This is a genomic window from Anaerococcus degeneri (assembly GCF_017874475.1).
GTDB lineage: Bacteria > Bacillota > Clostridia > Tissierellales > Peptoniphilaceae > Anaerococcus > Anaerococcus degeneri.
Window position 1 is genome coordinate 57,672 of the sequence record NZ_JAGGLO010000006.1, and the last position, 57,671, is coordinate 115,342.

A 57,671-nucleotide genomic window follows, 5' to 3' on the forward strand; every position below is an offset into this window, starting at 1 on the left:
TAGGCCAACTATATTAAAGGCAGGCATACCTGATGTGATATCGCTTTCAACTTCCACTAATTTGCCCTCAAGGCCAATTAGGGATGTGGTATTAGTTTTAGAATACATAAGTCCTCACTTTCTTATAATAATTATAACATAAAATAAAATTTCTGGCTTTATAAGCAAAATAAAACTCCCACCTCTGGGGTGGGAGAAAGGAGAAAAACACCTTGAATAATATAAGGGTGTCGTATGTTAATTTTATCTGGTTGGAACAATTAGGCCGTAGTCGCCTTTTTTCCTCTTATATACAACCCTAACTTCCATGTCTTCTGCGTCTTGGAAAACAAAGAAATTGTGGTTTAATAATTCCATTTGTAGGATAGCCTCTTCTGCACTCATAGGTTTAACCGGAATAGTTTTTTCTCTGGCTATCTTGATTTCTTCTTCTTTTTCATCAGCTTTTGCTTCAGAATCGAAAGCCTCAAACTTGATACTATCGCCAGTTTGTCTGTCTCTTTGGAGTCTGGTCTTATGCTTTCTGATTTGTCTAACAAGAGCATCTATAACCCTGTCGATAGCATTCTCATAAGTTTCCTCGTAAGCTTCAGCCCTCAAGATTGTGCCACCATCTAAAAACATAGTAGCTTCAAGCTCGTAGCCTATGCCCTCCTTAGCAAACTTAAGATCCATATTTTCTTCATCATGGAAATACTTATCTAACCTATCAAATTTCTTTTCTGACTCGATTTTGATGTCATTTGTCAAGGTGAAATTTTTAGCTTTGATATTTAGTTTCATAATTCCCTCCTATATTTAGTTAGCAGGCTGCTAACTTTTATATTATCTATATACCCAAAAACCTTTTCCTTAATCTTAATTAATAAAAAATTTCTTTATGAGATATAATAAAATTATCCCCACGAAAGAAAGGGGGTGATGTCCCATGGGGAAAGATTTGATAGATATAATTTTTATAATTATATCAAGTTTCGTATTACCCTTGTTATCAAATATTCTTTTCGAATTATGGAAAGAAAAAAGAAACAAGGAATGAAAAAAGAGGAGTGACCGCTCCTCTTTTTTCGATGCCCCAATGGGAAACATTTGTAGTTTCGTATCACAAAGTTTGCGCTTTGCGGCTTTTTTGATGGGTAAGAGGTGGCTTCTCTTACCTACATTATATGACAATTTACAGATTTATTCAAGGTCAATACCCTTATTCCGTTTATCCCCACACTCCAAAAGGGTATAATTATAGTATTAATGAAAAAGGAGAATATATGACTAAAATCAACGACTTATTTGACTATGAATTTCTATCCGGAATTTTAGTTTCTAAAGATGACAATAAAATTGCCTACAAAATAACCCAGGCAAATCTAAAAGACAATAAATATGACACAGACCTTTACATTTACGAAAAAGATCTCGGCAAATCCTACAGGGTTACAGACAAAAAAACCGCCAGCCTTTACACTTTTGACGGTGATTCTAACTTGATCTATAAGTATGAGTCTGATGATTCTTTTGATTATTTTTATAAAAACGATGGACACGGCCTAGGAGAGATCGCCTTTAAACTTGATAAGGACATTAAATCTATTAAATGGCTAAAAGACGATACTTACCTAATCTCAGCGAGCCCAAAGAAAACTGAAGATGAAAAAAAGGCAGAAAAAGAAAATGAAGCCTATGAAGAAGTCACAACCCTTCCTTTTTGGCTAAATGGCGCTGGCTACCTCAAGGAAGAAACAGTATATTATTACCTTTACGATTTGAAGGCTGACAAGCTTACAGAAATCCTAAAATCAGACAAGGATAATGAAGTAAATGGCCTTGATATAAGCGAAGATTTAGGAAAAATCGCCTACATCAAGGGACACAAAGATTCAAATGGCGTTATGGAATTTCGTGAATCAATCATCCTAAAAGACCTAAAGACAGGAGAGGAAAAGGTCCTTGTAGAAAAGGGTTACTCTACCTACACCCTCAATTTCATCGAAGATAGGCTAATTTTTGTTGGAACAGATATGAAAAAAGGCGGAATTAATGAGGACGCTTTTATTTACCAAGTTGACTTTGATGGCAAGGTAAAAATGGTAAATGACGATTCTTTTGACAAGTCTTTTGGCAATTCTGTCGGCACAGATGCTAGATTTGGAGCTACAAAAACCTTCCAAGTCCATAATAAGAGGCTATATTTTCTAGTAACAGAATTTGAAGAATCCAAGCTTTATTCAATCAATCTCGAGGGTGAATTAAAACTCGAACTTGATGGCTGCATAGAAGACTTCTTCGTGACTGATAAAGACATTTATTACCTAGAAATGGGAAGAGACCACCTTGCTGAACTTAAAATCAAATCCAAAGACCAAAGCCTAATTGCAAATAAGATTGAAAACGTCCTTCCAATCGAGGAATTTAATTTCCATTCAAATGGAGACGACTTAAGGGGCTATGTTCTTTTACCAAAAGATTTCGACCCAGACAAAAAATATCCAACCATACTTTCTGTTCATGGTGGGCCAAAGACAGAACTTTCTGACATTTTCCACCACGAACACCAAATGCTTGCCTCAAATGGCTATATAATTATTTATACAAATCCACACGGATCAAGCGGAAGGGGTGTAAAATATTCTGACATCAGGGGCTCCTATGGACAAATCGACTTTGATGATTTGATGAATTTTGTAGATGAGGCAATAAAAAAATATCCACAAATTGATTCCGACAAGATGGGAGTCTATGGCGGATCCTACGGTGGTTTTATGACAAATTGGACAATCGGACACACCGACAGGTTTAAGGCTGCTGTTAGCCAAAGGTCAATTTCAAACTGGACAAGTTTTTACGGTGTATCTGACATTGGCTACTACTTTGCAACAGACCAAACTGCTGCAGATCCTTGGGAGAGCCTAGATAAAATGTGGGACCAATCCCCAATCAAATACGCCAATAAGGCCAAAACCCCTACCCTCTTCATCCACGCAGACTGTGACTACCGCTGCCCACTAGAACAGGGAATCCAAATGTATAACAAGCTAAAACTAAATGGAGTAGATACAAGAATGGTAATATTCCATGGAGAAAACCACGAACTATCACGATCTGGCAAGCCAAAAGCTAGGATAAAAAGGCTTACTGAGATTAAAAATTGGTTTGATAAACATCTGAAAAATGAAGATAAAGAAGCATAAATTTAAGGATTTTCTAAAAAATTTCATAAATAGGCTAAAAACCCAGGACATAATGACCTATTCATCTGCCCTATCCTTCTACTTTCTCCAGGCCTCCATCCCACTAATGATGGTCCTGGTGTCAGTAGTTTCAAGGGTTCTAAAGGGTAATGAAACAATTATCTATGAGTTTTTAAACCTAGTGCCAAAGACAACTGCAGATTTAATAATCAAGGCCCTAGACATCATGTTTGCCTCGAGCCAATCTGCCGCTGTCACAACAGTCACAATCCTCTTTGCCCTCTGGTCTGCAACAAGTGGAGTAGACAAGCTAATCGCAGCTATAAACCACGCCTACGGCCTAGGCCACCAAAGTAGGGCCATCAAACAAAGACTGATGAGTATCATCTATACCATTATTTTTATAGTTTTTATCATGTTTTTGCTTATCTTTCAGATTTACGGACCGACTATCCTAAAAATCCTTGATAGCAAAATCCTTGATATAACAGGGAAATTTTTGGGGAAAAATTTGGAATACATCGTTGACTTCCTCTCTTCCCCAATCTTTACCATCCTAACCACAGCTATACCGCTTTTTATCATGGCAGCAGCCTTGGGTATATTTTATAAGTATGCCCCAGGTAATTCGGCAAATAGGATTCCTTTTAAACAGGCCCTAACAGGTGGGATTTTCACAACCTTTACCATATATGTTACAAGCTTTGCTTATTCATATTTTATAAACAACTTCTCAAACAAGTCCCTAATCTACGGTGCCCTTGCCGGTATCCTTGCCCTTTTCATCTGGCTTTTGATAGTTTCATCACTTCTTATAATAGGAGCTGAAGTCATAGCCGCCTTCAGGGAAGGCTACAGGGATGAGTATTTTGACAAGGATATAGGCCCTAATAATAATGGTGAAAATCCTATGAATAAATTCGTTTCAAAAATAAAAGGAAAAATAAATGAAAAGTGAATTTAGGAGATTTTTCCTTAATCTCAGACGAGAAATGGAAGAAGATTGCATAAAAGAAAATTCAGAAAAAATCATAGAAAACTTATTAGCAAGTGATTTTTACAAAAATTCCCAAAGTATCTTTGTCTATGTTTCAAAAAATAAGGAAGTTGAAACCAAAGATTTTATAAAAAAAGCAATAGCCGATGGTAAAAAAATCTATGTTCCAAAAATAAAAGATCATAAAATGTTTGCGGCAAAATTAGATGACCTATCAGAACTCCAGGCAGGAGCCTTTGATATTCCAACATCTAAAAGCCTCGAATTTATAAAAGATCCAGACCTTAGCATCTGCCCTGGCCTATCTTTTGACGATGACAAAAATAGACTGGGCTATGGTGGTGGGTTTTATGATAGATTCTTAAGAGAAAATAAAACCACAAAAATCGGCCTTATGATTTCAGATTTTAGGTCTATAAAAATTCCTGCCGATCCTTGGGATATAAAAATGGACTTTATAATCACAGAAGATAAAATATTTTAAGTTTTAAACCTTATTTTATAGCCATTTATACAGAAATTTTCGAATAATTATTAAAAATTATTTGACAGGGAAAATTTTCCTATGTATAATCGAACTATAGAAAATAAACTATGAGAAGAAAAGTAGATTTAATCAACCTACCCAGAGAAGCTATGTTTGGTGAGAGTAGCCTAGTGAGATTAGATTGAAAATGGCCTTTGAGTTTCTTATCCGATATTTAAGATAAGACGGGATCGCCCGTTACAGCGATAGGGTATGTTGGTACCCGATGAGTTATTAATTGTGAAATTAATTTGAAATTAAGGTGGTAACACGTGGCAAAGCTTCGTCCTTTATGGGACGGGGCTTTTTTTATACTTTACTACATAGAATATTTTCTAAGGCGCCTAATGTTAGAATGTTGGAAAATTTAGAAAAATATAAGAGGTATAAAAATTACAGAAAGATTTTTAACAGTTGGATCATTACTTAGAAACGAAGAATTATTAAAATACAAAAGAGAAATTGAAAAAAGAGATGATATAACATATCCATTTTACGATGACTTTGCTGGCTACAAGACTTGCGAAGATAAGGCAGTAGCAGATGTGGTTGAAAAACAAATCGCGGCAGGCCTTACTGAAATCACAGACGGAGAATATTCAAAATCCCTCTGGCACCTCGACTTTGTTTGGGGCCTACATGGGGTGGAAAGATATATCAGAGAGAGCGGATATTTCTTTGAAGATAAAGATTGTTGCAATAAATTTGAGACCAGACGTGATATAGGACTAAGGCTTGTAGACAGGCTTTCAGACAAAAACCACCCATTCATAGACCATTTCAAGAGACTTAAAAAACTTGTAAATGGCAGAGCTGCCGTCAAACAATGTATCCCTTCCCCATCCCACATTTTTGGTGAAATCATAAGCTTTGGTTTCCTTGAAGATTCTTACTACAAAAACGAAGATGATTTTGAAAAAGACCTAATCCGTTCTTATAAGGAATTTTTAGACGATTTCAAAAATGCTGGCGGAGAAATAATCCAATTTGACGATTGCCTATGGGAACAATTTGCAGACGAATCCGAAAATGCACAATTTGATGGGAATGCGAGAGCTGATAAAAATATCACCCTAGCAGAAAAATATATAGCCATCAACAACGAAGTCATCGACTACGGTCACGACCTAGGACTTAAAGTCTACACCCACAACTGCAGGGGCAACTACGCCTCCCGCCACTTTGGGGCAGGTACTTATGACTCAATCGCTGATCTCTTCCTAGAAAAACAGCATTACGACAGGTTCTACCTAGAATGGGACGACGAAAGAGCAGGATCCCTAAATTCATTAAAAGCCTTCGAGAAAAACACAGACGCAGAAATCGTACTCGGATTCTTATCATCAAAAACCCCAGACCTAGATGACGAAAAAAGAGCCCTAGAATTATTAGACCAAGCAAGCAAAATCATAGACAAAGACAGACTCTACCTCTCCCACCAATGCGGCTTCGCCTCATGCGACAACGGCAACGAACTAAGCCAAGAAGACCAATGGGCGAAAATCACCCAAGGCCAAAACATCGCAGCCAAATTCTGGAACAAATAAAAAAACCAAATCTCTCCTAGTATATAGAAAAAGCACTCCTATGGGGGTGCTTTTGTTGTGGGGAATTTAAATCAAGAATCATTCAACAAGCAAATCCCAAGTCCCGACCAGAGCTAGTCCTTGTTTGGTCCAGAGGTTTCTCCACTCACTTTGATCGGTCGAAAAAAGGGAGGGTAGTCCAAAGATTTCTCTACTTCGGTCGAAACGAGGGTGTGGATTTGTGGATTATTTCAAAGGATGTGGGGGTCCCGACTTTATGAGGTCCCTCGGCGGCCTTTGTCTAACTACGTTCGACCATTTCATGGAGAGCCCTCCATAAGCCGGGCAGGCTAGTTTTTTGTCGGGACGGCGCTTGGGGGGGGTAAACTCCATAACACTTGAAAATTTAAAAGCACCCGGGCTAGGGGTGCTTTGTATTGCAAAAGTTTATTTAACTGTTGGTACGATTTTTTCCTTGCCACCCATGTACATTTGTAATGGAGCTGGGATTTTAACTGATCCGTCGGCTTGGAGTAGGTTTTCTAGGAAGGCTATTAGCATTCTTGGTGGGGCTACTACTGTGTTGTTTAGGGTGTGGGCAAAGTAGTTGCCGTCTTCTCCCCTTAGTCTGATGCCAAGTCTTCTTGCTTGGGCGTCGCCTAGGTTTGAGCATGATCCTACTTCAAAGTATTTGCCTTGGCGTGGGCTCCATGCTTCTACGTCGCAAGATTTTACCTTAAGGTCAGCTAGGTCTCCAGAACAACATTCTAGTGTTCTTACTGGGATTTCAAGGCTTCTAAAGAAATCTACTGTATTTTGCCATAGTTCGTTATAGAATTTTTTAGAATCTTCTGGCTTGCAGATGATTACCATTTCTTGTTTTTCGAATTGGTGGATACGGTAAACACCACGTTCCTCGATGCCGTGTGCTCCTACTTCTTTTCTAAAGCATGGAGAATATGAGGTCATCTTTAGTGGCATCTTGGCTTCTTCGTTGATTGTGTTGATGAATTTACCAATCATTGAGTGCTCAGATGTACCGATTAGGTAGAGGTCTTCGCCTTCGATTTTATACATCATATCTTGCATTTCAGCAAAGGACATAACGCCGGTTACAACTTCTGATCTAATCATAAATGGTGGGATGTAATATGTGTAGCCCCTATCAATCATGAAGTCCCTAGCATAAGAAAGGATAGCTGAATGAAGTCTTGCTATGTCGCCCTTTAGGTAATAGAAACCTGCTCCTGAGGTATTTCTTGATGAATCTAGGTCGATTCCGTCAAAGCTTTCCATGATGTCTATGTGGTAAGGAACTTCAAATTCAGGGACAACAGGCTCACCAAATCTCTCTATTTCAACATTTTCTGTATCATTCTTGCCTAGGGGTACTGTTTCGTCTATGATTTGTGGGATGACTTGCATCCTTTGTTTGACTTCTTCGTTTAGTCTTGCTGTTTCTTCTTCGATGTGGACAAGTTCGTCATTGATCTCAACTACATGGGCCTTAGCGGCTTCGGCTTCGTCTTTTTTGCCTTGGCCCATAAGAGCGCCGATTTCCTTAGAAGTCTTGTTTCTCTCGCTTCTTAGCTTGTCGCCGTCTGTTTTGTATTGGCGTAGTTTTTCGTCAAGTTCTAATACTTCGTCTACTAGGACAAGTTTTTCATCTTGGAATTTTTTCTTAATATTTTCCTTAACAAAGTCTGGGTTTTCTCTTAGTAATTTAATATCAATCATGTTTTCTCCTTAAAAATATGCATAAAAAAAGCCTCCCCCAATTGGGACGAAGGTCTCGTGGTGCCACCCAAATTACGCAAGCAGGGCTTGCCTTAATTTCGTATTTGCTCAAAGACGGATTCACTACTGCCGACAGAGAATTTCCACCAACCATTCCCTCTCTAGGTGCCTTTCATAGCTACTACTTCTTTTCATCGCAATATTTCATTAGTACTAATATACAGCATTTCGGAAAAAAATGCAAATATCTTTATCTGAATTTAATATTGATAACATTTTTAACCCATAATCTTGGGATAAAATTATTTTAAATTAACTCAATAAGAGTATAATGGTTATGTTATGGAGAAAAATGTGAAAAGATTAACTAAAAGAAAAGTGAATTTCCGCTACCTAAATATCCTCAGGGGCTTTTGCCTCTTGACTGTGTCTACCTACCACCTTTTTGGCCACGCTTTGCCGGGTGGTTTTTTGGCTGTAATAGGATTTTTAGTTATGTCCGGATTTTTGATGGAGAAAGCGAATTTTAATAGGGACTTGGCCCTTCAAGATATATTGGAAAGCCTGAAAAGAAAGGCAAAGAAGATCCTGCCCCCTATAATATTCATAAGTTCTATAAGCCTTATTGTGGCCTTGATATTTGCCAGGGAAATCTTTGATGACTCGGCAAGGTCTAGCTTGGCGGTGATTTTTGGCTTTGAAAATATAAGGCAAATTGTTGCAGGCGCTTCATATTTTGACAGGAATGGCAATTTTAACATCTTTGTCCACCTCTGGTACATATCCCTCTACATCCAATTTATAGTAATTTTTTACCTTGTGAAATACATCGGAGGGAAGGTTAGAAATATTTCCGCTAGAATATGGGGACTTATAATTTTAAGCCTGATTAGTTTTGGCCTTTGCCTATATTTCGCCATCAACAATAGTCCTATAATTAGGATTTATTACGGTACAGATACAAGGATTTATGCCTTTTTCCTAGGCATGGCCTTCTACCTTCTTTATTTAAAATACAAGGACAGGCTAGAAGTAAGCCAAAAAAGCCTTAGGATTTCCATAGGGCTTTTAGGACTTTGCCTTTTTGTGCCAATGTTTTTTATAAATGGTGAGGAAATTTGGATTTATAGGTCATTTTTCCTAGTCTATACCCTAGCCTTTGCCCTCATGGTCCTTGTCCTTTACAGGTACGAAATCGAATATGGGGCCAAATTTGCTGATAATATTTTCGGCGGGATTCTGGAATACCTTGGCAGGAGGAGTTTCTACCTATACATCCTCCAATACCTAGTCCAAGTGTTCTTCTCTTATTTCTTGATAAATTTATTAGAAAACAAATTTTTGTACTATGGTCTACAATTTGCTTGGATAATATTTTTGGGAGAAGTTTGTCATATCATATTTAATAGAAAAAGGATTAATAAATACCTAATCCTAGTTCCTTTTGCTGGCCTAATAATCCTAAATATTGTCTCCCTTGCAATCGGCAACCAAAAAGAAAAAGATATGGCCGAGCTTAAGGCGAGATTTGAACAAAGCGAAGAAGAAATCAAGAAAAATAACGAATCTGTCCAGAAAAAGAAAGCTTCAGAAGATAAAAAAAATAAAGAAGACGAAAAAGATAAAGAAGTAAGCTCAGCAGAAAAGGAAGAATCTTATCAAAAAGACCTTGAAAAAGCCAAAGAAGATAAGAATTTCAAAGAAAAACCTTATGATGACTTTAATTTCACAGAAAATGAGCTTAACTACGTAAAGGACATCCACATCACAGCTGTGGGTGATTCAGTCCTTATCAATATTGATAAATACCTAAGAAAATACATTCCAAACCTCTACCTAGACGGAGTAGTCGGTAGGGATATGATTGATGGGCCAAATGTCCTCGCAAATATCAAAAACAACGTCGGCCTCGGAGATATTGTCCTCATCTCCCTTGGATCAAATGGGTCTGCCAACCACAACGACATGCAGACAATTATGGACCTTGCTGAAGGCAGGGATGTATATTTTGTCAATACTTCCCACCTCCAATCCTATATGGATAAGGTCAATGCCGATATGAAGGAATTTGTGGACAAAAATCCAAAAGCCCACCTAATAGACTGGCGTGCCTACGTCAAAGACAGACCAGAACTCTTGGCAGTCGACAGGACCCACCCAAATGTGGAAGGCAGCCAAGCCTATGCTGACCTAGTTGTAAGAAAAATCTTGAATGTAAATAAGGTTAGCGATTAAAAATAAATTTTAAAAAGCCCTTGGACTTTGAAAGTAGAAATAATTTTAATTTTACTTTTGAAAGTCACAGGGCTTTTGTTTTTAATAATTTTATATCTTACATAGAATCAAATAAATAGGATGTGGTTAATTTGTAGTTATACAATAAAAAAACCTTTAAAATCAACTATCTTAAAGGCTATGGTGGGAAGTACTGGGCTTGAACCAGCGACCTCCACGATGTCAACGTGGCGCTCTTCCAGCTGAGCTAACTCCCCAAGTCTATCTAATCATATCAGGAAATTTATTGGTTGTCAAATGGTAAGGATATTTCGTTTGGTATAAAAGGGTGTTTACCCTGTCCAAGCTTTCATTTCCGAGAAATGAAATGACAAGGAATCTCGTGAGCTTGAGATTTCTTTGTATATGAGGTCCTGTCTTTATGAGATCTCTCCTCAGTCTTTGGCTTCGTCGACGGTAGTTTTCGGGCTCACTCTTATCCGTTCCGGATAAAGAGTTCGCCTCGAAAAGCCTCGATTAAGGGCTTCCATCAGTTCGCTACGCTCACTGTGGCCAGACCCATTAGAGACGGCGCAGGGTGTGGAACTACAAAGCAATAAATTTATGTGCCGTTTAGACCTAAGTCGAGAGATCTCTTGCTAGCCAAATATAATTAATACTAAAAATAAGTCTAGATGATTTGGGAATTTTTGAAAAATTGCAGAAGGACGCAAAAATAGGGACTGATCAATCAGTCCCTGTTTTTCTTAAATTTTTTCTTCACCCTATAGAGGATAAAAAGAATTATTAAAATTATCAAGATAAATGGCCAGTAGAGGAAAAATCCTACTATGACTTGGGAGAAAAATTCTTTGACTATTCCTAGAGATTCTCCCATAGCTTCCTTGATTCTTTCTCCTAGGTCTGGATTATTTGCCCTTTGGTCGTAGGAATATACTTCATTTAGGGAAATATTGTAGGTGTCATAGGTCACCCTATCCTTTAGGTCGGCCTTGGCTTTTTTTATGGCATCAATCTCGCCCTGGGTCTCAATGATTTTGGCATTGATGACTAGGGTGTCTTCGATATTTGTAGTTTGATCAAGGAGTTCGTTGAATTTATCGAGCTGTTTTTCCTTGATTTCTAGGTCCTTATCCACATCTCTGAAAGCAGTCCTTAAGTTATTTGAGTTTTTATTTATACTCATGGTCTTGCCGATGTCAGCAAGGACTCGGTCGAATTTATTTACCTTATCTCTTGGGATTTTTATTGTAAATTCAGTAGTCTTTAGGTCCTTGTACCTATCAGAATAAGAAAAATATGTGGATTCATTTTCTATCAGACCTTCAAGGCTCTTAGCAGATTTATTGATAGTCTCAAAGTCCTTGTCGTAATTTGTTGTTTCAAGATCTATATAGACAAATCTCTCTATATAAGAATCTGGATCTTCTATTTCGCTTGGGCTTTCTCCTTCGGATACAGACTCGTCTTTGGACAATTCAGCTTCTGATGAGGCTTGATTTTGAACATCGCTTGCAAAGTCACGGGCTTCTTTAGCTTCTTCTTTGACATGATTTCCAGCCCCACAAGAAGCTAGGGCAAAAATGCTTAGTAAAACTAATATAAATTTCTTTTTCATAAGGCCCTCCTCTTTTCTTTTATTATATCACTATGGTAAACGATTGCAAGGAGGGCGAATTTTAATTAACTAGCCCATATATAACTGAATCTATAGCCTTTTGTGGGATGCCTATATCTTCTATGACACATTTTCTCTTGTAGGCTTCTCTTTCGTAGAGGCCTGTTTTCATAAGTTGCATGGTCACAATCAAATCCGCATCTACCACTTCCCCCAAGTCCTGGCCTGTTGATGCATCAAGGCCTGATGGAATATCTATAGAAATTTTGTATTTCATGACGTTATTTATAATAGAAATTACTGTAGCATAGATACCTGTAACTGGCCTATTAAGTCCTGTGCCAAAAATGGCATCGACAATTAGGTTGACATTGGAAAGTCTTTTTTCCATATTTTCCAAGTCTTCGATTGATTCTACATAATAAATTTCTTCGCAAAGCATCTCGCAGGATTCAAGGTTTAGCTTAAATTCTGGGCTGGCCTTTTCGACATCGCCTATAATAAAAATTTCCACATCCTTGTATCTGGCAAGGAGGTTTCTGGCGAGTGCTAGGCCATCAGCACCGTTATTGCCAACACCTACAACCACTCCAAAGTAGCCAAATTTATTGAGATTTATATGTTTAAGCACAGCCATACTTGCCCTTTCAACTAGGCTTAAAGCTGGCACTTTCAAGACTTCTATGGCGTAGCGGTCGATGGCTTGCATTTGAACTCTGTCAACTAAAATCATAATCTGTCCCCTTTAATCTTAAATCTTCACCAAATATTTCATAGGTCTTTGAATTATTACCCAAAATTCTGGAAAATACCCTCGGTCCGTAGATTTCTCCTATCATATCTTCGTTAAGGTTTGAAGATAAAATAATTGGCAGACCCTTGTTCATCCTCTCATTTACAACATCAAAAAGATTGGATTGGTCGGTTGACCTGTGGGTTTCGGCCCCAAGATCGTCTATAATTAGCAAATCACAATCAAAAATCATCTCATATTGGCTCTCGAGGTTTTCACGCCTATCTTCAAAGGCCCAATGATAGTCATTTAGGAATTTAAAAAGCTTGGTTGATGTCATGTAAACAACCGAATAATTCCTGTCTAGAAGCTCCTTGGCTATGGAATTTATTAGAAAAGTCTTGCCCCTTCCGACTTCTCCCTGGATGTATATGTTAGCACTTTGTCTGTCAAAATTATTTATATATTCCTTTATTTCTCTAACAATTTTCACAATATTTTCGTAAGGAATCACGTCATAATTCATATAAGGATTTTTGGAAAATAAATTGAAATTAAAGGTTGAGAAATTTTCCCTATTTATGGCAGCCCTGAGTCCTGACTTTTCGTAATTATCTTCTATGATGAGATTTTTTCTACAAGAACAAGGCTTGGTACCAACAAAACCGGTATCCTTGCAAAGGTCGTGGTGGTACTTTAGGTCCATGTAATCAGTCTCATAGCCATTTGCCAAGAGGAGTTTGTTCTTTTCTTTTTTTAGGGTTTTTATTTTCTCTTCCGCTGGCCTTGTGTCCATATTCTGGGCAGCAAGCTCTAGACTTCTAAAACCAGTTTCCTTTATAAGGGCGTCGATTGCCTTTATTTGAGGGATTTTTTTGTAAATTTCTTCTATGCGCTCGTTTTGCAAGACCTTGTTTACCCTGCGTCTCTCGGCTAGGATTAGGGATGCTTTTTCGTTGGCTTTCATACTATTTCTCCGTCTTGTTTAATCTCTCAAGTCTCTTTAGTCTTGCTTTTTCAGCTATTGACATTCCGTCATTTGGCCTTGCTGGATCGGTTTTTCTCCTGTAGGTCCTAACACCAGTCGCTTTTTTAAGCTTGTCCCTTTCTTCCTTCATCCTCAGCTCATTTAGGCTATTTATGCCCATATCTCGCCAAGATTTAAGGTAGCCCATGACGTATTTTACATCCACATTTCCAGATTCCTTAGCCTGCCTAAAGGCTTCTGTGACAAGCTCTGGTTCCTGGTCATACTCACCAAGGGTTTCGTGGATTCTTGTAATGTCTGCCGGAGTAAGTTTTCTTGCAATAATTCTTTCGACATTTTCAAACATCATCGACTTTCTTTGGGCCTTATCAAAATTAATCTCGTTGGATGGAGTCTCATCGCTTTCGCCAAAATACATCTGTCTTAGGGATACAATTTCTATATAGGTCTGGCCGTTAGAATCCTTTTTTTCCCTAAAAATCCCCATATTTATCCAAAACTTAACCGCTTCTTCAAATCTTTTATCGTCAAAATTTAGCTGGCGTTTAATCTTTCCCTCATCTACAAATTTATTATTGTAAATTTCCTTATAGATTAGTAGATAAACCTTGATAGCATCACCATCAGCCATCTGAAGATAGGTATTTAAAAACATATTCTCAAATGGAGTTGTACCCATATCTAATTTTAATTCCTGCATTTCAAAGTTCATTATAATCATCCTTACTTAATTTCATATTAATAATTTTCGAATAAACTAGGCCGTGATCAAGTTCAAAATTTTCTCCATCGACTTCTACGTCTTGGTTTTCAAAAACCTCCCTGGTGTAGGAAGTAATTTTAAATCCGCATTTTTTGTAGAGATTTAGGGCTCTTTTGTTAAAGGTGTTCACATCAAGGATTAGGTTCCTATAGCCCATCTCCACAAAAAACACCCTCATTATAGCCATTACAGCCTCATAGCCATAGCCTTCCGATACAAAATTAGGGTCAAAAACTATACCCAGCTTGGCCCTTCTTAAGAGGGGATTGATATTTTTAAGTCCTATAAAACCTATAAAACGATCATCGGTCACCCTTCTTACTGCAAAATATTTTTTGTTGGGAATGGAAATAGACCCCTGCCAGAGTTTGATTTCAAAATCTGTGAGGTTTCCGTAGTTATATCCAATAAGCTTTGGGTCGTCAAAAATCGCCCAATCCTTAAGTTCAAAGGCGGCTTTGACGTCAATTTTATCTAAATATATCCTAGACATTTTCATCCCTTAGGGATAGGTCTGTAAAGGTTGTGCATTGTTTATTGAAAAATAAGTCTACAACACCAGTTGCCCCATTCCTGTGCTTGGCAAAGATAACCTTGGCCTGGTTTGGTTCAACTTCTTCATCATAGTAGTCTTCCCTGTATAAAAGCATAACCACGTCTGCGTCCTGCTCGATGGCGCCTGACTCTCTAAGGTCAGAAAGGATTGGCCTGTGGTCGGCCCTCTTATCAGCCTCTCTTGATAATTGGGCAAGGGAAAGAATCGGACAATTTAATTCCTTGGATAAGGATTTTAGTCCTCTAGAAATAGAGGCAATTTCATTTTGCCTATTTTCTTGCCTACCATCTGCCTGCATCAACTGCAAATAGTCGATTACAACTAGGTCTAGGCCCTTTTCTGCCTTTAGCCTTTTTAGCTTAGACTTCATTTCTGAAAGCCTGATACCAGGAGTTTCGTCGACATAGAGGTCTGTTTTGACTATTTTTTTAGTTGCATCTATTAAAAGTGTCCAATCGTCATCTCTGATTGAACCGTTTATAATAGATTCAAGGCTTACCAAACTTACCATTGACAATAGCCTTTGGTTTAATTGATAAATTGACATCTCAAGGGAGAAAAAAGCGACTGACTTGCCATTTTTTGCTGCATTCCAAGCCATTGTGAGACCTAGGGCGGTCTTACCCATGGCAGGTCTTGCTGCAAGAAGGATTAGCTGAGAGTTTTGTAGGCCTGAAAGTTTGTTGTCAACTACATCAAGACCTGTTGCAACTCCTGTAATTTTCCCATCTGCAAGGGTTAGCTCGTTTATTTGCCTTAGGGTGTCATCCATTGTGTCAGCGACCCTTACAAGGCCTCGGTTGTGGCTATCTTGGGATATTTCAAATATTCTATTTTCTGCGATCGCAAGGATGTCAGTGACGTCGTCAGTTTGCTTGTATGACGAATCGATTATATCCTCACTTGCCCCTATCAGACTCCTTAGTAGTGACTTTTCCTTGACTGTTTTACAATAAGTTTCAATATTTGGAGTATAAAATGAGGAGAGGGTAATCTCAGTGATAAACTCCTCCCCTCCAACTTCTTGTAATATATTTTCACTCGAAAGCTGGCTTACAAGCGATACATAGTCTACCTTGATGTCTTTTTCAAACATCCCTACTATGGACTTGTAAATCCTCTGTGTTCTCGAGTCGTAAAAGTCTACAGGTTTTATGATTTGATTTGCACTATCAAAGGTCTCATTTTTTGCTAAAATACAACCTATGATAGCCTGTTCTGATAAGAAGTCATAAGGTAGTGGCCTTAGGCCATCTGTCATTATTCTACCTCAGCAACTACGATAACTTTAAGGTCTGCGTTAACTCCTTCATATAGTCTAGCGTTGATAACAAATTCACCGACCCCGTTGATTTTTTCAACTTCTTCGATTCTCTTTCTGTCAATTTCGATTCCTTTTTCTGCTAGAGCTTCAGCTATGTCTTTGTTTGTTACAGAACCAAATAGTTTTCCATCTTCGCCTACTCTTACCTTTTGTTCTACGCTAAGAGCTTCGATTTTTTCCTTAAGAGCTTCAGCTGCTTTTCTATTTTCAGCTTCTTCTTTCTTAAGTTCTTCTCTCATTTTTTCAAGTTCTTCCATATTTTCTTTTGTTGCTTTTACAGCAAGTCCTTGTGGGTCAAGATAGTTTCTAAAATATCCTGATTTTACATCTACAAGGTCTCCCTTAACTCCAACTCTTACAATATTATCTGTTAGTATTACTTTCATTTTCTTCTTCCTCTCTTATATATTCAATAATAGCTTTTCTTAACATTTTTTCGGCATTTTCCATGCTCATATCTAATTGGGTGGCTGCGGCTGTTAAGTGTCCGCCACCTCCAATGCGCTCTAGTATTAATTGTACCGATATATCGCCTAAGCTTCTACCTGAGATATGAATTTTATTATTAGCCCTAGTTAAGACAAAGCTTGCGAGAACTCCCTTTATATTTAAAAGGTCGTCTGCAGCTTGGCTTGCAATCAGGGTTGATCCATCAATTTCCCTATTAAAATGGGCTACGGCAATGAAATCATTAACCATAAATGAATCTGCTATTACCTCTGATTTATATTTTACAATCTCAAAGTCATCCTTAAACATCCTCTTGATGTAGACTGAGTCAGCTCCCCACCTTTTAAGGACGGAGGCTGCTTCAAAGGTCCTGACTCCAGTTTGGTAGACAAAATTTTTGGTATCAACTGTTATACCCGCCAAGAGCGATTCTGCAACAGGTGTTCTTGCCTTAAAGTTTTCATCCAAATAGGATAAAATCTCTGTCACAAGCTCTGATGCGGACGAAGCGTATGGCTCAATATAGGAGATGGTGGCCTTTTTGATATAGTCCTTGCCCCTCCTATGGTGGTCGATAATAAATATATTATCAGTTTTATCTAATAAGGCTGGCCCTTCGGTAGAATTTTTCCTGTGGTTGTCTGTGACAATTACCAAAGACTGGGGACTAATTCTAGCAAGAGCTTCTTCTTCAGTTAGGATATTATCCTTTAATTCTTTTAATTCTTCACTAACCCTGGCATACATATTTTCAATAGGCTTAGTCACTTCATTTAGGATAATGTAAGCTTGTTTACCCATTGATTTTGCGCCTTCGTAGATACCTAGGGCAGATCCAAAGGAATCCATATCTGGGTTGTTGTGGCCCATGACATATATATCTGGGCTTGTTTGCATCATTCTCTTTAGGGATTGGGAAATTACCCTGGACCTTACCTTAGAAGTTTTTTCTATGGCCTTAGTCTTGCCGCCAAAGTATTCATAATTATCTTCAAGTTTGATGACAGTTTGGTCTCCTCCACGGGAAAGGGCGATGTTAATCGCATCCCTTGAATCAGAATAGATTTCAGAAGGGTTTGCACCTGCTATACCAACGCCTATGGATAGGGTTGGTGGGAGGGCATTTCCCTTATCAATTTCCCTTACCTTATCAAGGATAGAAAACTTATCTTCGTGGATATTTTTATAATCTTGGAATTCACTCAGAATCATAAATCTGTCATTTTCGTATTTTCTTATTAGGCAATTGTATTTTTTGAAATACTCATTTATTACCCTATCAATTTCTCCAAGAACTCTTGGCCTAACATCAGAAGATGATGCGTTTCTAATATCTTCATAATTATCTATAAAGACAGAATAAAATACCAATCTCTTTTCCTTGAAGAGTTTTTTGATTGATTCGTCATAGGTATTATCTATCCCATACAAAAAAGTCTGGCCCTTTGAATGGTCATCAACAAAAATAGTTGAGTAATAAAACTGTATAACCTTATCGGAAATATTTACATTTTTTGATGTCCTTATCTCTTCATTATCAAATTCAATCTCTGATAAATCTGGGATTAGGCTGTCAATTTCTTCTCCGATTAGGGTCCTATTGGGGAAAAGCTCCCTAAAAAATGAGTTGTGCCACTTTATCTTCCTGTCATCTTCGACTATTGCTATAGGAAATGGCATTTCAAAAACTACATTTTTTGTAATAGAGTCAAAGGAATATGAAACATCGTCCACATACTTCTGAAGCTCCTTGGCCTTGGTTGTATTGATGCTTTTCAAAAATAAGAATAATATTATTGATATAGCAATACCTACAGCTCCCAAGGTTGGGTTGTAATAAAATACTACTAAACTAGCAAGTAAGGGAAAAGCCATTATTAACACTATATTAGCCATGCTAATAAATTTTTCGTCATTTTTCATTTTTCCTCCTTGCTCTAAAATCTATAAATATATCTGCAATCCCTATTATGAGTAAAGGGATTATAAAAACTTGTATTAATATCAGCATGAAAAACCACTGAAACCCCCTGGTTAAAGGCAAATTCGAGTTTTTTAGCATATAGTCAAAAAGACTTGCTCCATTTATTACAAAAAACATCAAGGCTAATAGGATTAAATTGCCCAAAAGGTAAAGATCTTTGATGGCAAAAAATTTCCCCAAAAAGTAAATAGCGACTTCAATTATAAACAAAATCACTAAATCTTTTGGATTCATCCTTAACTCATCTAGATTTTTTACGTCTGTAAAACCCTCATCTTTTATTGACAAATAATTTCTAATAATCTTTACCGATAAGATTGCATAAAACATTGATATCCATGCAAGAATTGCAGGATATAGGCTGGTTGTTAGCCTATAGATATCAAAGTCTAGCCTATAAGCATAAAGGTCTTCAAAATTTTCCTTTAAATTTATAGCTAGCTTATCGATAGAAAGTCCCTTTTCTAGCATCTGATACTTATACAATAAAATAAAAATCAGGCTAGTTACGACAAATGTCGCTATAATTTGGATTCTGGCAGTAAATTTAAGGCTAATAAGAACTATTAGGCTTACACTAATAAGTAGCAAGGCAATAAGACTCATGGATAGAGCATCCTTGTCTACAAAAATCAGGCCTAAAAGATATGTGCCAAAAGCTCCTAGCAAAAAGCTTAAAATTCCTTCATTAAAGTAAAAAATAGCAAATACTATTGGAACCATACCAATAAATACCAAGCTCTTTTCTGAAAAAAATAAGCACAGTAAAGTCAAAACTATGACAAAAATAGGCTCCATAATCCTATTTGTATTTTTTGTTAAAGTCATATAATCTCCATATAAAAATCGAATAATTTTTATCTATATTATTCTACTTTAAAAAGGAATTTTAACAATAAAGAGTCCTTTATTCCCTAAAACTGTAGGTTTTGTTATCTAATAGCTTTCTTGAATTAAAAATCCTTATTGTAGCCTTAGATACATAGTAGGCAACAAAATATATAATTATTGATACAAGTAAGACCACTATTGCATTACCCATTATAAAGCTCGAATTTTCAATGAACAATGAAATAATTATATAAGATGTCCAAATGGAATAAAAGCTATGAAAGGCAAGGGTTTTATAAATTGACTTATAGTCACTATAAGATTCGATAAGGATTAGTGTTGTAAGGTCAGTTAAAATTCCAGCAAGCCCCACAGCTAAGGCTCCAAAAAGTGTTAGCCTTAATAATATCAGGGCCAAAAAGCCCATGATTATAGAAATGGTTCCAATTTTCTTTGTCTTAAGGACAGCTGCTGTTAAGACAAAGGTAAAAAGTGGAGTAGTAAAGATGACCCTTGAACCTGGTATTGGAAAAAACCTGCTCATTAAATAGAGAACTTTTCCAAATACATACATCAAGGCAATGGATACGGCCATAAAACTTATATCTTTAATCTTAAATTTTTTCATTTTATTATGCATAGGAATGAAGTGATGGCAATAAGGTATTTACGCCAACATAGGTAAATATTACGCAGATAAATCCTACTATCGCAAAAATTGCTGCTCTTTTTCCTTCCCAGCCTCTAGACCTTCTGAGGTGGAGGTAGATTGAATAGATTATCCAGGTTATAAAAGACCATGTTTCCTTTGGATCCCAAGCCCAGTACCTGCCCCAGGCTGATTCCGCCCAGATAGCACCGGTAATCATTACTAGGGATAGGAAAATATAACCAAAGGCTATAATCCTGTAAGCTATTAGGTCTAGCTGGTCTTTTTCTGCCATTGATTTTGAGAAAAATGAATCGCTGTTAAATTTATCCCTCATTAGATACATGCCAGAAATACCTGCTGCAACGGCAAAAGCACCATAGGATAAGATGGCTAGGGAAACGTGTACTGCTAGCCACTTAGAGTCAAGGGCTGGCATTAGAGGCCTAACTGTCCTATCACGCATAGCAGCGTAGCCTATTATTAAAAATAGGATTGGGGTGACAAAGGTACCCATGGCTAAAAGATTGTATTTTCTTTCAAAAATCAAATAGCAAAGGGCAACTCCCCATGCAAAGGCTGTGGCAAATTCATATTGGTTTGAAAGTGGAATCCTACCTGCATTTACCCACCTAACACCAAGGGCTAGGGTGTGGGCAACAAAGGCTAGGATTAAAACATTTTTGCCCCTGAGGCCCCATTTTTCGGTCTTGTTTACAAATAGTGCTATAAATAGCAGCATAGATATTAAATATCCAAAAAGACTTATATAAAATAATATATTTTCTACTTTTAGTAAATTCATTATAATTTAATCTCTCCAATTATTTTTTCATATTTTTTGGTGTGAAGCTTGTCGTGTTTGGCTTGCTTGATGTATAGATAGTCAGATCCCTCGTCCCTAACGAGGATTACTTCCCTAGGATTTACATAGAAGGCTAATAATAAGCCTGCCATTAATAGAACTGCACCCAATAGTGCAATCGGTGTTGCAGGATCTCTCGCAACTTGGACTAGGGTGAACATCTGTGGGTCCCTAATTACAAAGCTATAGTTTTCCCAAGTAATAGGCTCTCCTGGATGGTTAAGCCCCATATCAACCCTCATCCCATCATAAAATAAGGCATAAAGAGTTACAGGATGGTTTAAAAATGGGGATTTTGTCCTAGGTTTCATCATAGATTTTTCATCAAAATCCGGATAAAAATCTACAAATTGGAGGGCAATTTTTTTACCATCCGCCACAAAGAAGTCACCCTTATACATAATTTTATCTTCGACTAATTTTTTATCCTTAAATAAAAGTGCATCAAAAGCCCAACCTGTTGAGTTTTGATAGACGTTAAAATCTTTAAACCTAAAAGGCTTGTTGACCATTGCTATACCCTTATCGACAATCTTGTCATCCTTATCAAGGATAGATAGGCTTGTGATATATTGGTCAACTGTGTAGTCTTTCCTAAACATCACGTCATATTGGTCGACCTTGATTTTATAATCTGAATTTTCAAGATTCATGACTGTGCCAGGCACGCCGTGGACAAATTCCTCAAAGCCTTGGTATCTCCCATATCCAAAGGCGAGGATAATTATAATTAGGGAAAGGTGGGTAAGCCATGATCCTAGGTAGCCAATCTTGCCATCAAAGGCATAGTAGACTTCCTTACCATCGATTTCCGTATTTTTATAAGATCTAATATTAAGTTTTTTAAATATGGCTAGGTCGTCATCCTTAACCTTGGTCCAAGACTTGTAATTTTTAAGCTTTGGCCCTAGGTCTGGATCCTTGAAAGACTTTTCAAAAATTACCCTAAAGCGGTTTACACTACATAAGAATAAATTTATCAAAAGCAAAACTGTAATTAAGATATACCACCAGGCCGAATATACCTTGTCAAAGTCGCAAGCAAGGATGATTTTTGCCCAAAAATCGCTGTAGGATTCTTGGTAAAAGGCAGCTTGGTTTCCCTGAGGAATCACAGTCCCTATTACTGATAAAAGTGCAATTACAACAAGGAGGATAATCCCGGTTTTCATTGAGTAAAAACTTTTAAATATTTTATTATTTTTCATAATCTCCCTTAAAAGCAAAAGGACTCCGGCGGAGTCCATCTTAGCTTTTTATTCATACTTCTTTAAGATTTCTAGACCTTGTTTTACCAATTCTTCGGCTTCATCTAGGTTTTGGTGGGCTTTCTTTGAATTGTGGAAGCCTTCACCATTTTCTACCCAAACAAAGTCCCATTTGAATTGTGCATATCTGTGGATTTTTTGAAGCTCAGCCTTATCTTCATCTGATAAGTCGCCGGCCTTAACATGTTTAGCTAAAAGGTCTATAAATGTCTTAAGTTCGTCACTTACTTCGTTTGTTCTGTCATAGACACCTTGTTGAACTTCTTCAACCCAAGCAATCATTTCATCTTCACTCTTTCCTGCGTGGCAAGATAGGCAAGAATTTTTGATGCCTTCTTTTGACTTAAGTGGGCTTGTCCAGTGGTGAGATTTGAATTTCTCGCCCTTTTCATTTTCAACTACTGGCATATGGCAGTCTATACAAGAAAGTCCTGCAGAATCGTGAACAGAACCCATCATAGTTTCAAACTCTGGGTGTTGGGCCTTTAGAAGCTTAGCACCAGTTTGAGGGTGTTCCCAATCAGCAAAATCAATTTCATCGTAATATTTTAGCATATCGTCAGTTTCAAAACCATATTTGTATGGAAGAACAACTTCCTTAGTCTCTGGATCTAGGTAATATTCGACGTGGCATTGGGCACAAGCAAGGCTATCTACCTTGGCATTGTTAGAATTTACATTGCCCGCATCGATTTGTTTTCTAAAGTGGCCTCTGCTAACTTGAATCTTACCAGGAGTGTCCAAGTGGCAGTCAGCACATGAGATTGTCTGCATTTTTGGATGGTCTTTTACAAATTGATCAAAATCCATAGAATTTACGTCTATACCATCTTTTTCGAGGGCATTAACAAAGTCCATAGTTTTACAAGCAAGACAAGATGCACCTGGCTTTGGTCTTTTTGTATTAATAGCATCTTCAAGAGCATAAACGTGGCCTCTTGCCCTGTCATATTGTTTGGCAAAGCCGTAACCTTCGTAATAAGTCCTTAAATTTGGATGGGCTTCGAGGTAGTCAACTTGGACTGACCCACCAAATTTTGTTTCGCTCATATCTTCATTTGCTTTATATGTCGCATAAATTTCTGGATATGTATCTTTATATTCTTCTGCAGATTTGATTTCTGAATCATTTGTGCAGGAGCTAAGAGATATGGCCAAAACAAAGGCTGATAAGACGCCTATAATCTTCTTATTCATCTTCTCCTCCTAAAATTTATATACACGGGCAAATAGCCCACACTATTCTTATTTACTATTATAAACTATTGCCATCAAATTATCACGCAAAGCTTTTCCTTAACAGCCTCTCCTACTTATAATTATGACTCATATCTGGTATAATACTTTAAGAAAAGGCGAGGAAGATATGGATACTATGAAAAATTCAGATATGTCAATCATCTCAGATCCTCACGTTTTAGATGAGTCCTTGATTGCTGATACTGAGAGTCTGAGAAAAGAATTAAAAGTCGAAAGAAAATTAGTTGTTGAAAGTGAGTCTCTTTTTAGGAAGGCTCTTGACCTTGTGGATGAGGCTGGATCTAAGTATTTAATTATTTCTGGCGATATTAGCAAGGAAGGTGAACTTGTTAGTCACAAAAAGTCCGCATCACTTCTAAAAAATTGGCAAGAAAAAGATCCTGATAGAAAAATTTTTATTATCCCTGGCAACCACGACATAAATTCTAAGCGTGCCTATGATTATAAAAACGATACAAAAACACCGGCTACTGGCCCTAAAGAATTTTACGAAACTTATGATTTTATATATAAAGACCCATCTATCCTTGAATTTTACAAGGATTCTGATATTTTTAAGACCTATCTTGAAAAGGTCAACGAAAAATATAAGAGGGACTATAAATATTCCTACTATGCCAATGGATATTTTACTTATGTAACAAGGATAAAAAAAGAATATAAGTATACAAACGGCCTTACAATTATTATGATAGATTCTTCAATCTATGCCGCAGACATGGAACAAGGCCACAGGGATGGCGTTAATAATGTAATCGGCTCAGTTTCTACAGAACAATTAAGGTGGATTGCCGATAAAATTGACGAGGCCAAGGCTAGAAATGACATGGTTATAGGTGTCTCTCACCATGCTTTTATACCAAATTTTAGAAACCAAGAGCTGGTATTTTCGCCTTTTATAATCAAGGAATACAAGACTAGGATTAAAGATTCTGACCCTAGGCTTAACAATAAAACACCTATCGAAGTCCTTGCTGACAATGGGGTTAAGTTTATCTTCACTGGCCACCTCCACGAAAATGGAACTGCCAAATTTGTCTCTGAAGAAGGCAATGAAATCTACGACATACAGACAGGCTCAACTATCACCTATCCCCTTCCAATCAGACATTTAAAAATAGAAAATAAGTCAGGAACTATAAGCGGTTTTGAAGTTGAAATCAAAACCCAACTAATAAGTGAATTTACCTACACAGATGAAAATAAAAATACCATCCACATCGAGGATGCTTCCTTGCACACCTTGGAAAATCAGCTTTCTCTCAAGGAAGTGATTTCAAACTACATCAGAATCCAGGCTAATAATCCTAAGCTTGAAAACTTGAATGTAAAAACAGAAATTATCAACCAAATTAACGCCAACACCAAGTTTAATCTTCCTTACAAAAATTACATGGACCAGGTCGTCTTTCCATTGATAAAAGACAAATTTCCAATGACCAAGCCTATGATTGGAAATATTAACCTAATAGAAGAAAATGGGTCCTACCACATCCTGGTCAAGGCCATTGGCAATAGGATTATAATCAGGTCTAAGGATATAGAAGATGCCTTAGATGTGATTTTTAAACAGGTTGGAAGGGATATTATCTATCCACCACTAATCATTTATTTTATAGAAAAAATTTTAAATAAGATATTTAAGATGCCTATTGATAATGAGGGCCATACTTTATATGACTTTGCAAACTTTATCTATCAATACAGGTCAAATGATGTTAAAAGACCAAAATATGTCACTGATATGATTGATAGGCTAAATGACAAATCTTATGACATCATAAATGCAACCTTAGACTATGGAGCTTGCGAAATAAATGAAGCCTTTGATTATGTAACTAGCAATATTAAATTTATTAAGTATGGGTCTAAGAAAAGATTTTTTGATGATTTAATTAAGACTAGTGGAATTACTTCAAACCTTGCTTATAAGTATATAAGACTCAGAGTTGATACCCTAAGGGACCTCTTAAATTTCTTTTCTAGGTTTATTACAAAAAAATCTCATATTACTGGTGTTGACCTTGCCAAAAAAATCGCCCATTCAAAATCGATTAGAAAGTTTAAGATGAATATGTCAGATAAGATGTTTGGCCAAAAATCTTTGAGGAAATTTATCGTAGACATGATTGGGGAAATGAACGAGGATATGGCAAAAATTTACCAAAATGATACTGATAATGATATAGATTTATACTTTAACTATATAGAATTTCACGATAGTGACAATTAAAAACAAGCCTCTTGTTAAATTTTACAAGGGCTTGTTTTTTTCTTACCTATAATCTTCTTCTGAAAATTCTGGATCTTGGGTGAAGTTTAATCCGAGTTTTCTGAGCATAGATTTTTGTGAATCGTTTAAAATTACTGTTGAATGAGCATCAAGACTCTTTAATTTGCCCAATTGTTTGATAGCCATATGGGTTAGAGGATTGGTTGTCGCTGAAATTGAAAGAGCTATGAGCATTTCATTTACTGACAAACTTGTCTCATTGCCGCCTAAGTCCTTGGTCTTAAGGTCTGATACTGGCTCAATTATGTGAGGTGAAATTAGTAAAATTTCTTCATCTAGCTTGCCAAATTTTTTGAGGACATTTAGGATGCAAGCTGCAGGTGCACTTAAAAGATCTGACTTTTTGCCTGTAATAATTTCCCCGTCTTGGGTTTCTATGGCGAAGGCTTCTGTGCCCGAACTTTTGGCCCTCTCCCTTGCCGCTAGGGCAACAAGCCTGTCATCTGGAGATATTTCTAGCTGGCTCATGAGCATTTGGATTTTTTCTAGTGTGTGGAAAGATTCCTTGGCCATCCTGTAATCAACAAGGGTGTTGTAATACCTTCTAATAATCTCAGCCTTAGACGCGTCTGCTGCTGCCTTATCATCTACAATACAAAAACCTGACATATTTACACCCATGTCTGTAGGTGACATATAAGGAGATTTGCCCATAATTTTTTCAAACATCTTCTTTAAGATTGGAAAGGCCTCTACATCCCTGTTATAAGAAACTGCGGACTTGCCGTAGGCTTCAAGATGGTATGGGTCAATCATATTTACATCGTCAAGGTCAGCTGTGGCTGCTTCGTATGCCATATTTACAGGATGTTTTAGTGGTAAATTCCAAATTGGAAAAGTTTCAAATTTGGCATAACCAGCATTAACTCCATTTTCGTGGTCAAGATACATTTGAGATAAGCAAGTTGCCATCTTGCCTGAACCTGGACCAGGACCTGTAACAACTACAAGGGGTCTGGTGGTTTTTACATGGTCATTTTTTCCAAATCCTTGATCTGAAATAATTTTTTCAAGCTTGTTTGGATAGCCCTCAATGTCGTAGGTCTTGTAATTTTTAATACCTAGGTTATCTAGGTATTGGCAATACTTAAGGACTTTTTCCTGATAGTCAAACTGGGTAATTACTATAGCAGATACCAAAAATCCAAAGTCTTCAAGGGCAGATTTTAACCTGATGGCTTCAGTATCATAGGAAATTCCGTTATCTCCCCTAATCTTTGTTTTTTCAATATCCTTAGCATTTATTGTAATAATTATTTCGGTTTTTTCTTTTATATTTAAGAGCATCCTCAACTTAGAATCTGGTAAAAATCCTGGCAATACCCTTGATGCGTGGGCATCATCAAAGAGTTTACCACCAAATTCTAGATACAACTTATCAAAGTGACTGATTCTTTCAACAATCTTTGCCGATTGTTCATTAATATATTTATTGTTATCAAAAGCTAGTTTCACAATTCCCTCCTATTATACCTATTAATTATACCGAGAATTTCTCAAAAAAAAATAAGACGTAAAAAAAATACGCCTTATTTTGTGATAATTGTTTTAGCTGTCTTAAAAAGTATTGAAATATCAGTCTTTATCGACAGGTTTTCTATATATTTTAACTTTAGATCTATTTTTATTGGGAGGATTTTCTCTAAGTAAATCTTCTCGCTGTCCTCAATAGAATTATAATACTCAGATTCATTCCTAAATTCTATGGATGCATAGTCGGTAATCCCAGGCCTTACAGCAAAAATTACGTCGTAGTAATTTGGGTATAAATTTACCATCTTTGGTGTTTCTGGCCTTGGTCCAACAAGTGACATATCTCCCTTTAGGACATTTATAAATTGAGGGAGTTCATCGATTTTCCATTTTCTCAAAAATTCCCCAGTTTTTGTAATCCTTGGGTCGTTTTTAACTGTTAGGTTATCAAGGTTTTTGTCAGCTCCCACCCTCATTGTCCTAAATTTAATAATATAAAAAGGTCTTTTACCCTTGGCAAGCCTTTCTTGCTTATAAAAAACAGGTCCATCGGAATCAAATTTGATAAAAATCGCCACAATTAACATTGGTATTGCAATTATTATCAAGACTATGGCCGATACAAGAATATCAAAAAATCTCTTGAAAAACAAAGACACTTTTTTCTTATTTAATTTTTCATAAATTAAATCTTCGTTTACCTTATTCACATTAATCCTCGGTTTTAATAATCATTAGTCTATTAAACTTCAAATTTATAAATAGTCTAGTAAAATCTTATTCTACTTCAGGCCAGCCTTCTGTTGAGTAAGAATTATAATCTTCATCTATCCACAAAACTTCAGCCCCAACTTTTTTTGCAAATTCACGACCTTCTTCAAGATCTATGATGAAAAGATAGGTTGAAATTGTATCTGCTTCTGCTATATCATCTAAAATTACAGAAACTGATCTCCACCTGGTTGATGGGTACATAGTTTCTGGGTCAATTATGTGGTGGTATCTCTTGCCATCTACCATGAAAAATCTTTGGTAGTCCCCACTTGTTACTACAGATGTATTTTTAAGGCTAACTACAGATGAGTATGGATTTTCCTTATCTTCTAGGTTTGGATTTTGGATGGCTATCTTATAGTAAGAATTTTCACTTGCTGGATTATCGCCAATTAGAACATCATCCCCGCCTACAGATAGGATTCCATGCTTTAGGCCTGCTTCCCTAAGCTTATTTGCAATTATTTTTGTTGCATAACCCTTGCCTATAGCTCCAATATCAATCCTAACATCAGGGTCTTTGATAAAGACTGTGCTTGCCTTTTCATCTACTACTATAGAATCAATATCCTTATGGGCACTAGCCTTAACAAGCATGCTTTCCTCTGGAATTGCAGCCTTTTCTGGATTATCTAAGGACATTTCCCTATAATCGTGCCAAAGCCCTAGAAGAGATCCCATAGCAATGTTAATCTTCCCATTTGTAAGGTCATACATTTTTTTAGAATATTCTACAAGTTCTATAATCTTTGGGTCAACCTTAACTGGCTCTTTGCCTGCATTTTCATTGATAGTCCTAAAGTTATTGACCCCATCAAAAGCATCGTAAGAGTTGTAAAGTTCGTGGTAGGTCTTAAGTTCGTCTCTCAAAACTTTTACATATTTATCAAACTCTTCTTGATCCTTTGTGTAGGCTAAGAAAGTTGTGACTGTATCAAAGTATTCGTAAACATTTTCTGTGTGTTTTTCTAATTGAGATTTTCCTTCTGAGTCCGCCTCAACTTTTTCCTCATCACTTGACCTTCCATCTGCATTTTCATTTGAAGCGTCATCGTTAACTGCTTCTAGTTTCGGTTTTTCTACATTTTCTTTTTCATTAATATTGGCACAAGCTGTAAGACTTGCAGCAAGTGCCAAAACCATAATTATTTTTTTCATATTTTATTTATATTAATTGTTTCCATATCTTTGTTGACAGAAAGACCTTCGTCTTCTGCCCAACTTAGTAACAAACCAGCTGCGACCTTATCCCTAAAGTCGTTCCACCTGCCTTCTAGGCCAAATTCATAAACTGTATCCATAAACTCAGCGCTTGGTGCTATAAACTCAGCATTTTCTACAAAGGCATCCCTTTCTCTCCTATCTAAGGTAGAGATAAAGGCATCCCTAATGTCAGAGTTATCTACTTCGCTTGCACCTGGCATAAGGATATATTTTTCTACATCCTGGTCTATATCTATATAGGAGCTTTCTATATCTTCATTAGTTTGAATTTCCTTATTAATCCTGATAAAATCAAGGGATTCAGTATTTAACCACATATTTTTTAAGTATGTGTCCTCATCTATCAAGGTCCATTTCTCAACTAACCATGATAGGTTGATTGGTTTTCTGTCTTTCATATTTCTCTTATCTTAAAGATTACAGCTTCGTATTGCCAAAGCTCTAATCCTAGATTATTTCCTTTCTTAACTTCTATTCTTCTCTTATCTTTTCTATACTCGCCGTATTTTTCATCTAAGGAATTAAATACTTCCTCAAAAACTAAATCTTCGTCATAATATATTTCATAGTATGGTTGGTAGACATTTGCCATGTTTAATATAACCAAATACCTATCCCCATCTGCTATCCTTTCATAGGCAAAAACAGAGTTGGTATTGTCGTCTACTACTCTCCACACAAAGCCATTCTGATCATAATCATACTTGTAAAAGGCCTTTTCGTCCTTATATAATTTGTTCAAATCTTTTACAAAACGATTATATCCATCGTGGATTGGATAATCAAGGTAGTCCCACCTAATTCCTACATTTTCGTTCCACTCTTCGAAGGTCGCAATTTCATTGCCCATAAAGTTTAACATCTTGCCTGGATGGGTCATTTGGTAGGTCATTAGGACCTTTAGTTGTTTGAATTTATCTTCATAAGACCCATTCATCTTATCAACCATAGATTTTTTGAGATGGACAACCTCATCGTGACTTAGTGGAAGCAGGAACTTCTCATTGTAAAAATAATACATGGAGAAATTGATATTGGTTTGGTAGTCCCTCCTGTTCATAGAATCGACTTTAAAATACCTCAAAGTGTCATTCATCCAACCCATATCCCACTTATAGTCAAAACCAAGCCCACCTTCAGAAACCGGATGGGTTACCTTTGGATAATCAGAAGAATCTTCTGCAATCCTCATCACGTCTGGATGTAGGTTTTCTAGAGTTTCATTCAAGTTTTTTATAAAGAAGATGTTATCGTGGTGGACGCCCCTGTTTGAGTTGCCATTGTAAAATACCATATAAGATACAGCGTCAATCCTGATTCCATCTAAATGAAATTCTTCGATTAAATATGCCATGGAAGACTTCATAAAGCTTCTCACATGGCCCTTTGAATAGTCAAAATTATTTGATCCCCATTCAGAATATTTTAGGTCCATATATTGGGACTCGTACATGGCTGTCCCGTCAAAATGGTCAAGACCATAAAAATCTGAAGCGTAGTGGACTGCCACAACATCAAGTATAATTCCGATTCCATTTTGGTGGAGAATGTCTACAAACTTTTTAAAGTCCCTTGCAGTACCGTACCTGTGGCTAATTGCAAAAAAACCTGTCGATTGGTAGCCCCAAGATGGGTAGAAAGGATATTCTGTAACAGGCATAATTTCAACGTGGGTGTATCCCATTTCCTTGACGTGATTAACAAGGCGATCAACTATATCTAGGAAGTTTACCTTGCCAGCAAATCTCATAAAAGATCCTATGTGAAGTTCATATATATTTAGGGGCTTGTCAAAATTTTTGTCCCTGGTTTTTATAAACTCATCGTCATTAAATACATAGTCATCTTCCGCTGTGATTCTAGCTGCAAAGTCGCCTTCGCCGTCCATGGCATGGGTAAAAGGATCTGTTTTTTCCATCCAATTCCCATCCTTGACCACTATATATTTATAATAGTCATTGACCTTTGCCCTATAAAATCCATAAAAATATCCATACTCATCGTTTTTTACAAGTTTTTCGTTTTGCCAGCCAGTAAAGTCTCCCTTGATATAAACTTCATCTGCATTTGGCGCATAGACTCTAAATATATATCCATCTTCATGTGGTATTGCACCCCAAATCTTATGGCCAATGGTGGAGTTTCCGTCTATATAATCTTTTATTTCTGTGTAGTTTGTTGGTAAAATATTAACTTTCATCAGTATTTCCTATCATATTTTCTATATGCTTAGACAAAATCTCTATACCCTTGATATTTTTTGCTCCCCTTGGGATAATGATGTCGGCGTATTTTTTGCTTGGTTCTACGTACTTTTCGTGCATGGGTTTTACTTGCTCGATATACTGGGTTAGGCAAGATTCCACTGACCTTCCTCTTTCTACCGTATCCCTTAGGATTCTTCTTTTTAGTCTAATATCACTATCAGCATCTACAAAGACCTTTGTGTCTGTAAGGTCTCTTATTCTTTTATCATATAGGACCAAAATTCCTTCTATGAGGATGATTTTCTTGGCCTTAACTTTGATTGTCTCTTCGCTCCTGGTGTGGATTGTATAGTCGTAGACAGGCATATTAATTTCTTCTCCTGCCACCAATCTTTCAAGGTCGTCACAAAACAAATCAGTGTCAAAGGCCTTTGGATGATCGTAATTTAAAAGCTTTCTCTCTTCAAAATCTAAATCGTCATGGGCCTTATAATAATTATCGTGGCCTACAACTATCAAATCGTCTTTGAAAGTTTCTGCAATTATCTTTACTATCGTAGATTTGCCAGAGGCAGAACCTCCAGCTACTGCTACGATTTTTGGTCTTATCATAATTTAATCTCGTTTTTTATTTTCCCATCTAGGTAGGAGTAAAGGTTGTCAAATACAATGTCTGCCCTAATTTGCATAGCTTCTTCTGTATAAAAAGCAACGTGGTTGGTTAGGAGGACATTTTTGGCATTCCTTAGTGGATAATCAGCTGGAAGTGGTGGTTCCATATCGAAAACGTCGATACCTGCCCTTAGCTTATCTTCATTTAATAATTTGGCTAGGTAGTCATTATCAACTACTGCTCCCCTAGCACAATTAATTAGAACTGCCCCTTCTTTCATTAGGTCAAGTTCTTCTTTTCCTAAGAAGTGCTTGGTTTCTTTGTTGTTTGGTATATGAAGGGATACTATATCAGCTTCCTTAAGAAGGGTCTTAAGGTCAACATATTCAACCCCTAAAGTCTTGATGTCGTCTTTTTCTGTCCTAGAAAAAGCAATAATCTTACATCCAAAAACTTGGAGAAGTTCGATGAGTTTTTTTCCGATATGGCCTGTCCCTATAACACCAAAAGTTTTGCCTTTGATAAGGGAACCTAAAAGCGGATTTGATTTACCTTCAAAAATATTTTCATTATTTTTATCAAATTTTCTCAAAACTCCAATTGTAAGGCCTATAACAAGTTCAGCTACAGAATCATCTGAATAACCTGATGCGTTTAGGACTTTGATGCCCTTTTCCTTAGAGGCTTCAAGGTCAACGTGGTCAACCCCTGTAAAGGCAACGTCAATCAATTCTAAATTTGTATTTTCTATTACCTTTCTTGATACAGGTTTATTAGTAATAATAGCAATGTCAGCGTCTTTTAGCCTTGCTATTTTTTCTTCCTCATCCTTGGCACTTTCCTTGTAATAAGTAAATTCATGGCCAAGTTTTTCAAGTTTTTCCTTTTGTTCTTCTATATAAGATTCTTTAACTTCTAATGGATCAATAAGACTAATTTTCATCTATGTACTCCTTTATATAAAAAACTTCTTTTAAACATTATACTCTAAATGTAGGTTTTTAAATAATTAAAAATTCTTTTACAAAGATAGGAATTGAAATAATTATTTAAAAAGGATAAATTAAATAAGAGAATAGAAAGGAATTAAAATGGCAGTAGCTTTAACTTTTAAAAATGGATTGTGTGACGAGGCAATAAATTATTATTGCGATGTTTTTGACCTTGCCTACCCAGAAAATATTATCAGATATAGGGATTTTGCAAAATTCAACCACCCACCAAAGATTAGGGATAGGATTTATAATTCCCACCTAGATATATATGGCAATAGGATCTACCTCTACGATGTCACAAATGATGACACCTATGTCAAAGGCAACAATGTAAAAATCGTGATAGAAACTGATTCAGATAAGCTTTATAGGGCCTATATAAATTTCAAAAAAGATTCAAATGTAACCAGCGAGCCACAAAAATTAGACAATAAATTATTTACAAGCTTTGTGGACAAATACAATATAAGCTGGCAATTTATAGCGGAAATTATAGAATAAAAAAAGCTAGGATTTACTTAAGTGCACTTAAGTTTATCTTAGCTTTTTTTCTTTGCTCTTAAGGCCCTAAAAAAACTTTGGAGTTCTCTTAGGGATTCTTCTTCCATGAGCCCATAAGAAATGTCGGGCACATTTAGGTGGGGGCTATCCTTGTCTATAAAGGATGTGGAAAATCCGCCCCTCTTTGGGTCTTTGCAGGCGATTACGAGTCTTTTTATCCTTGAGTGCATAATTGCTCCAGCACACATAAGGCAAGGCTCAAGAGTGACATACATAGTGCATTCCTCAAGCCTAAAATCCCCGATATTTTTGCCCGCTTCTTTTAGGGCGTAGATTTCGGCGTGATTTAGGGCAGACTTGCCCTTGTAGGTAAAATTGTGTCCCCTGCCAACTATTCTTTCTCCGCAAACAACAACGGCCCCTATCGGGACCTCGTCAATTGATTTTGCAAGTTTGGCTTCATTTATAGCTTCTGTCATAAAAAATTCATCAGCTTTTGTAAATAAATCTTGCATAATATTTCCTTTTGGTGTACCGAAGAGGATTCGAACCTCCGACACCTGCCTTAGGAGGGCAGTGCTCTATCCAGCTGAGCTACCGATACATATAAGGCAAAAAATTTGCCTTTATCTTGCTATTACTGTCTTTAATAAAAAGTCACAAGAATCTTCAACAGTCCTTACGACCCTTGTAAAAAGACTAGCCTTATCAAGAGCCTTCTTTGAAAACAAGCCGACGGTGTGGCTTTCATCCTTATAGGATATTTCCACTTCGCCAAAATCTTGGTTTTCTTTTATAGGCGCTTTTACATCTCCTTTTATATTATACTTTATTGTAGGATTTTCGCCTTCTTTTACGATCATTTTTATATCTTCTTTTGGATAAAGGTCTATATATCCCTGTTTTACAGTCACATCTTTTATAGATTTAATAGGTACATTTGAATCTAGGACTGTTTCTGTAGAAAAATATTTTGATACGTAATAAATAAGGTCACTCATAACCTTATCCCTGGTGTCTTTTTGGTCTGCACCCATAACAACACCTATGGATCTAAAATTATCCTTATCATCAAGTTCTTTCATGTCGATTGTTGATACTAGGCAGTATCCTGCATCATTGGTTGTGCCAGTCTTTAAACCGTCAACTCCCTTGATTTCATCCATAAGTGGAATAGTTGATTTCTTATCAATATCACGGGCAGGGTCTTTTATTTCCCTAATTGCCGAATAGTCTAAGATTTCAGGATGGTTTTTAAGTATATATTGGGTCAACTTAAATAAGTCTCTAGCAGAAGAAGTATTTTGATAACCATCTTCTGTTTCAATCCCACTAGAATTATAATACACTTGGCTTTCTAGGTCAAGTTTTTTTGCTTTTTCATTCATTTCCCTTGCAAAGGCTGGCTCTGAGACTGATACAGTGTTGGCCAAAAGATAAGCACAGTCATTGCCTGATACAGCTATAAGTCCTTTGAGAAGCTCATCAACTGTATAGGTCTCGCCCTCTTTTACACCTAGGGCAGAATATTCCCAACTAGTTAAATTTTCTGCTTCCTTATCAGCCTTAACCTTTGTATCTAAGGAAATATCACCCCTATCAATAGCTTCCACGGTCACAAGAAAAGTCATGAGTTTACTCAAAGATGCCATTGGCCTTGGCTCGTCAGCATTTTTTTCGTAATAAACTTCACCATTTTCTTCATTTCCTATAAGATAGGATTTGACATTTTCATCAAGACCTACTATTTTATTTTGGCTGGTTGCAAAGCTTATAGGCATAAAAAACATAAATATTGCCAAAGCTAAACTTGCTATCTTGTATTTGTATTTCATATTTGCTCCTAGTTTAGAAAGGATTCAAGCTTTTTATAATTATTTCTCAAAAGCTTTAAGGTCTTTACATCAGTTTGTCTATCGTATTCAAAACCCAAATCTTCTGCCTCAGCCATTCCTACTTTTCTAAAAAGTATGCATGCCTTAAAAAGGCTATTATAAATGTTAAGTGGGTTTATATCGTGGAAAGAATCTTCAAAATCGTCCTTGTATTCGTTTACAAGGGTATGGACAAATTCGCTGCCGTCCTTACCGATATCCCTCGCCCCCTTAAACTTATTTACAACATAGATTCTAAGCATCTTAGCAAGCTCTTTCCTTACATCTTCCATCTTAATAGCTGCAGCAAGCCCATTGTTTTGGTTTAAATAAAGGGAAACTTCTATAGCAGATGCAAAGAAATCTTTAACTGTTTGGCTAAATTCGTATTCTTTGGCAGGGCTATAAGCATAATCCTTATTTGGTAGAAGTACATCAGCACCAGGTTTATTATATAAAAACTCAATATCAGTTGGTAAGGTTTTTATAAAGTCTTTAGCCACATCGCTACTTATTATTGACTCTGAAATTTTAATATTGTCCATCTTGTAAAGGTCAATGGTTGTGAATGAAAACTTGTTTTTGTCAAGCTCACTTTTTTCCTTAACCCTATTTACAAAGATTAGGTCATCAAAAAGCCCCGCAAACTCTTCTTCGAGCTTGGCGATAATAACCTCATTGACAACTGTATAAATCCTATAAAATTCGTCGTTATTTTGCCTTTTTACATAGAAAATAGACTCTATGGCAGGGTTTGTCTTTGCATAATCTTTTATTTTTTGCGAAATATCATTCCTCATTTTTACTCCAACTTTCTATAAAGTTTTTTAGCATCTTTGCGGTCAAGCCCCAGATTACAGGCTTGGTATCATAGAAAAACATTTCATTGTATCCGGTTTGAAACTTATAATCCTTGCCATTTGGGATTTTATCAAAAGGAAAATCTTTTGGAAAATCCATCCTATATGGTGCCCTGTAGGATATGGGCGGATTATTTATAAAAAAGTCAAGATCGACCGTAAAAATCGACTCTACTTCCTTATTATACTTTATTTCTGACAAATTTTTATTAATCCTACCATAAAAACTTTTTACATGCCTGTAATTAGATGTAAGAATCATAGAAGAATATCCTAGATATGTAATTTCATCTCGGCAGAGATTTAATTCTTCCATAGTCTCTCTTATAGCAGCTTGTTTAAAATCTTCTCCACATTCTACTCCACCACCAGGAAAAGAAACCTCACCAGGTTGGCTAACTATGTCACTTCTCACTTCAAATAAAATATGGTCCTTGCCATCCACTTCTATTAGGGGAATAAAAATAGCGAAGGATTTTAACCTAGCTAAAAATTCGTCATCTACTTGTAAATATTTCATAGAAACTCCTATTAAAATCATATATAAATATGGTTTTAAAGTCAAGTAATTAGAGTATAATAAAATAGTATTTTAGAAATATAGAAAGGAATTATTATGTTTAAAGAATTTAAGGAATTTATTGCCCGTGGCAATGTATTAGATATGGCCATCGGTATTATAATGGGTTCAGCTTTTACAGCTATTGTAACTAGTGTAGTTGATGATCTTTTAATGCCAATTATAGCAGGCCTTACAGCAGGAGTTAACTATGAAGACCTTGTTATAAATTTAGGAGGAGCATCTTTAAAAATTGGTAACCTTATAAATGCAATTATTTCATTTATAATTATTGCCTTTGTTTTATTTTTGATTGTAAAATCTCTTAACGGTCTTCATAAAAAGAAGGAAGAACCAGTTGTTGAAACAGAAAAAACTTGCCCATACTGCAAGAGCAAAATTGATATAGAAGCAACTAGATGTCCAAAGTGTACATCTAAGCTTGAAAACTACTCAAACGAATTAGAATAAGAAAATAGGGACTTCCTCAAATTTGAGGAGTCCCTTATTTTTATCTCTTCTTTACTTTTACATAATCACATTCAGAGCATCTAATTTCGTCTGTTTTCCTATTTTTCTTATGGACTAAAAGGCTTCCACACTCTGGGCATTTCTCACCTGTTGGTGGATCCCAAAGAGCGTAGTCGCATTTTGGATAGGTTGAACATCCGTAAAATCTCTTGCCCCTTTTAGATACTCTTTCAATAATTTCCCCATCTCCACACTTAGGGCACTCAACTCCAGTTGTCTTTATTATAGATTTTGTAAAGTCACAATCAGGGAAACCAGTACATCCTATAAATTTGCCGTTCCTGCCGTGCTTAATAGCAAGAGGCTTGCCACATTTTGGACATTTTTCATCAAGGACCTTATCCTTGACCTTGTAGTCAGTTGTATCTTTTTTGACCGCAGCCATATCCTTAGAAAAATCTTTATAGAAATTCCTTAATACATCCTTCCAAAAGACTTCATCTTCTGCAATCCTATCGAGTTGGTTTTCCATATCTGCAGTAAATTCAACGTTTATTACATCGTCAAAATTTTCCTGCAAAAATTCATTTACAGTCTTTCCTAATTCTGTTGGATAGATTGATCTACCATCAAGCTCAACGTAGTTTCTGGACATGATTTGGTTGATAGTTGCAGAATAGGTTGAAGGCCTGCCTATACCAAATTCCTCCAAGGTTTTTACAAGAGATGCTTCTGTGTACCTAGCTGGTGGATTTGTAAAGTGTTGGTCCTTGGTGATTTTTTCTGCACCTATAACTTGGCCTTCCTTAAGGTCTGGTAAATTATTTTCACTATCTAGACTTCCATATAATTTGTTAAAACCGTCAAAAAGTGTAATTTTTCCATTCGCCCTAAAAATCAAGCCATTATTATCAAAATTAATTTGAGTTGATAGATATTCATAATCAGCCATTTGGCTTGCGACTACCCTTGACCAGATTAGCTTATAGAGTTTGTATTGTTGGTCTGTTAGGTAGGTTTTTAGAGAAATTGGGTCTCTAAATATGGATGTAGGTCTGATTGCCTCGTGGGCATCTTGGCTGCCTTTTTTCTTGCCGGAATATGTATTTCCACGACCTGCGTACTCGGCTCCGTATTTTTCCTTGATATATTTTAATGATTCGCCAACAATTTCCTTAGAAATCCTAGTCGCATCTGTTCTCATGTAGGAAATCAGACCGACTGTTCCCTCTTTTCCAATATCAATTCCTTCGTAAAGTTGTTGGGCAAGCTGCATGGTAAATTTGGTTGAAAAACCAAGCCTATTTGATGCATCTTGTTGGAGGGTTGAGGTTGTATATGGGGCATAAGGACGTCTTTTTCTCTTAGTTTTTGCTATTGATACGAGTTTAAAATTATCCTTATCAATCTTGTCCAAAACTTTTTGGGCACCCGACTCATTTGAAACCTTCATTTTTTTGGATTTTGATCCATAAAATTCAGATTCAAAATCTATGCCATCGTACTTGTATTTGGCAGTAATGGTCCAATATTCTTCTGGAATAAAATCGTCAATTTCTTTTTGCCTATCAACAATTAGTTTTAGGGCAACAGATTGGACACGGCCTGCAGAAAGGCCAGATTTGACCCTCTTCCACAAAATCGGACTTATTTCATAACCCACAATCCTGTCCATGACCCTCCTAGCCTGTTGGGCATCAACAAGGTTTTTGTCAATCTTTCTAGGATTTTTCATGGCATTTAGGACATTGTTTTTGGTTATTTCGTGAAATTCCACCCTGTTGTTTTCGTTTGGATCAAGGTCTAATAGGTATTCAAGATGCCAAGAAATGGCTTCACCTTCCCTATCCGGGTCTGTCGCAAGATAAACCTTGTCAGCATTTTTCGCTTCTTTTTTGAGCTCATTAATAGTTTTCGCCCTACCCCTAACCTTGATATATTCAGGTTCAAAGTCATTTTCTATATCTACACCAAACTTGCTTTTTGGTAGGTCTCTAAGGTGGCCAACAGTTGCCTTTACCTTATAATTTCTTCCAAGCATTTTTGAAATTGACCTAGCCTTGGTAGGCGACTCTACTATTACTAGATTTTTAGCCAAAGTCTCACTCCTTTATTGTAAACTCGTTATTTCCTATGTTTTCAATTATATTCTTAAGTTCTAAACTTGTTAATAAAAAATTTATCACATCTATGCTTAAATCTAAGTTAAGTGCCAAGTCATCAGGACTGGCATTTGGTTTTGTCTCAATATATCTTACTACACTAACTTCATCTTTATCAAGTGCAGAATAATCAATAGGCTCTTTAGCTAATCTCTTATCCAAAAGATAATCGAGTTCCTCGAGTATATCTTCAGCGCACAAAATAAGCTTAGAACCGTCTTGGATTAGCTTATTGGTCCCTTTGGAATAGATTGAGTTAATATTTCCAGGCACAGCAAAAACTTCCTTGCCTTGGTCTAGAGCACACCTAGTTGTAATCATGGTTCCTGATTTTTCCTTGGCCTCTATAACCACAGTTGCCATGGAAATCCCAGAAATAATCCTATTTCTCCTTGGAAAATTATAACCAATAGGTGGAGTTTCTAGAGGAAATTCTGATAAAATCAAACCGTCTTCTTCGATTTTTTCGTACAAAAACTTGTTGGCCTTGGGATAAACTTGATCAATCCCACAACCGATTACCCCAATGGTCCTGCCACCAACTTCCAAAGTCGCCTTGTGGCACATGGCATCAATCCCGTAGGCAAGGCCAGAAACAGTTGTTAGGCCTGCCTGAGCAATAGAACCTACCAAATTTTTGCAGGCCCACTTGCCGTAGTCTGTGCACTTTCTTGCCCCTACAAAAGCGATGGACTGGCTATCACGAAGGGCATCTAGCCTTCCCTTATAATACAAAACCGCAGGTCTATCGTCTATGTATTTTAAATTTTCTGGATAAGATTCATCAAGGATTGTCACAAAATCTACACCAAGCTTAGCAACTTTTTCCCTATAAGCTTTGAAATCCTCAAGGTTTTTTGGATTAAAAATCCTATCGTGATTTGCATCGTTAAGGAAGGAGTAATCAGCCCTTGTCCTTTCAAAAAAATTATCCAAATTCGTATTTTCAAAAATATCTAGGATGGTTCTATTATTAATATTTATGTAATTTAGGTATAATAAAATTTCTCTCTTATCCATATCAAAAAGCATTTTCTATGTAATTTATCTTTCTTGTATCTAGGTAAACTTCGGCAATATCAAAGGTCATCAAAAAATCTGTCATATTTTTTTCCATAAGATAGGCTTGGCTCGCCCTTCTTATCCTCTCCTGCTTATAAAAATCTACAGCCTCAGCCGCATAGGCAAAGGCATCTGACTTTCGAGTCTTGACCTCAACAAAGGCAATCAAGTCATCCTTTATGGCAATTAAATCAATCTCCCCAAAGGGTTTTGAATAATTTCTATCAAGGATCCTGTATCCATTTTTTTCCAAATATTCAGCTGTGATTTCCTCACCAAAATCGCCGACTTCTCTTTTTCTTGTCATATAAATGATAGCTGCCTTTCGTGAAATTTTCTCAAAAAACTTTGCCTATGGATGGGAGTTTCTCCGTATTTTTCAAGACCAGCGTAATGAGCCTTGGTTCCATATCCAAAATTTGTTTCAAAACCATAACCCGGATAAATTTTAGAAAAATTTATCATAATATCATCTCGCCTGACTTTTGCCAAAATAGATGCACAAGAAATTGCGTATTCGTTTAAATCGCCCTTTACAATATTTAATTGTGGAAGGTTGGTGTCAATCCTTTCCGCATCAATAAGGACAATGTCTGGTCGTATTTCTAAATTATCTAGAGCATCTTTCATAGCTCCTAGGGTTGCCTGCCTTATATTAATTTGGTCAATTTTTCTGGAATTGGCATAGCCATAAGAAACAGCGATAGAATCAGCTAGGATTTTTCCCTTTAAATCTAGCATTTTCTTGCGGCTTAATTTCTTGGAATCAGTCACTCCTTCAATATGCGAATCCTTTTTCATAATGACTGCACAGGTTACAACAGGGCCTGCCAGAGGACCTCTTCCTACCTCGTCAATTCCAGCTATATGGTCGTATTTTTCGTATATTTCTTTTTTTATTTCCTCGTTATATTCAGAATATTTCATAGCTTCTCAAGTGTAATTCTTCCAAGTTTGCCTGTCCTAAAGTCGTTTAGGATAATAGTCGCTGTCCTTGTGTAATCAAAATCTCCGCCAGCAATAATTGCCCCACGCTTTTTTGCAATGGCTTCATAGATTTCAATAGCTTCAACCTCTGGGTCTACACCATATCTTTCTTTGAGGTTTTCCGGATATTCTTCTGCCAATTCTCTTATGAAATAAAGGGTCAAATCTTCTATATTTAGGATTTCATCCTTGATGGCATTTGTATAAGATAAGTGAAGGCCAGTCCTATCATCAAATTTTGGCCAAAGCACACCCGGAGTGTCCAATAGCTGCAAATTAGAATTTGTCTTAATCCACTGTTTAGTTTGGGTCACGCCCGGACGGTTGCCAACTCTCGCTCCCTTCCTTTGGGCTACATTATTTATAAAGGTAGACTTGCCAGAATTTGGCACGCCAACAATCATCATCCTTATTATAGGATTGTCAATGTCTTTTTCCTCGTGTTTTTTAAACTTATCAGCAAGGATATCCCTTGCTATATCATAAATTTTACCAACATTGATTCTCTCTTTAGAATTCATTGGCAAAGCCACAATCCCATCGTTTTTAAACTTATTAATCCACTTTTGATTTTCCTTTGGATCTGCAAGGTCAGATTTATTCATGATAATCATCCTTGGCTTGTCAGCTAAAATATCATCAAGCATAGGATTTCTCGAAGATTCTGGAATCCTCGAATCTATAATCTCTAAAACTATATCAACCAGCTTTAGGTTTTTTTCAATTTCTTCCTTGGTCTTTTTCATATGACCAGGATACCAATTTATATTAAGTGCCATTTAATCTCCTCATTTCTTATTATATATTATACATAATTTAGCTTAAAAATAAAAACTAAATCCTTTTTAAAAAATAGTTATATTTTTAATTTGTGACCAAAACCATTTGACAATGATAATCATTATTGATATTATTATGTTATAAATCTATTTAAGGAGTTTTTATGAAAAGTAAATTTTTTCTAATAGCCAGTTTAGCTATGTGTATAGTTTTTAGCGCTTGTTCTTCTAATTCAAACGCACCATCAAATGATACAAAAACTGAAACTACAGTTAAGGAAAGTGAAGTAAAAAACAATGCAGATAATTCTGCTAATAGTAAAGAAAATGCTTCTAAAGAGCATGCACCTAATCAAATAGTTTTAGATCACGCTTTCGGTCAAACTATATTAGATAAAAAACCTGAAAGAGTTGCAACTATTGCTTGGGGAAATCATGATGTAGCATTAGCTTTAGGAATAGTTCCTGTTGGATTTTCAAAAGCAAATTACGGCGTAAGTGCTGAAAAAGGAGTTTTACCTTGGACAGAAGAAAAAATAAAAGAACTAAATGGTGAGACTAACCTATTTGACGATTTAGATGGGCTTAACTTTGAAGCAATATCAAATTCTAAACCAGATGTTATCTTAGCTGCTTATTCCGGTATAACTCAAGAAGATTATGACACTCTATCAAAAATAGCTCCAGTAGCAGCATACCAATCTAAACCTTGGCAAACTTTGTGGAAAGATATGGTTAAAATTGATTCAAAAGCCTTAGGTATGGAAAAAGAAGGTGATGAGTTAATCAAAAATACTGAAGCTCGTATAGCCAAAGAGTTAGAAAAACATCCAGAAATCAAAGGAAAAAAAATATTATTTACTAGTATTAATGCTGCAGATACATCAAAATTCTGGATTTTTACTAGCAAAGATCCAAGAGCAAATTATTTAACAGATTTAGGTCTGGTTTTCCCTGAATCATTAAAAGAATTTGAGAGTGAGGATAGTTTTGCAAAAGAAATTTCCGCAGAAGAAGCAGATAAGATAAATGATGCTGATGTAATCATAACTTATGGTGATGATAAAACTATTGAAACTTTACAAAAAGATCCTCTTTTAGGCAAAATAAATGCAATTAAAAATGGGGCCGTTGCTGTAATTCCAGAAAATACACCATTAGCAGCCTCATGCACTCCAACACCACTTTCAATAAACTACACTATTGAAGAATTCTTAAATATTTTAGGAAATGCATGCAAAAATGCGAAATAAAAAACAAATAAACCTAGGCATAATTTTACTAATCTGCCTAGGTCTTCTTATTACAATATTTTTGTCATTAAAGCTTGGAACAAAAGAAATTAATATCAAAGATTTTCTAGCAGCTTTTAGAATCGGTAATCTAGAAGATGATTTTATTAAATCAATTATTTATAAAAGAATACCTAGAACTATTTTTGCAACTTTAGCAGGCTCTAGTCTTGCCATAAGCGGTGTATTGATGCAATCAGTTACTAGAAACCCAATAGCTGATCCAGGTATCCTCGGTATAAACACAGGAGCAAGTCTTAGTGTAGTAATTGGGCTGTCTTTTTTTGGAATTTCATCAAGCATAAGCCATATAAGTTTTGCAATAATTGGTGGCCTAATCAGTGCAATTTTTGTATATGCGATAGCTATGACCGGAAAAGCAGGCCTTACTCCTGTAAAACTAGCCTTATCAGGAACTTGTGTTAGTATGGCTTTAAGCAGTTTTGTTAGTTTTTTAATTTTACCGAATAATAACGTCTTAGACAAATTTAGGTTTTGGCAAATAGGTAGCCTAGGAGCGGCTACATTACCCTCTATATATACACTACTACCTTTTATAATTGTAGGTCATTTAATAGCTGTCTTTATTTCATCAGATTTAAACGCTTTAGCTATGGGTGATGAAATGGCAGTTGGTCTTGGGGTTAATGTTACTAGGACAAGATCACTCGCAATAGTTGCAAGTGTGCTTTTATGTTCAAGTATTACTGCGATTGGTGGACCTATTGGTTTTGTAGGTCTTATAGTTCCTCATTTTTGCGGCTTATTTTTAGGCAAAAATATACGCACAATGACCATTACTTCATCTTTTATAGGTGCAGAGCTCTTACTTATGTGTGATATAATCGGCCGTATTTTAGGTAAACCAGGCGAAATTGAAGTAGGGATAATTACTGCAATAATCGGTGGTCCAGTACTTATTTATGTAACTATGAAAAATAGAGGGGTTAATAACTAATGCAAAATTTAATTATAGGTATTCAAAAAAGAAAAAAAAGAATAACACTATTTTCCTTACTATTTTTATTAATAATAATCAGTCTATCATTTTTCGTTTTACTTATTGGAGATGAAAATTATTCTTTTTCAACTTTGATTAAAGTCTTAAATGGTGAAACTGTTCCTGGAGCTAGTTTTTCAATTATGGAAATTAGATTACCAAAATTATTAGCAGGAATTATAGCTGGATGGTCTTTTGGATTAGCAGGATTTATCTTTCAAACTATGTTAAGAAATCCTCTTGCAAGTCCCGATATCATCGGTGTTACAAGTTCATCATCTATTGCAGCGGTCTATTGCATATTGGTATTAAAAACAAATAGTTTTACTACTGGAATTATTTCAATAGCTTGTGGCTTAACAACATCTTTAATATTGTTTTTACTAGCTAAAAAAGATGGTTTTTCAGCATCTAGACTGATAATATTAGGCATTGGTTTTCAAGCTGTCACAAGAGCAGGCACCTCATTTTTATTGTTGAAAGCCGCAAGATACGAGTTGCAAGAAGTTATGAGATGGCTCAATGGATCTTTATCTTTTACAAAGCTAGATGACATACCTCTTGTGCTAATAGTAAGTATTATTGCTACTATAATAGTTTTGTTTTTTAATAAAAGACTAGAAATTATTGAACTTGGTGAAGAAATAGCAATAGGACTTGGAGCAAATCCCGATTTATCGAGACTTATTTTGATTTTATGTGCTGTATCTTTAACTGCTTTTTCTACTGCAATTACAGGGCCAATAGCTTGTATATCTTTTTTAGCTGGGCCCATAGCCTTAAATATTGGCAATAAAAGAAGCCCAATATTAGCTGGATTGGTTGGAATTTTACTAGTTTTATCATCTGAAATATTCTCACAAAATATTTTGCCAGCTAGATATCCGGTAGGTGTTGTAACTGGATTGTTAGGTTCACCATACTTAATATACTTACTAATAAAAATGAACAGGAGGAATATATAATGATTGGTCTATGGTCAAATAATCTTACATGCGGTTATGATGAAAAAATAATCTTGGAAAATATAAATATAAAAATACCTGAAGAAAAAATATCAGTTATTATTGGGTCAAATGGTTGTGGAAAGTCAACACTCATTAAAACTTTATCTCGACTTATAAAGCCATTAGACGGAGAAGTATTGCTCGGTAATAAATCAATCAATTCTTATAAAGAAAAAGATTTAGCAAAACATATAGCTATCTTACCTCAATCTCCAATAATCCCTGAATCGATAACAGTAGCTGATCTTGTAAGCCGTGGTCGTTTCCCCTACAGAAAGCCTTTTAAAAGTCTTAGTAAAGATGACCTTGAAATAATAAATAGATCAATGGTTATGGCCAATGTTGAAGATCTAGCAAATAATCTAGTTGAAGAACTTTCTGGCGGGCAAAGGCAAAGAGTATGGATAGCGCTAGCCCTAGCCCAAGATACAAATATCCTACTTCTGGATGAGCCAACTACCTACTTGGATATCTCATATCAAATAGAATTATTAGACCTCTTGGCTGATCTTAACCAAAAGTATAAGACAACCATTTGCATGATTTTGCATGATATAAACCTGACAGCAAGATACGCTGATTACCTATTTGCAATTAAAAAAGGTAAACTTGTTGCAGAGGGAAAGCCTGAAGACATACTAGATAATAAACTAGTTAAAGATATCTTTAATCTTGAAGCAAAAATAATAAGTGACCCTATTTCAAATACGCCTCTAATAGTTCCTATTGGAAAGCACCATGTTAGAGCTTAATAATTGAATATTTGAATTCATTTAACAATAAAAAATATCTCAAAGAATAGAACTGACCACCAAAAGTTGGACTAAAAATCAACACAAGGAGGTCAGTTTTTTAGAAGATTTCATAAAGTATTACAATGAAGAAAGAATAAAATAATAAATAGGATACTTATCACCAGTAAAATATAAAAAATAATGCAGCATAAAAATTCCCACCCCTAGGGGTGGGAAAGAAAAAACACCATACCTAGTTTAGTTCTAACTCTGGTATCAGGTCCAACTTTGTGAGTTCAGCTTATTTAGGAAATTCCCTAGACTGTGGTAGGATTTATATTTTATTTTCTGAAAATTCTTCGGTCTTTTTATCTTTAATCTCGATAATTTTTCCGTAATACTTGCTATAATCAATGTCCCTCCTATGGGAAATTGAAACTAGGGTCTTATCTAGATTTGCAAAAATTTCTTCGATATCGACTGCCATTTTAAGGTCAAGGGCAGAAGTAGCCTCATCTATTAGGATAATTGGGCTATCCTTATAAAGGGCCCTGGCTATTTCAATTCTCTGCATTTCCCCACCAGATAGGTTGGATCCGGCGTCTTTGATTATGGTATTGTAACCTTCCTTAAGGTTGTCTATCAAAGGAGAAAGGCCAGACCTTTTTATAGAATCATTTAGTTTTTCAAAATCAATTTCAGATTCATCTTCAAAAAGAACTATATTTGCCAAAATAGAATCCCTAAAAATCATTGGTTTTTGGGCGACAATGGAAATTTTTTCATAAATTTCCTCACGACTCTGATTGTCGATATTTTTACCTGTAATAAAAATATTTCCATCATTTGGCCTAAGTTCCTTGGTTATTAATTTAAAAATAGTAGACTTACCAGTTCCGCTTGCACCGCTTATAATCACATGGTCCTTATTGTGGATTACAAAAGAAGCTTTTTCTAAAATTTCCTTACTTCCATAAGAAAATTTAACCTTATCAAAGTAAATATCAGAATTTTCTCCTGCAATTTCCTTATGGATTCTAGCTTTATCAGGAAATTCTTCTTCGTCAAAAGCAAAGTCCTTAAGAATCCTTTCTCTGATTTTCCTAGTTGAAATAATATTACCATAGGAATCTGCAATTTCCTGCATTGGCCAAATTATAATATTCATAAGGCTTAGTAGGACCGGAAAATAAAAGGCTTCAATCTTGCCCCAATAGACAAATAGGGCTGATAAGAGCATCAAGAAGGTCTGCAATATCATTGACGAAATATTTATCACTGATATTCTTGAGCTATTTAAAAACAAAGATTTTTCGTGAATTTTTTCGTTATCTTTTGTCCTCTGTCCAAATTTTCTAAGGAAATGACCCGTTTTGTTAAAGCTCAAAAGAGTTTTATAGCCATAAAAGCCATCATTTAGTATTTCATTATAAGAATTTAGGGACTTCATATATTTTTCATTCTCATTTGATGAAAGAGATGAAATAAATTTTGAAATTAGCATAACAATTATACCAAAGACAAAAATGATCATAGTAATCTCAATATTTATGGTAAAACCGTAGGCCAAACACACCAAAAGAAGGACAAGGTTAGATATAATCCAGTCCACAGAAAAAAGATAATTTTCCTCTATAAATTTAAGATCATTGTTAAATAGGGATATGTAAGAGGCCTTGTCCTTGCTTTCAAAATAAACAGGGTCTCGAGTCAAGATATTTTCCATAAGTTCTTTTTTGACCCTTACATTCCACAAATATGAAATCCTAGCCTTAAGCCTTGACCTAGAAATTCTTAGAGCGAAAAAAATCACTGCCCAAAGGATAAAAAATATTATTGTTGACCTAATCAAGGTCCCATCGTTATAAGAAACAATCCTCGAAAATCTCTCAATAAGCCTTGTTAGAAAATATTGTTCCAAATTGCTGACCAAAGAAAGAATGATAAAGCCAAGGAAAACCCAGTTGAGCCTTATAAATTTAAAATCTTTTTTGTTATATTTCTCTTTCATAAAATCTGCCTTCTTGTGTTAATAATTTATTATTTTTAGCTTATACCATATTAAAAAGTTTGTCAAAGGCGGATGTGCCTTTGGAATTTATTCGCTTTTTTGATTCAATATAAAAAACTAGAACTAAAAGTAGTCCTGGCTTGTTTATCCTAATATATTATTAATATTTCTATTTACCAACATATTTAATTCAGGGTTAAGATTGTTTTTTAATAAAACCTTAGTTGCCAATAAGGCTTCCTCATAGTTTTTATTCGCCCTATAAGATGCTAGGAAATTTATGAAATGTAAGTAAAGCAAGCCATCAATAGAAGAGCTATTTCTAGAATAGCTTATACCTTCATTTGATATTTTTAGGGCATCTTGATAATCTTTATTTATTACATAAAAATTAGAAAAATTATTGTAGGCTAATAATTTTACCATCTTATTCTTATCCTGATTCTTGCACATTTCAAAAATCTCTACACTAGCAATATTTTTATAAGAATGAAAATCACTAGCAATATTTAATAAAATACGTAATTCTAGCGAAGAAAGATCTAGTTTAGAAAAATTCTCCCTCTTAATTTTATTTCCACTTAGGTATTCAAAATTATCTCTCAAAGCTTCATCACTTATTTCAGAATTTAGGTATTTTATAAATAATTCCAAGAGTTCTAACTCATATCTTTTTGTTTCAAGGTCTTTTCCTTCTTTTATTAGATCAATTTTTTCTAAAAGATTTGTCCTAATTTCTCTTGGCAAAAATATGGCATTTATATCTAGAGCTTTTTTTATATCTTCTAATATACAAAAATTTCCGTAGGCATATTTCTTATACAAACTAAGGATATCTGCATCATAGACCTTGGATAATTCTACCAAACTATCCACAGACGCAGATTCAATCTCCCCTCTTTCAAGCCTGCCAATTGTTCTTTGGCTAAGATTTATAAGACTCGCAACATCAGCCTGTCTAAGTCCTTTTCTTTCCCTTATTTCTATTAACTTTTTTCCAAAGTTTTTTCTTGCATTTGTCATTTTTGCCTCTTAGTCTTAATCCTTATTAGTTATAATATCATAAATTAAAATGTATTTAAAGGCAAAATCTAATTCTGTTATTGAATTTTATAGACTGTAGATATTTTCAAAATTAAAAGGACCATTGCTCATTATGCAATAATCCTTTTATCTGATTAGTAAAGTTTTTATTACGGTTGCTCTTTCTCATCACACCCTTCATAAAATTTTACATAAGGTTTTTAATCAATTTATACTGCGGTACTTTGTGCCTTGATAAATTGTGAAAATCGAAAAAAACATCGCTTACGATGTTTTTTTCTACCATTAATAATTTGTTTTTTCTTTAACTTTAGCAGCCTTACCTTGACGTTCTCTTAGGTAGGTTAGCTTAGCTCTTCTTACCTTACCACGTCTGGTTACTACTAATTTTTCTATTCTTGGGTTGTGGTATAGGAAGGTTCTTTCTACTCCTACACCGTAAGAGATTCTTCTTACTGTAAAGGTCTTGCCTACGCCGCCTTCGCTGATGTAGATAACAGTTCCTTCAAAGTCTTGAAGTCTTGTCTTGTCGCCTTCTTTAATTCTGTAGCTTATTCTAACTGTATCACCTACATTAAAGTCAAAGTTTTCTTCACGTAGGTTTTCACTTTCTATTTTTTTGATTAAATCCATCTTTGCTCTCCTCTCGTAAGTACTTTTCGTATAAGTCTGGTCTTACTCTTTTTGTTTTTTCTATTGCATTTTTCTTATTCCAAGCTGCGATTTTTTTATGATCCCCACTTACAAGTTCGCTTGGTACGTGGTAGCCATTAAAAACTCTAGGCTTGGTGTATTCATCTTGTTGCAACAATATATTATAGTGAGAATCTGTTACTAGTGACTCTTCCTTGCCTACGACTCCGTCTATGAACCTTGCCATAGAGTCTATTAATACCATGGCTGGGATTTCTCCGCCTGTTAGGACATAATCGCCTATGGATACTTCATAGTCTACATAGTGGTTAGTTATTCTAGCGTCGATGCCTTCATAATGACCGCATATTATTATCAAATGTTCAATACTCGCAAAGTCGATTGCTAACTTCTGATCTAAAACTTTTCCTGTAGCTGACATAAAGGCTACTTTAGACTTGGCTGTTTTGACTGATAATAGTGCGTCATATATTACTTGAGGTCTAATTAGCATACCGGCTGCCCCGCCGTATACTGTATCATCGACGTGATTATGCTTGTTGTTTGCAAAATCTCTCATGTCCACTATTTCGAGTTCTAGGATTTTATTTTCAATTGCCTTACCTATAACCCCGTAGGTCCTTAAAAAATCAAAGGATTCTGGAAATAGGGTCAGGAGTGTTACTTTATTCATAGTCACTAAAATTTTCTACTTCAATTATTTTTTCTTCAGTATCAATTTTTTTGATTGTATTTTTGATAGCTGGAAGCAAAACTTCGCCGCCATCTGTTTTTATAACATAAACGTCATTTGGATAGACGCCTGTGATTACATCTACTATTTCACCTACTTTTTGCCCATTTGAGGTGACTTTAAGACCAATTAGGTCCTTGATGTAGACTTCATCTTCAGCAAGTTTTCCCAAATCTTTTTCATCTATGGTTAAATCTTTACCCACAAATTTAAGGATATCGTTGATATTATCATATTCTTCAAAGCCTAGAACAAGCATTGCTTTTTGCTTGTATGATCTTTTTATGGTGACTATTTCGTCTCCTATAAAAAGTTTTGATCCAATTTTGAATCTTTCTTCATTGTCGCTCAGGCTTCTTACCTTGACTTCTCCCCTAATTCCTTGGGCCTTTACAATCTCTCCTACTGAGATCCTCATATTTTTATGTTTACCTTAACATTTTCCTTTATAGCTGCACTTCTTGCGATAGTTCTAATGGAGTTTATAATATTGCCCCTAACTCCGATTACCCTACCCTTATCTTCTTCGGCAACCTTGATTAAGATATTAACCTCGCTGCCCTTACGATCTTCTACAATTTCTACAGCTTCTTTGTCTGTTACTAATTCTTTGACGATTAATTCTACTAAATCTTTCATAATTATGCTAATACATCATTGTCTTTGAATAGCTTTTCTACAATAGATGTTGGTTGAGCACCGTTTTTAATCCATTGTTTAGCTTTTTCGTTGTCAACTTTAAATACTTTTGGTTCAGAAACTGGGTTGTAATAACCGATTTCTTCGATAAATCTACCATCTCTAGCTCTTCTAGAGTCTGCCACTACCACTCTGTAGAATGGTTTTTTCTTTTGTCCTAATCTTTTTAATCTAATTTTTACTGCCATTTTTTCCTCCTTATTTTTTAAAAGAAAGGCATCTTTGGAAAGCCTCTGCCTTTTTTTGCTTTTTTCTGTAGTCCGTTCATTTTTTTCATCATTTTCTTAAGCTCTTTAAATTGCTTTAATAGCTTATTTAGTTCACGGACATCCACTCCAGAACCATTTGCAATCCTGGTTTTTCTGCTCTTGCCAATAATCTCAGGCTTGTCTCTTTCTTCCTTAGTCATGGAATTTATGAGGGCTTCGATTTTATCAAAACCAGCATCATCCACATTGACACCCTTGAGCATCTTTGAATTAACTCCAGGTATCATCGCTAGTAAGTCTTCAAGAGGACCCATATTTTTTATCTGTTGGATTTGTTCCATAAAATCATCCAAACTATAGGTCTGCTCTCTCATTTTTGCTTCAAGTTCTCTAGCATTTTCTAAAGAAAATTGTGCTTCAGCCTTCTCTATTAGCGAAAGTACATCACCCATTCCAAGGATCCTACTTGCCATCCTGTCTGGATAGAAAGGCTCTAAATCGTCAAGTTTTTCACCTACACCTATAAATTTGATAGGCTTGCCTACGACTTGTCTGATTGATAAAGCAGCACCGCCCCTTGCGTCACCGTCAAGTTTGGTGAGGATGACTCCTGTTATATCTAGGTAATCATCAAAAGACTTTGCCACATTTACTGCTTCTTGACCTGTCATAGCATCCACAACCAAGAGGATTTCATCAGGTTTTACTTCTTCTTTGATAGCCTTAAGTTCTTCCATAAGGTCTGTATCTATCTGAAGTCTACCTGCTGTATCGAGGATTACTGTATCGAAATTGTTGATTCTTGCGTAATCCTTGGCCTCTTTGGCAATTTTTACAGGATTTTCTTTGCCCTTTTCAAATACAAAGGTATTTGCCTGTTTACCTACGACCTTTAATTGTTCAATGGCTGCAGGTCTATAGATATCAAGGGCTGCTAGCATAGGATTTCTATTTTCCTTTTTTAGCATTTTTACAAGTTTTCCAGAATGAGTAGTCTTACCAGAACCTTGAAGACCAACCATCATCACCATGTGAGGTGTACCGCCTCTTAGGGCAAGCCTTGAGTTTTCCTTACCCATAAGGTCTGTTAGCTCTTCGTTTACGATTTTAACTACCATCTGTCCTGGAGAAAGTGAATTCATCACGTCAGCCCCAAGTGATCTTTCCTTAATAGTCTTTACAAAGTCTTTTACAACCTTGTAGTTAACATCTGCTTCAAGAAGGGATAATCTTATCTCCCTCATAGCAGTGTCTATGTCTTTTTCGTTTAATTTTCCTTTTCCTGTTAGTTTTCCAAGCGCTGCTTGAAGTCTATCTGAAAGGCTTTCAAAAACCATATACGCTCCTAAATATTTTCAATAATTTCTGTTAACTTTTGAATTGCTTCTTTATTATTTGAACTTTCAATCAGCTCTCTTATTTCAAAAAGAGAAGCCTTAAGTTCAGTCTTGCTTTTTAGTAAAGAAAGCTCATTTTCAAACTCAAATAATTTATCCACACTCCTATTAATCATATCTGAAATTGCCTGCTTTGACCTACCGTCATTGTCAGCAATCTCTTGAAGGGATAAATCTTCGTTGTAGTAGCAATTTATAACATCTCTTTGCTTTTCATTTAGAAGTGGGCCATACATATCGTACAGCTGGGCTACTTTTACTATTTTCTCCATAATATCACCTGTCAATATTTTTACTTGACTTCACTATTATACACGCTTTAAAAGACCATGTCAAGATAATTTCTTGACTCCAAAAGTTTTTATATAAAGTCAATTAAGATTGATATTTCAACAGTTTTTTGCCTACATAAAAAGAGCAGATAAATTAACTGCTCTTTTTGATTATTTTTATGGAAGATTGAAAAATGGATTTGATTTTTCTTCCTGTTTTTCTTTGGTTTCATTTGGTCTTGCAGACTTATATTCATCTACATTTGACGAATCAACAGTAAATTCAAAATCCACTTCTTTTTCTTCTCCATCTCTTTCTATGGTTAACTTTACAGTATCACCAATATTGTAGGCTAAGAGAAGTTTTTTTAGGGCTGCCATATCTTTTACAGGCTTGCCGTCGATTTCTTTAATTACATCGCCTTCCTTGATTGTGCTATCGTCTGTAAATACACTTACAACATAGATACCGCTCTTTGCCTTAATATCATCCTTTAGGTATTGTAATTTTCTTAAATAATCAAGGGACTGACCTGTAATTCCTAAGTAAACCGAGTCAAACTTTCCATTTTCCCTAATCTTGTCTATAACTGGTTTTACAGTATTGATTGGAATTGCAAAACCAATACCATCACTATTTCCGGCCTTGGCAGTGTTGATTCCAATTAATTGGCCCCTTGAATTTAGAAGAGCACCACCTGAATTTCCTGAGTTAATGGCTGCATCTGTCTGCATAAGGCCATCCATTTGTACACCTGTATTAAAGGATACTGACCTATTTAGACCAGAAATGATTCCAGATGTTACTGTAGATTGAAGATTGAAACCAAGAGGATTACCAATTGCCACAACCCTATCACCAACACCTATTTCATCAGAATCTCCAATGTCAATTGCCTTTAAGTTTTTATTATCACTAGCTACTTTAATAATAGCAAGATCCAAAGATGCATCGTTCCAAACAAGTTCTGCTGGAGCAGTCTCGCCATTATTAAATAAGACGTTAATCTCCTTGGCTTCCCCATCGCTAACTACGTGGGAATTTGTTACAATATAACCATCTTCGCTTACTATTGATCCTGAACCAATACCTTCTACATAGCCTGATTGAGGGCCGAAAAACGACTGCCTAGTCACCTTTGAAACTGTATTTATACCAACCACAGAATCAATTGATTTTTTAACCACAACAGACTCCATAGACTCATTTTCCTTAATATCTATTGGTTTGGTATTATCTTGCCTTGTTTCAACTTGGGTTTTATTTTCACTAATTTCTTTTTTATTTGACTGAGGCGCAACTAGTAGAAAATAAACAACAAATCCACCAATAATAGCGCCAATTAAAGCTGAAGCAAAAGATGAAAATCTTCCGCCTGATTTTTTATAAGATCTATTACTCATATTTTCCTCCTATAAGATAATATATACCCAATATGTGGCTAAACAATGGATAAATTATTAAATTTATATAAAATTTCTAATTTTTATTAATCATAATATTGATTTTTTGAGAATCTTCATATTCTCATTACTATATTAATTCAATATATTTTCAATTAAAAAAAGGAGAAAATTCTCCCCTTAATTTTTATTTTACCTTATCAATGTAGGCTCCGTAGCCTTCTTCTTCCATCTTGCTAAGCGGAACAAATCTCAAGGCTGCACCATTTATACAATACCTTGCACCACCCTTATCCTTTGGACCGTCATTAAATACGTGACCTAGGTGAGAATCTCCTTTTTTGCTCCTAACTTCCACCCTTTCCATGCCATGGGTCTTGTCGGACTTGTAATTAATGCCTGCATCAATTGGCTTTGTAAAAGAAGGCCAACCACAACCTGCATCATACTTATCTCTAGAAGAGAAAAGTGGCTCGCCAGTAACTACATCAACATATATTCCTGGTTCATCAAAATCATCATATTTTGAAGAAAAAGCTCTCTCAGTTGCATTTTCCTGGGTCACCTTATATTGTTCATCTGTTAGTTTTTCCTTTAATTCCTTTTCATTTTTATCAATTTTCTTTGATTCTAGAGGCTTTTCTGCCAAAGAAATATTGATATGACAATATCCTCCAGGATTTTTATCCAAATAGTCTTGGTGGTAGTCTTCCGCCAAAACAAAATTCTTTAAGGGCTCTACTTCTACAGCAATTTTCTCTTTATATTTTTCTTGTACCTGTCTAATAATCTCATCAATAACAAGTTTATCATTTTCATTTGTATAGTAAATTCCAGTCCTATATTGTCTACCCCTGTCGTTTCCTTGCTTGTTTACAGAAGTAGGATCAATTATCCTAAAATAATACTCCAAAATATCCTGCAAGGAAATTTGATCTTGATCATAGGTGATTTTTACAGTCTCACTATGATCAGTCTTTCCGATTTTTTCATAAGTAGTATCATCTGTTTTCCCATTGGCATAGCCAACACTTGTGTCAATAACACCTGGGATTTTCTTAAAATATCCTTCAACACCCCAAAAACAACCGCCAGCCAGGTATATTTCTCCCCTATTCTTAAGGCTTGCTAGGTCTTTAGTTTTAATTTCTGTATTTTCTTCTTTTGTAAAATCAATATCTTTATTTCCAAAAACCCTTATTCCAATAATAATAAATATTAAAAACAAAATGGAAATCAATAGTTTTTTCGACTTCATTTTCTAACCTCTTTATATTTATATTTTTAAAAGATTTTACCTGTAAGAATTAAAAAATTCCATAAAACTTTCACTTATACCCAAAAATATAATTTAATGGAAATTCCAATAAAAAACTTGGCCAAATCTTGCATCCAAAATAAAAATTTCCCACCCCTAGGGGTAGGAAAGGAAAAAGAAATACCAGAGCTAGTTTAGTTCTAGCTCTGGTATTAGGTCCAACTTTGTTGGTCAGCTTATTATGTCCTCATCTTTTTACTTATAGATATTTTATATCTTTTATTTTTTCTTTCTAGTTAGGTATAGACCTACACTTGAAGAAATGATAGCCACGCTATAGAAAGCAAGGTTAGAAATTACCCCAGTTTTTGGTGCCCCTTTTAGGGTTCTAACTATTAGATTTTCCTTATTTTGAGGCTTATCTTTATCCTTTTCTTTGCTTTCCTTGTCTTTATCTACTACTTCAGTAGTCTTATCTTTATCTTTAGTTGATGGCTTATCTTTATCTTTAGTTGATGGCTTATCTTTATCTTTAGTTGATGGCTTATCTTTATCTTTAGTTGATGGCTTATCTTTTTCAGACTTATCTTTGCCCTTATCAGATGATTTGTCTTCCTTGTCATTAGGCTTATGATCCTTATCATTAGGCTTATGATCCTTATCCTTTGGATGCTCTGATGTTTCGTATTCATCAACCATAACTAGGATCTTGTTGCTGCCGATTGTTTTTAGGCTTGCCTTATCTGCTATGATTTCGCCTTCTTTTGTAATTTCAAAGTCGATTGATGTTGCTATCTTGTAGCCTTTTGGTGCGACTGTTTCTACAAATTCATACTTGCCTGGTTTTAAGCTGAATGTGTTTGGTGCATCTGAACTTGTCCATTCTTCTACGACTTTTCCAGTTGCTTTTTCTTTGATTTGTAGTTTTGCTCCAGCAAGTTCTTTGCCTAAAATATCTTGTTTGCTAAAGAAGATTTTGCTTTCTTTGTAGTCGTCTACCATTACTAATATTTTTGATGAGCCAACTGTCTTTAGGCTCTTATCGTTTGCTTTTATTTCACCGTCAGCTGTGATTTCAAAGTCGATTGATGTTGCTATCTTGTAGCCTTTTGGTGCGGCTGTTTCTACAAATTCATATGATCCTGGTTTTAAGCTGAATGTGTTTGGTGCATCTGAACTTGTCCATTCTTCTACGACTTTTCCAGTTGCTTTTTCTTTGATTTGTAGTTTTGCTCCAGCAAGTTCTTTGCCTAAAATATCTTGTTTGCTAAAGAAGATTTTGCTTTCTTTGTAGTCGTCTACCATTACTAATATTTTTGATGAGCCAACTGTCTTTAGGCTCTTATCGTTTGCTTTTATTTCACCGTCAGCTGTGATTTCAAAGTCGATTGATGTTGCTATCTTGTATCCCTTTGGTGCGGCTGTTTCTACAAATTCATATGATCCTGGTTTTAAGCTGAATGTATTTGGTGCATCTGAACTTGTCCATTCTTCTACTACTTCATTAGTTTCTTTGTTTTTAATTTGTAGTTTGGCTCCTGGTAATTCTTTGCCTAAAATATCTTGCTTGCTAAAGAAGATGTGTGATTTTTTGTAGTCATCAACCATTGTTATGATATTTTCAGAAC

Annotated in this window: 56 protein-coding genes, 2 tRNA genes and 1 other annotated feature (2 of these 59 cut by a window edge); of the genes, 12 read left to right on the top strand and 46 right to left on the bottom strand. The window is 35.7% G+C overall.

The annotated features are described in order from the left end of the window. Nucleotides 1-108: the beginning of a YifB family Mg chelatase-like AAA ATPase gene (locus J2Z38_RS07065; protein ID WP_209774269.1), read on the bottom strand. The gene continues 1,422 nt to the left of window position 1, outside the view; the window shows 108 of its 1,530 coding nt (coding positions 1-108); the start codon lies at nt 106-108; the stop codon falls past the left edge of the window. A gap of 135 nt (nt 109-243) precedes the next feature. After that, nucleotides 244-783, bottom strand: coding sequence for a ribosome hibernation-promoting factor, HPF/YfiA family (gene hpf / locus J2Z38_RS07070; RefSeq protein ID WP_209774275.1), 540 nt, complete (start codon nt 781-783; stop codon nt 244-246). A gap of 482 nt (nt 784-1,265) precedes the next feature. Between hpf and J2Z38_RS07075 the strand changes: the two genes are divergently transcribed. The 4 genes from J2Z38_RS07075 to J2Z38_RS10715 all read left to right on the top strand — a co-directional run bounded on the left by J2Z38_RS07075 (nt 1,266) and on the right by J2Z38_RS10715 (nt 6,255). Continuing rightward, the gene (locus J2Z38_RS07075; protein ID WP_209774277.1) at nt 1,266-3,185 is read left to right on the top strand and encodes an alpha/beta hydrolase family protein; all 1,920 of its coding nucleotides are present in this window, start codon (nt 1,266-1,268) and stop codon (nt 3,183-3,185) included. Then, nucleotides 3,166-4,143 carry a YihY/virulence factor BrkB family protein gene (locus tag J2Z38_RS07080; RefSeq protein ID WP_209774278.1) on the top strand — a complete coding sequence of 326 codons (978 nt, stop codon included), beginning with the start codon at nt 3,166-3,168 and terminating at the stop codon, nt 4,141-4,143. Before J2Z38_RS07075 ends, J2Z38_RS07080 begins: the two co-directional genes overlap by 20 nt. Next, the gene (locus tag J2Z38_RS07085; protein WP_209774280.1) at nt 4,133-4,666 is read left to right on the top strand and encodes a 5-formyltetrahydrofolate cyclo-ligase; all 534 of its coding nucleotides are present in this window, start codon (nt 4,133-4,135) and stop codon (nt 4,664-4,666) included. Before J2Z38_RS07080 ends, J2Z38_RS07085 begins: the two co-directional genes overlap by 11 nt. 101 nt (nt 4,667-4,767) lie before the next feature. Beyond that, nucleotides 4,768-5,002, top strand: a binding site (T-box leader). Between the two features lie 251 nt (nt 5,003-5,253). Then, nucleotides 5,254-6,255, top strand: a complete 1,002-nt coding sequence (locus tag J2Z38_RS10715) for a uroporphyrinogen decarboxylase/cobalamine-independent methonine synthase family protein (RefSeq protein ID WP_225304612.1) — start codon at nt 5,254-5,256, stop codon at nt 6,253-6,255. Nucleotides 6,256-6,681: 426 nt separating this feature from the next. Here J2Z38_RS10715 and serS read toward each other — a convergent pair whose 3' ends face one another. Beyond that, nucleotides 6,682-7,971, bottom strand: a complete 1,290-nt coding sequence (gene serS / locus J2Z38_RS07095; RefSeq protein WP_209774282.1) for a serine--tRNA ligase — start codon at nt 7,969-7,971, stop codon at nt 6,682-6,684. Nucleotides 7,972-8,325: 354 nt separating this feature from the next. Between serS and J2Z38_RS07100 the strand changes: the two genes are divergently transcribed. After that, on the top strand, nt 8,326-10,206 hold the full coding sequence (locus J2Z38_RS07100; RefSeq protein ID WP_225304613.1) for an acyltransferase family protein: 1,881 nt from the start codon (nt 8,326-8,328) through the stop codon (nt 10,204-10,206). Between the two features lie 181 nt (nt 10,207-10,387). Here the strand turns inward: J2Z38_RS07100 and J2Z38_RS07105 are convergent. From J2Z38_RS07105 to J2Z38_RS07170, 14 genes are all read right to left on the bottom strand, one after another. Continuing rightward, nucleotides 10,388-10,463: transfer RNA gene (locus J2Z38_RS07105), tRNA-Val, on the bottom strand. 473 nt (nt 10,464-10,936) lie between these two features. Continuing rightward, nucleotides 10,937-11,824, bottom strand: a complete 888-nt coding sequence (locus tag J2Z38_RS07110) for a DUF4349 domain-containing protein (RefSeq protein ID WP_209774285.1) — start codon at nt 11,822-11,824, stop codon at nt 10,937-10,939. 61 nt (nt 11,825-11,885) lie between these two features. Further along, on the bottom strand, nt 11,886-12,557 hold the full coding sequence (locus J2Z38_RS07115; protein ID WP_209774287.1) for an NAD(P)H-hydrate epimerase: 672 nt from the start codon (nt 12,555-12,557) through the stop codon (nt 11,886-11,888). Beyond that, nucleotides 12,544-13,524, bottom strand: coding sequence for an ATP-binding protein (locus J2Z38_RS07120; RefSeq protein WP_209774289.1), 981 nt, complete (start codon nt 13,522-13,524; stop codon nt 12,544-12,546). Before J2Z38_RS07120 ends, J2Z38_RS07115 begins: the two co-directional genes overlap by 14 nt. Before the next feature lies 1 nt (nt 13,525). Further along, nucleotides 13,526-14,266 carry a DnaD domain-containing protein gene (locus tag J2Z38_RS07125; RefSeq protein WP_209774290.1) on the bottom strand — a complete coding sequence of 247 codons (741 nt, stop codon included), beginning with the start codon at nt 14,264-14,266 and terminating at the stop codon, nt 13,526-13,528. Beyond that, the gene (locus J2Z38_RS07130) at nt 14,247-14,801 is read right to left on the bottom strand and encodes a GNAT family N-acetyltransferase (RefSeq protein ID WP_209774292.1); all 555 of its coding nucleotides are present in this window, start codon (nt 14,799-14,801) and stop codon (nt 14,247-14,249) included. Before J2Z38_RS07130 ends, J2Z38_RS07125 begins: the two co-directional genes overlap by 20 nt. Then, complete coding sequence (gene dnaB, locus J2Z38_RS07135) at nt 14,794-16,125, bottom strand: replicative DNA helicase (protein WP_209774294.1); 1,332 nt, start codon at nt 16,123-16,125, stop codon at nt 14,794-14,796. Before dnaB ends, J2Z38_RS07130 begins: the two co-directional genes overlap by 8 nt. Then, nucleotides 16,125-16,574, bottom strand: a complete 450-nt coding sequence (rplI, locus tag J2Z38_RS07140) for a 50S ribosomal protein L9 (RefSeq protein ID WP_209774295.1) — start codon at nt 16,572-16,574, stop codon at nt 16,125-16,127. Before rplI ends, dnaB begins: the two co-directional genes overlap by 1 nt. Then, the gene (locus J2Z38_RS07145) at nt 16,552-18,561 is read right to left on the bottom strand and encodes a DHH family phosphoesterase (RefSeq protein ID WP_209774296.1); all 2,010 of its coding nucleotides are present in this window, start codon (nt 18,559-18,561) and stop codon (nt 16,552-16,554) included. The genes rplI and J2Z38_RS07145 overlap by 23 nt, the downstream gene beginning before the upstream one ends. Beyond that, nucleotides 18,551-19,450, bottom strand: a complete 900-nt coding sequence (locus tag J2Z38_RS07150) for a YybS family protein (protein ID WP_209774298.1) — start codon at nt 19,448-19,450, stop codon at nt 18,551-18,553. Before J2Z38_RS07150 ends, J2Z38_RS07145 begins: the two co-directional genes overlap by 11 nt. A 79-nt stretch (nt 19,451-19,529) precedes the next feature. After that, entirely contained in the window at nt 19,530-20,081 is a 552-nt protein-coding gene (locus J2Z38_RS07155) for a hypothetical protein (protein WP_209774300.1), read from the bottom strand. Between the two features lie 4 nt (nt 20,082-20,085). Continuing rightward, nucleotides 20,086-20,907, bottom strand: a complete 822-nt coding sequence (ccsB, locus tag J2Z38_RS07160; RefSeq protein WP_209774301.1) for a c-type cytochrome biogenesis protein CcsB — start codon at nt 20,905-20,907, stop codon at nt 20,086-20,088. Continuing rightward, complete coding sequence (gene resB, locus J2Z38_RS07165; RefSeq protein ID WP_209774306.1) at nt 20,907-22,175, bottom strand: cytochrome c biogenesis protein ResB; 1,269 nt, start codon at nt 22,173-22,175, stop codon at nt 20,907-20,909. Before resB ends, ccsB begins: the two co-directional genes overlap by 1 nt. Nucleotides 22,176-22,223: 48 nt before the next feature. Beyond that, entirely contained in the window at nt 22,224-23,432 is a 1,209-nt protein-coding gene (locus J2Z38_RS07170) for an ammonia-forming cytochrome c nitrite reductase subunit c552 (RefSeq protein WP_209774308.1), read from the bottom strand. Nucleotides 23,433-23,601: 169 nt separating this feature from the next. On the opposite strand from J2Z38_RS07170, the gene J2Z38_RS07175 reads away from it, so the two are divergent. Further along, on the top strand, nt 23,602-25,728 hold the full coding sequence (locus J2Z38_RS07175) for a metallophosphoesterase family protein (RefSeq protein WP_209774309.1): 2,127 nt from the start codon (nt 23,602-23,604) through the stop codon (nt 25,726-25,728). Between the two features lie 42 nt (nt 25,729-25,770). Here J2Z38_RS07175 and J2Z38_RS07180 read toward each other — a convergent pair whose 3' ends face one another. From J2Z38_RS07180 to J2Z38_RS07210, 7 genes are all read right to left on the bottom strand, one after another. Next, nucleotides 25,771-27,243 carry a DUF1846 domain-containing protein gene (locus tag J2Z38_RS07180; protein WP_209774311.1) on the bottom strand — a complete coding sequence of 491 codons (1,473 nt, stop codon included), beginning with the start codon at nt 27,241-27,243 and terminating at the stop codon, nt 25,771-25,773. 74 nt (nt 27,244-27,317) lie between these two features. Continuing rightward, on the bottom strand, nt 27,318-27,971 hold the full coding sequence (locus tag J2Z38_RS07185) for a sugar transferase (RefSeq protein WP_209774313.1): 654 nt from the start codon (nt 27,969-27,971) through the stop codon (nt 27,318-27,320). Nucleotides 27,972-28,038: 67 nt separating this feature from the next. Then, nucleotides 28,039-29,193 carry an FAD:protein FMN transferase gene (locus J2Z38_RS07190; protein ID WP_209774315.1) on the bottom strand — a complete coding sequence of 385 codons (1,155 nt, stop codon included), beginning with the start codon at nt 29,191-29,193 and terminating at the stop codon, nt 28,039-28,041. Continuing rightward, entirely contained in the window at nt 29,190-29,657 is a 468-nt protein-coding gene (locus J2Z38_RS07195) for a UPF0158 family protein (protein WP_209774317.1), read from the bottom strand. The genes J2Z38_RS07190 and J2Z38_RS07195 overlap by 4 nt, the downstream gene beginning before the upstream one ends. After that, nucleotides 29,654-31,459 carry a 1,4-alpha-glucan branching protein GlgB gene (gene glgB / locus J2Z38_RS07200; protein ID WP_209774319.1) on the bottom strand — a complete coding sequence of 602 codons (1,806 nt, stop codon included), beginning with the start codon at nt 31,457-31,459 and terminating at the stop codon, nt 29,654-29,656. The genes J2Z38_RS07195 and glgB overlap by 4 nt, the downstream gene beginning before the upstream one ends. Continuing rightward, nucleotides 31,449-32,078: a uridine kinase gene (gene udk, locus J2Z38_RS07205; protein WP_209774321.1), complete on the bottom strand. Its 630-nt coding sequence runs from the start codon at nt 32,076-32,078 to the stop codon at nt 31,449-31,451. The genes glgB and udk overlap by 11 nt, the downstream gene beginning before the upstream one ends. Continuing rightward, complete coding sequence (locus J2Z38_RS07210; protein WP_209774322.1) at nt 32,075-33,022, bottom strand: NAD(P)-dependent oxidoreductase; 948 nt, start codon at nt 33,020-33,022, stop codon at nt 32,075-32,077. Before J2Z38_RS07210 ends, udk begins: the two co-directional genes overlap by 4 nt. Nucleotides 33,023-33,170: 148 nt before the next feature. Here J2Z38_RS07210 and J2Z38_RS07215 point away from each other — a divergent pair, with 148 nt between their 5' ends. Continuing rightward, entirely contained in the window at nt 33,171-33,575 is a 405-nt protein-coding gene (locus tag J2Z38_RS07215; RefSeq protein WP_209774324.1) for a VOC family protein, read from the top strand. Nucleotides 33,576-33,613: 38 nt separating this feature from the next. Here the strand turns inward: J2Z38_RS07215 and J2Z38_RS07220 are convergent, their stop codons facing one another. The 5 genes from J2Z38_RS07220 to J2Z38_RS07240 all read right to left on the bottom strand — a co-directional run bounded on the left by J2Z38_RS07220 (nt 33,614) and on the right by J2Z38_RS07240 (nt 36,829). Next, complete coding sequence (locus J2Z38_RS07220) at nt 33,614-34,090, bottom strand: nucleoside deaminase (protein WP_209774326.1); 477 nt, start codon at nt 34,088-34,090, stop codon at nt 33,614-33,616. A gap of 12 nt (nt 34,091-34,102) precedes the next feature. After that, nucleotides 34,103-34,179 (bottom strand) — tRNA-Arg (locus tag J2Z38_RS07225). Between the two features lie 22 nt (nt 34,180-34,201). Then, entirely contained in the window at nt 34,202-35,410 is a 1,209-nt protein-coding gene (locus tag J2Z38_RS07230) for a D-alanyl-D-alanine carboxypeptidase family protein (RefSeq protein WP_209774327.1), read from the bottom strand. Between the two features lie 8 nt (nt 35,411-35,418). Further along, on the bottom strand, nt 35,419-36,249 hold the full coding sequence (locus J2Z38_RS07235; RefSeq protein ID WP_209774328.1) for an aminoglycoside 6-adenylyltransferase: 831 nt from the start codon (nt 36,247-36,249) through the stop codon (nt 35,419-35,421). Beyond that, complete coding sequence (locus J2Z38_RS07240) at nt 36,239-36,829, bottom strand: NUDIX hydrolase (protein WP_209774329.1); 591 nt, start codon at nt 36,827-36,829, stop codon at nt 36,239-36,241. The genes J2Z38_RS07235 and J2Z38_RS07240 overlap by 11 nt, the downstream gene beginning before the upstream one ends. 96 nt (nt 36,830-36,925) lie before the next feature. On the opposite strand from J2Z38_RS07240, the gene mscL reads away from it, so the two are divergent. Beyond that, complete coding sequence (gene mscL / locus J2Z38_RS07245; protein ID WP_209774330.1) at nt 36,926-37,339, top strand: large conductance mechanosensitive channel protein MscL; 414 nt, start codon at nt 36,926-36,928, stop codon at nt 37,337-37,339. 40 nt (nt 37,340-37,379) lie between these two features. Here mscL and topA read toward each other — a convergent pair whose 3' ends face one another. Genes topA through ylqF form a run of 5 tightly spaced genes read right to left on the bottom strand, consistent with a single transcriptional unit; the run spans nt 37,380 to nt 42,329 of the window. Further along, a complete protein-coding gene (topA, locus tag J2Z38_RS07250) occupies nt 37,380-39,437 on the bottom strand; it encodes a type I DNA topoisomerase (RefSeq protein WP_209774332.1) in 2,058 nt (685 codons plus the stop codon). Nucleotides 39,438-39,441: 4 nt separating this feature from the next. After that, a complete protein-coding gene (dprA, locus tag J2Z38_RS07255; protein WP_225304614.1) occupies nt 39,442-40,521 on the bottom strand; it encodes a DNA-processing protein DprA in 1,080 nt (359 codons plus the stop codon). Nucleotide 40,522: 1 nt separating this feature from the next. Beyond that, nucleotides 40,523-40,870 carry a YraN family protein gene (locus J2Z38_RS07260; RefSeq protein ID WP_209774340.1) on the bottom strand — a complete coding sequence of 116 codons (348 nt, stop codon included), beginning with the start codon at nt 40,868-40,870 and terminating at the stop codon, nt 40,523-40,525. Further along, complete coding sequence (locus J2Z38_RS07265; RefSeq protein ID WP_209774341.1) at nt 40,867-41,490, bottom strand: ribonuclease HII; 624 nt, start codon at nt 41,488-41,490, stop codon at nt 40,867-40,869. The genes J2Z38_RS07260 and J2Z38_RS07265 overlap by 4 nt, the downstream gene beginning before the upstream one ends. Further along, entirely contained in the window at nt 41,487-42,329 is an 843-nt protein-coding gene (gene ylqF / locus J2Z38_RS07270) for a ribosome biogenesis GTPase YlqF (protein WP_209774343.1), read from the bottom strand. The genes J2Z38_RS07265 and ylqF overlap by 4 nt, the downstream gene beginning before the upstream one ends. 164 nt (nt 42,330-42,493) lie before the next feature. Between ylqF and J2Z38_RS07275 the strand changes: the two genes are divergently transcribed. From J2Z38_RS07275 to J2Z38_RS07290, 4 genes are read left to right on the top strand one after another with little or no spacing between them, the layout of a single operon-like run. Further along, on the top strand, nt 42,494-43,582 hold the full coding sequence (locus tag J2Z38_RS07275; protein WP_209774344.1) for an iron-siderophore ABC transporter substrate-binding protein: 1,089 nt from the start codon (nt 42,494-42,496) through the stop codon (nt 43,580-43,582). Continuing rightward, nucleotides 43,572-44,579 (top strand): FecCD family ABC transporter permease, encoded by a 1,008-nt coding sequence (locus tag J2Z38_RS07280; RefSeq protein WP_209774346.1) that lies wholly within the window; start codon nt 43,572-43,574, stop codon nt 44,577-44,579. Before J2Z38_RS07275 ends, J2Z38_RS07280 begins: the two co-directional genes overlap by 11 nt. Next, a complete protein-coding gene (locus J2Z38_RS07285) occupies nt 44,579-45,586 on the top strand; it encodes a FecCD family ABC transporter permease (RefSeq protein ID WP_209774347.1) in 1,008 nt (335 codons plus the stop codon). Before J2Z38_RS07280 ends, J2Z38_RS07285 begins: the two co-directional genes overlap by 1 nt. Next, complete coding sequence (locus J2Z38_RS07290; protein WP_209774349.1) at nt 45,586-46,380, top strand: ABC transporter ATP-binding protein; 795 nt, start codon at nt 45,586-45,588, stop codon at nt 46,378-46,380. Before J2Z38_RS07285 ends, J2Z38_RS07290 begins: the two co-directional genes overlap by 1 nt. A gap of 316 nt (nt 46,381-46,696) precedes the next feature. Here J2Z38_RS07290 and J2Z38_RS07295 read toward each other — a convergent pair whose 3' ends face one another. From J2Z38_RS07295 to J2Z38_RS07350, 12 genes are all read right to left on the bottom strand, one after another. Beyond that, the gene (locus J2Z38_RS07295; protein WP_209774350.1) at nt 46,697-48,373 is read right to left on the bottom strand and encodes an ABC transporter ATP-binding protein; all 1,677 of its coding nucleotides are present in this window, start codon (nt 48,371-48,373) and stop codon (nt 46,697-46,699) included. A gap of 144 nt (nt 48,374-48,517) precedes the next feature. Beyond that, nucleotides 48,518-49,396, bottom strand: coding sequence for a helix-turn-helix domain-containing protein (locus tag J2Z38_RS07300; RefSeq protein WP_209774352.1), 879 nt, complete (start codon nt 49,394-49,396; stop codon nt 48,518-48,520). A 306-nt stretch (nt 49,397-49,702) separates the two neighbouring features. After that, entirely contained in the window at nt 49,703-50,050 is a 348-nt protein-coding gene (gene rplS / locus J2Z38_RS07305) for a 50S ribosomal protein L19 (RefSeq protein ID WP_209774354.1), read from the bottom strand. Beyond that, nucleotides 50,022-50,744: a tRNA (guanosine(37)-N1)-methyltransferase TrmD gene (gene trmD / locus J2Z38_RS07310; protein ID WP_209774360.1), complete on the bottom strand. Its 723-nt coding sequence runs from the start codon at nt 50,742-50,744 to the stop codon at nt 50,022-50,024. The genes rplS and trmD overlap by 29 nt, the downstream gene beginning before the upstream one ends. Continuing rightward, the gene (rimM, locus tag J2Z38_RS07315) at nt 50,737-51,222 is read right to left on the bottom strand and encodes a ribosome maturation factor RimM (protein ID WP_209774362.1); all 486 of its coding nucleotides are present in this window, start codon (nt 51,220-51,222) and stop codon (nt 50,737-50,739) included. The genes trmD and rimM overlap by 8 nt, the downstream gene beginning before the upstream one ends. Then, entirely contained in the window at nt 51,219-51,443 is a 225-nt protein-coding gene (locus J2Z38_RS07320; RefSeq protein WP_209774363.1) for a KH domain-containing protein, read from the bottom strand. Before J2Z38_RS07320 ends, rimM begins: the two co-directional genes overlap by 4 nt. Before the next feature lie 2 nt (nt 51,444-51,445). Further along, complete coding sequence (rpsP, locus tag J2Z38_RS07325; RefSeq protein ID WP_209774369.1) at nt 51,446-51,691, bottom strand: 30S ribosomal protein S16; 246 nt, start codon at nt 51,689-51,691, stop codon at nt 51,446-51,448. A gap of 17 nt (nt 51,692-51,708) precedes the next feature. Next, nucleotides 51,709-53,049: a signal recognition particle protein gene (ffh, locus tag J2Z38_RS07330; protein ID WP_209774371.1), complete on the bottom strand. Its 1,341-nt coding sequence runs from the start codon at nt 53,047-53,049 to the stop codon at nt 51,709-51,711. Nucleotides 53,050-53,057: 8 nt separating this feature from the next. After that, on the bottom strand, nt 53,058-53,381 hold the full coding sequence (gene ylxM, locus J2Z38_RS07335; protein ID WP_209774372.1) for a YlxM family DNA-binding protein: 324 nt from the start codon (nt 53,379-53,381) through the stop codon (nt 53,058-53,060). Nucleotides 53,382-53,558: 177 nt separating this feature from the next. After that, nucleotides 53,559-54,785, bottom strand: coding sequence for a S1C family serine protease (locus J2Z38_RS07340; RefSeq protein ID WP_209774374.1), 1,227 nt, complete (start codon nt 54,783-54,785; stop codon nt 53,559-53,561). A gap of 187 nt (nt 54,786-54,972) precedes the next feature. After that, complete coding sequence (gene msrB / locus J2Z38_RS07345; protein WP_209774380.1) at nt 54,973-56,043, bottom strand: peptide-methionine (R)-S-oxide reductase MsrB; 1,071 nt, start codon at nt 56,041-56,043, stop codon at nt 54,973-54,975. A gap of 279 nt (nt 56,044-56,322) precedes the next feature. Further along, on the bottom strand, nt 56,323-57,671 hold the 3' portion of the coding sequence (locus J2Z38_RS07350) for a SpaA isopeptide-forming pilin-related protein (protein WP_209774386.1). 1,273 nt of this gene lie beyond the right edge of the window; the window shows 1,349 of its 2,622 coding nt (coding positions 1,274-2,622); its start codon lies beyond the right edge, outside the window; its stop codon occupies nt 56,323-56,325.

Excerpts from the sequence above, each read along its gene's own strand:
- J2Z38_RS07155 (WP_209774300.1), bottom strand. The coding sequence starts at position 20,081 with ATGAAAAAATTTAAGATTAAAGATATAAGTTTTATGGCCGTATCCATT.
- dprA (WP_225304614.1), bottom strand. The coding sequence starts at position 40,521 with ATGGATAAGAGAGAAATTTTATTATACCTAAATTACATAAATATTAAT.
- J2Z38_RS07275 (WP_209774344.1), top strand. The coding sequence starts at position 42,494 with ATGAAAAGTAAATTTTTTCTAATAGCCAGTTTAGCTATGTGTATAGTT.
- J2Z38_RS07280 (WP_209774346.1), top strand. The coding sequence starts at position 43,572 with ATGCGAAATAAAAAACAAATAAACCTAGGCATAATTTTACTAATCTGC.
- ylqF (WP_209774343.1), bottom strand. The coding sequence starts at position 42,329 with ATGGCACTTAATATAAATTGGTATCCTGGTCATATGAAAAAGACCAAG.
- mscL (WP_209774330.1), top strand. The coding sequence starts at position 36,926 with ATGTTTAAAGAATTTAAGGAATTTATTGCCCGTGGCAATGTATTAGAT.
- ccsB (WP_209774301.1), bottom strand. The coding sequence starts at position 20,907 with ATGAATTTACTAAAAGTAGAAAATATATTATTTTATATAAGTCTTTTT.
- J2Z38_RS07080 (WP_209774278.1), top strand. The coding sequence starts at position 3,166 with ATGAAGATAAAGAAGCATAAATTTAAGGATTTTCTAAAAAATTTCATA.
- J2Z38_RS07215 (WP_209774324.1), top strand. The coding sequence starts at position 33,171 with ATGGCAGTAGCTTTAACTTTTAAAAATGGATTGTGTGACGAGGCAATA.
- resB (WP_209774306.1), bottom strand. The coding sequence starts at position 22,175 with ATGAAAAATAATAAAATATTTAAAAGTTTTTACTCAATGAAAACCGGG.
- udk (WP_209774321.1), bottom strand. The coding sequence starts at position 32,078 with ATGATAAGACCAAAAATCGTAGCAGTAGCTGGAGGTTCTGCCTCTGGC.
- J2Z38_RS07120 (WP_209774289.1), bottom strand. The coding sequence starts at position 13,524 with ATGAAAGCCAACGAAAAAGCATCCCTAATCCTAGCCGAGAGACGCAGG.
- J2Z38_RS07130 (WP_209774292.1), bottom strand. The coding sequence starts at position 14,801 with ATGTCTAGGATATATTTAGATAAAATTGACGTCAAAGCCGCCTTTGAA.
- J2Z38_RS07290 (WP_209774349.1), top strand. The coding sequence starts at position 45,586 with ATGATTGGTCTATGGTCAAATAATCTTACATGCGGTTATGATGAAAAA.
- msrB (WP_209774380.1), bottom strand. The coding sequence starts at position 56,043 with ATGAAGTCGAAAAAACTATTGATTTCCATTTTGTTTTTAATATTTATT.
- J2Z38_RS07175 (WP_209774309.1), top strand. The coding sequence starts at position 23,602 with ATGGATACTATGAAAAATTCAGATATGTCAATCATCTCAGATCCTCAC.
- J2Z38_RS07260 (WP_209774340.1), bottom strand. The coding sequence starts at position 40,870 with ATGACAAGAAAAAGAGAAGTCGGCGATTTTGGTGAGGAAATCACAGCT.
- rpsP (WP_209774369.1), bottom strand. The coding sequence starts at position 51,691 with ATGGCAGTAAAAATTAGATTAAAAAGATTAGGACAAAAGAAAAAACCA.
- J2Z38_RS07285 (WP_209774347.1), top strand. The coding sequence starts at position 44,579 with ATGCAAAATTTAATTATAGGTATTCAAAAAAGAAAAAAAAGAATAACA.
- J2Z38_RS07300 (WP_209774352.1), bottom strand. The coding sequence starts at position 49,396 with ATGACAAATGCAAGAAAAAACTTTGGAAAAAAGTTAATAGAAATAAGG.
- J2Z38_RS07220 (WP_209774326.1), bottom strand. The coding sequence starts at position 34,090 with ATGCAAGATTTATTTACAAAAGCTGATGAATTTTTTATGACAGAAGCT.
- rimM (WP_209774362.1), bottom strand. The coding sequence starts at position 51,222 with ATGAGGATCTCAGTAGGAGAGATTGTAAAGGCCCAAGGAATTAGGGGA.
- glgB (WP_209774319.1), bottom strand. The coding sequence starts at position 31,459 with ATGAAAGTTAATATTTTACCAACAAACTACACAGAAATAAAAGATTAT.
- J2Z38_RS07295 (WP_209774350.1), bottom strand. The coding sequence starts at position 48,373 with ATGAAAGAGAAATATAACAAAAAAGATTTTAAATTTATAAGGCTCAAC.
- dnaB (WP_209774294.1), bottom strand. The coding sequence starts at position 16,125 with ATGACAGATGGCCTAAGGCCACTACCTTATGACTTCTTATCAGAACAG.
- J2Z38_RS07110 (WP_209774285.1), bottom strand. The coding sequence starts at position 11,824 with ATGAAAAAGAAATTTATATTAGTTTTACTAAGCATTTTTGCCCTAGCT.
- J2Z38_RS07145 (WP_209774296.1), bottom strand. The coding sequence starts at position 18,561 with ATGAAAAATGACGAAAAATTTATTAGCATGGCTAATATAGTGTTAATA.
- J2Z38_RS07265 (WP_209774341.1), bottom strand. The coding sequence starts at position 41,490 with ATGAAATATTCTGAATATAACGAGGAAATAAAAAAAGAAATATACGAA.
- J2Z38_RS07340 (WP_209774374.1), bottom strand. The coding sequence starts at position 54,785 with ATGAGTAATAGATCTTATAAAAAATCAGGCGGAAGATTTTCATCTTTT.
- J2Z38_RS07240 (WP_209774329.1), bottom strand. The coding sequence starts at position 36,829 with ATGAAATATTTACAAGTAGATGACGAATTTTTAGCTAGGTTAAAATCC.
- rplI (WP_209774295.1), bottom strand. The coding sequence starts at position 16,574 with ATGAAAGTAATACTAACAGATAATATTGTAAGAGTTGGAGTTAAGGGA.
- J2Z38_RS07195 (WP_209774317.1), bottom strand. The coding sequence starts at position 29,657 with ATGAAAGACAGAAAACCAATCAACCTATCATGGTTAGTTGAGAAATGG.
- J2Z38_RS07320 (WP_209774363.1), bottom strand. The coding sequence starts at position 51,443 with ATGAAAGATTTAGTAGAATTAATCGTCAAAGAATTAGTAACAGACAAA.
- J2Z38_RS07190 (WP_209774315.1), bottom strand. The coding sequence starts at position 29,193 with ATGAAAAAAATAATTATGGTTTTGGCACTTGCTGCAAGTCTTACAGCT.
- J2Z38_RS07210 (WP_209774322.1), bottom strand. The coding sequence starts at position 33,022 with ATGAAAATTAGTCTTATTGATCCATTAGAAGTTAAAGAATCTTATATA.
- hpf (WP_209774275.1), bottom strand. The coding sequence starts at position 783 with ATGAAACTAAATATCAAAGCTAAAAATTTCACCTTGACAAATGACATC.
- rplS (WP_209774354.1), bottom strand. The coding sequence starts at position 50,050 with ATGGATTTAATCAAAAAAATAGAAAGTGAAAACCTACGTGAAGAAAAC.
- J2Z38_RS07115 (WP_209774287.1), bottom strand. The coding sequence starts at position 12,557 with ATGATTTTAGTTGACAGAGTTCAAATGCAAGCCATCGACCGCTACGCC.
- J2Z38_RS07235 (WP_209774328.1), bottom strand. The coding sequence starts at position 36,249 with ATGAGGAATGATATTTCGCAAAAAATAAAAGATTATGCAAAGACAAAC.
- trmD (WP_209774360.1), bottom strand. The coding sequence starts at position 50,744 with ATGAATAAAGTAACACTCCTGACCCTATTTCCAGAATCCTTTGATTTT.
- serS (WP_209774282.1), bottom strand. The coding sequence starts at position 7,971 with ATGATTGATATTAAATTACTAAGAGAAAACCCAGACTTTGTTAAGGAA.
- ffh (WP_209774371.1), bottom strand. The coding sequence starts at position 53,049 with ATGGTTTTTGAAAGCCTTTCAGATAGACTTCAAGCAGCGCTTGGAAAA.
- J2Z38_RS07075 (WP_209774277.1), top strand. The coding sequence starts at position 1,266 with ATGACTAAAATCAACGACTTATTTGACTATGAATTTCTATCCGGAATT.
- J2Z38_RS07230 (WP_209774327.1), bottom strand. The coding sequence starts at position 35,410 with ATGAAATACAAATACAAGATAGCAAGTTTAGCTTTGGCAATATTTATG.
- ylxM (WP_209774372.1), bottom strand. The coding sequence starts at position 53,381 with ATGGAGAAAATAGTAAAAGTAGCCCAGCTGTACGATATGTATGGCCCA.
- J2Z38_RS07085 (WP_209774280.1), top strand. The coding sequence starts at position 4,133 with ATGAAAAGTGAATTTAGGAGATTTTTCCTTAATCTCAGACGAGAAATG.
- J2Z38_RS07125 (WP_209774290.1), bottom strand. The coding sequence starts at position 14,266 with ATGATTATAATGAACTTTGAAATGCAGGAATTAAAATTAGATATGGGT.
- J2Z38_RS07150 (WP_209774298.1), bottom strand. The coding sequence starts at position 19,450 with ATGACTTTAACAAAAAATACAAATAGGATTATGGAGCCTATTTTTGTC.
- J2Z38_RS07170 (WP_209774308.1), bottom strand. The coding sequence starts at position 23,432 with ATGAATAAGAAGATTATAGGCGTCTTATCAGCCTTTGTTTTGGCCATA.